The sequence below is a fragment of the Nocardia sp. CWNU-33 genome (assembly GCF_046764895.1).
In the GTDB taxonomy this organism is placed as follows: Bacteria; Actinomycetota; Actinomycetes; order Mycobacteriales; family Mycobacteriaceae; genus Nocardia.
The window spans coordinates 1-56,698 of the sequence record NZ_JBKOQN010000020.1 but is presented as its reverse complement, the minus strand read 5'-3'; the positions used below and the strand labels follow the sequence as shown (position 1 = coordinate 56,698).

The window sequence follows — 56,698 nt, the reverse complement described above, 5'->3', positions numbered from 1 at the left end:
GCCATGATCGGCCTCGGCCTGCGGCGTCATCGCCCGCCGCAGCCGCTGCCCTGGTATCTGATCGCGGCGTCGGCGCTGTTGTTCGCCACCGGCACCGTATTGCGCGGCATCGACGAGCATTCGATGCACCCCATCGACGATTTGTTCACGCTGGCCGGTTATTTCGCCGTCGGCGTCGCGGCCACCCTGTGGCTGCGGCCGCGCCAGGTCCAGCACAACTACGACCTGCTGCTGGACTCCGGGCTCATCGGACTCGGCGCACTGCTGGCCTCCTGGACCTTTCTCATCTCGCCGATTCTGCAGTCACATGCCACCACCATGAACACCGTTGTGGCGGCGATCTATCCGATACTCGACGCACTACTGCTGACCATGGTCGCGCATTCGGTGGCGACGGCAACCCGCTCGGAGACCTCGCTGCGGCTCCTGCACGTCGGCCTGATTGCGGTACTGCTCGGCGATCTCGGCTACAGCCTGGAGACCGTCGGCACCGCGACGATCGGGCGGGAAGTGTTGCTCACGCCGCTGCTGGCCGCCTACATCACCGTCGGGGTCGCGGCGCTGCATCCGACCATGGCCTGCCTCGGCGCACCGCGCCGCATCCATCCCCATCATTCGCGTCAGCGCGCCAGCGTCATCGCGGTCGCACTGATCATGGCGTCGCTGGTTCCGGTAGTGGGGTCCAGCCTCGACACCCTCGACCGCGCGGTCGTCTCTTCGCTGTTCGCGCTCTTGCTGATCGGCGTCCTGGCACGCAGCGAACGTGCCATCGTGCGCAGCGCGCGCAGCGAACGCCGCGCGCAGTATCAGGCCGACCACGACATGCTGACCGGGCTGCTGAATCGGTCCGCCCTGCTGCGCGCGCTCAATCGCAATCACGAGCACTGGCTCGAACAACCGCTGAGCCTGTTGTTCATCGACCTGGACGGCTTCAAGATGGTCAACGACAGCTATGGCCATGCCGTCGGCGACGAGCTGATCGCGAACGCGGCCTCGCGCATTCGGCGGGTGATCCGCCGCGAGGACGTAGTGGCGCGCTACGGCGGCGACGAATTCGTGGTGCTCGCGCCGCTGGGCAGACAAGAGGCAGCCATGCTCGCCGAACGACTATTGGGGGCGTTCGTGCGCCCATTCGAATTGAGCGCGGGCGAGATCCCGATCACCGCGAGTGTCGGGATCGCCTGCGGCAGCCCGCGCAGTTACGACGCCAGCATCTACGACCTCATCCGAGACGCGGACTCGGCGATGTACCACGCGAAGGAGTACTCGCTCGGCTACGCGTTCCACGACGAAGTGCGGCATGGGGCCCCCGATGCGGGGCGCCGGACTTGGCGCCCCGCCAATCGGTCGACGAGCACCGCCGTCTGATCAGTCGGTCAGTTCCTCGAGCAGGCGCTTGGCCTCCTCCAGCTCGGCCGCCAGTTGTGCGACCTTGACCTGCTGTACCTCGCGCGCCGCGTCGAGAATTCCGGCGACCACCTCGGCCACCTCCGGATGCAGCACCTTGGCGGCCTGCGCCACCGCGGAGCTTGCCACCGGCAGACCGCGCACGGCCCGCTTCTTGCCGCTGATCACATCGACCGACCACTCGCCGTCGGCAGTCCCGGTCAGCGTCACGGTGACCTCCGGCGCCTTCGCCTTGCGCGCGGCAGCGGGCGCCTTTGTGGCGGGCTTCGCGCCGGGCGCGCCCGGGGCGGACTGCTTGGCCGTGGCGGACTTGGTGGCGTTGTCGGCTTCGCTCGTTCCCGAGGCGAGCGGGCCCGGCTTGGGCACCGACGGTGTCACCGCGTTGGTTCCGAGCGAGCCGGGACTCGGGGTGGACGGTGTCGCAACGCTCGTCAAGGTCGACGGCTGGGTCACGGGGGATTCCTTCCTGGTTGTCGACTTCGGCTGGGCTGTGGAAGCGGTCGCCGCGCGGGGCGGCTTGGTCAACGTCACTTCGGTCGGAGAAAAGGACAGTACATCCTTCGATCCGGTCGGACGGACCCGCAGGAAGTCTCCTACGGATGGATCATCGAGTTCGACCACCTTCCCCGACCGACCTTCCGGCACGCCCACCGCGGCAGCGGTGAACCACACCATCGGCGGTCGGCCGCCGGCAATGTCCGTGGCGATCTGCTGAATCTCAGTGTCCGACAAGGGCTGTGGTTTGGTTCTGGACGAGGGCATGGTGACTCCGAGCGAATTCGTGGATGGCTGCGTGCACAGATGATGCCGCACGCTACCGACAGATTCGCAAGCTGCCACCAATTCGCCTCCGGGAAACACCAGGGCCGCAACCCCAGCGAACCCTGAGCTACATTCGAGATCCCGCGCCGAGGCTACCTTTCCCGCGGCGCTTGCAGGGCCGGAAACCAGATGTCGGCGAGGACGTCCGCGGCCTGGTCGGCCGTGACATCGATGGTGCCCTGCATGGCCCAGCGGGTGAAGAAGCGTTCGAGTTGGGCGACAAGCAGTTCCACTCGCAGGCGGGCCTCTTCCTGACGGTCGGCAGGCCAGCGCGCCAGGTAGGACGTCATCGCGTTGGGTAGGGCCGCGATGCCCTGGCGGGCGATGTCACGGAATTCCGGTTCGAGCGCGGTAGCCTCGTCCCACGCGGGCAGCAGGTCCTTGTATTCCTGGAACCAGCCGATGGCGCGGGTCATCCAGCCGACGAACTCGGCGCGCGAACCGGTGTCCAGGACTCGGTCCAGATCCTCATAGAAGTACAGCGCACTCGGTGCGGTGCTCTGCTCGGCGACCGCGCGCAGCACCTCGAGCTTGCTGGCGAAATGCAGGTAGAACGTAGCCCGGCTACAGCCCACGGCGGCGGCGATGTCGTCGACCCGGACGGCCGCGTAGCCCTGGGTGCTGAACAGGTTCTTCGCACCCTCCAGCAGCTTGGCCCTGGTCTGCAGTTTCTGTTCGTCGCGCAGGCTGGTGCCGGCCTGTTTCGACTTCGTTGGCATGGTGAGCGGCTACCTCGCGTAGGTCGGGAAACTATTGCTGACGTGCGACTTCCGGTGAGCAAGTGTACGTCCGACCCGGGTGGGCCGCGGTCTTCACTAGACATTCTGTCATTCACTAGACACAGAGTCCAGCCAATGTTACGTTGTTGCCTACGTCACTCCGGAGCGCCACGGCTCCGGACACTCGCCCGCCGTGTCCGGCGCCACTGCGAGCCGTGACGTCAGCTTCGAATGAGGACTACTGAATTGACTCCACGCACACTTCCCAAGGTCTGCGTCATCGGCGCAGGCCCCTCGGGTATCACCACCGCCAAACGCCTGCAGGACTTCGACATCCCGTTCGACGTCTTCGAGGCGTCCGACGAGGTGGGCGGCAACTGGTACTTCAAGAACCCCAACGGCATGTCGGCCTGCTACCAGAGCCTGCACATCGATACGTCCAAGTGGCGCTTGGCCTTCGAGGACTATCCGGTGCCCGAGGACTGGCCGGACTTTCCGCACCACTCGCAGTTGTTCCAATACTTCAAGGACTATGTCGACCATTTCGGTTTCCGCGACAAGATCCTGTTCGACACCCTGGTGACCGCCGCCGAACGGCAGCCCGACGGCCGGTGGCTGGTGACCTCCAGCGACGGTCGCACCCGCGACTACGACGCCCTGATCGTGTGCAACGGCCACCACTGGGATCCCAATATCCCGGACTATCCCGGCGAATTCGACGGCGTGCTCATCCACAGCCACGCCTACAACGATCCGTTCGACCCGGTCGACATGCGCGGCAAGAAGGTCGTGGTCGTCGGGATGGGCAACTCCGGGCTCGACATCGCCTCCGAACTGTCCCAGCGCTTCATCGCCGAGCGGCTGACCGTGTCGGCGCGGCGCGGCGTGTGGGTGCTGCCGAAATACGTCCACGGCAAGGTCGGCGACAAACAATCGGTGCCACCGTGGATTCCGCGCAAGGTGAGCATGAAGCTCAAGCAGCGGTTCGTCCGAAAGTTCCGCGGCGACATGGAGTTCTACGGCCTGCCCAAACCCGATCACCAACCGTTCGAGGCACACCCTTCGGCCAGTGAGGAGTTCCTGCACCGGGCGGGCTGCGGTGACATCGCCTTCAAGCCCGCCATCACCGGATTGGCGGGCAAGCGGGTGCGGTTCGCCGATGGCAGCACCGAAGAGGTGGACGTCATCGTCTGTGCGACCGGCTACCACATCAGCTTCCCGTTCTTCTCGGATCCGGAACTGGTGCCCGACAGCAGCAATCGCATCCCGCTGTTCAAGCAAATGATGAAGCCGGGTGTCGACAATTTGTTCTATATGGGCCTCGCGCAGCCGCTGCCTACCCTGGTGAACTTCGCCGAACAGCAGAGCAAGCTCGTCGCCGCTTACCTGACCGGCGCCTACCTACCGCCATCGGAGCCGGAGATGCACGAGGTGATCCGTGCCGCCGAGCAGCGCCGCAGCGGCCGCTACTACGACTCACCGCGCCACACCATCCAAATCGAATTCGAGGCCTATGTGCGCGATATGAAGCGCGAAATGGCCAGTGGCTCAAAACGTGCCGCGGCAACCGGCAACGCGTTGCCGGTGCCTGCCCGAGTACTCGAGCACGTGTGAGGCGGCGATGACAACGACGACGGGATTCTGCGCCGACCGTTTCGCGGGCGTGCGAGAGGAACTGGAGAATCGGATCGCTGCGGACGAGGAGCTCGGCGCGTCGATCTGTGTGACCGTCGACGGCGAAACGGTCGTCGATATCTGGGGCGGACACCGCGATATCGAGCGCACCACGCCATGGACCGAGGACACCCTGGTCAACGTCTTCTCCATCAGCAAGACCATGACGGCACTGTCCGCGCTGCTGCTGGTGGATCGCGGCGAGCTGGATGTGCGGCAAAAAGTCGCGCACTACTGGCCGGAGTTCGCCGCAAACGGCAAGGGCGACATCGAGATTCGTCAGCTGCTCGGACACACCTCTGGTGTCTCCGGTTGGCAGCGGCCGATCGAGCTGGCCGATATCTACGACACCGAAGCGGCCAGCGCCCGCCTCGCGGCCCAACCGCCATGGTGGGAGCCGGGCACCGCGTCGGGCTACCACGCCCTGAACTACGGACATCTGATCGGCGCGGTTATTCGCCGCATTACCGGCCGTAGCCTCGGGCAGTTCTTCGCCGAGGAGCTCGCCGGACCGTTAGCGGCCGACTTCCACATCGGCACCGGTCCGGAGCACCACCACCGCATCGCACCGTTGGTGCCACCGCCACTACTGGAATTCGATATGGCCTCGCTCGATCAGGAGAGCATCCTGGTCAAGACGCTCACCAGCCCGCTGCTGGACATTCCGGAGGCCAATAGCGCCGCATGGCGGCAGGCGGAGATCGGCGCGGTGAACGGCCACGGCAACGCGCATTCGGTGGCGAAGGTGCAGTCGCTCGTATCCTGCGGCGGCGAGCTGAATGGCCGAAGGCTGTTGTCCGAGAAGACGATCGACCTGATCTTCGAACAGCAGTCCGACGGTGCGGATCTGGCGCTGCTGCTTCCGCTGCGCTTCGGCATCGGCTACGGCCTGCCTCAGGCGCAGACCGCTCCGGAGGTCCCGGACGGGCGCGTCTGCTGGTGGGCCGGGTTTGGTGGGGCCATCGTCGTCAACGACCTGGAGCACCGAGTCACCTTCGCCTACACCATGAACAAGATGGCGCCGGGGCTGATCGGCTCCGACCGCGCCGATGCCTACCTGCGCTCGGTGTTTTCGGTAGTGCGAGGAGATCGCTCATGATGCGGGCGCTGCAACTCACTGATCCCGGTGTGCTGGAACTGCGTAAAATTCCGGTCCCCGAGATCAGCCCCACCGATCTGTTGCTGCGTGTCGGTGCGGCGGGCATCTGCCACTCCGATCTGCATGTGCTGCATATCCCCTTCAAGATGCGCGACGAGCCGCTGACCCTCGGACACGAGGTCGCGGGCACCATCGAAGCCGTCGGCAGCGCTGTCGAGGGCCGGTCGACCGGTGAGCGCGGAATCGTCTACCTGTGCTGGTCGTGCGGGGTGTGCCGGGAATGTGTGAGCGGCAACGAGAATGTGTGCCGCGCCGCAGGGCGCACTGCGATGCCGCCGTGCCCAGGTCTGGGGCCGGACGGTGGGATGGCCGAGTACATCAGGATTCCGGCCGCCTCCTTCGTGCCGATCGGTGACTTGGATTTCCTCCAGGCCGCGCCGCTGGCCGACGCCGCGCTGTCGAGCTATCACGCGATCAACGGTGCGCGTGCGCAACTGCAGCCGGGTTCGGTCGCGGTGGTCATCGGCATCGGCGGGCTCGGCCACGTTGCGGTGCAGATCCTCGCCGCGACCAGTGCAGCGCACGTGATCGCGGTCGACGTGAGCGCGGACAAACTCGACCTCGCCGCCCGCTGCGGCGCCGCCGAAGGACTCATCGGTGGACCCGACACCGCCCGCGAGATCCTCGACCGCACCGGAGGGCGCGGTGCCGACGCGGTGTTCGACTTCGTCGGCACCGACCACACCGCGACCCTGGCCGTGGAATCGGTGGCGCCCAACGGCGCCTATCGCATGATCGGGCTCGGGGGCGGCGCACCGGAAATCACCGCGGGCCCGGCCGGCGGACCCGGCTGGCCGTGGGGCGCATCGATCCGAAAGTCCTACGGCGGCACCAAATCCGATCTGATCAGCTCCGTCGCGCTCGCGCAGGCGGGCAAGCTCAGAGTCGAAGTCGAACGCTATGACCTTGCCGAGGGCCGCGAGGCGCTCGACCGACTGGAACGCGGGCTGGTCACCGGCCGTGCGGTCCTGGTGCCGTAGGCAGGTCCGATCAAATGTTGAGGAAGGTCATGTCATGACACAGCCTTTGGACCCGCAGGCCATGGCGGCCGCGGCAATCGGTCGGCTGACCGGGCCCGGCGGACAGTTCGAAATGGTGGTCGAGGAGGTGCTCGGCGCACCGATGCCGGTGATGCGGCATCGCGGCCGCTCGCTCGGCGAAGTGCTCGCGGCATCCATCGCGTTGGCCGACCGCGACTACCTGGTCACCGAGGACCGCAGGATGTCCTACACCGAGCACGCGCACGCAGTCGGCGCGCTGGCCCGCGCACTGCGCGACCGGTACGGCGTCGGAAAGGGCGACCGGATCGGCATCCTGGCGGCGAACACGCCGGAATGGGTCGTCGCGTTCTGGGCGGCACAAACCCTCGGCGCCATCGCCGTCGGGTACAACGCCTGGTGGGCGCCCCGCGAAATCGCGTACGGCATCGACCACACCCGGCCCGCGGTGTTGATCGTCGACGTGAAGCGGGCCGCACAGCTGACGGACCTGGACATCCAGGTCCCGGTGCTGACCATGGAGCAGGACCTCCCCGCCCTGATCGCCGCATTCGACAACGGCGAGCTGCCGCGCACGCCGGTGGCCGAGGACGATCCTGCGGTCATCCTCTACACCAGCGGCACGAGCGGACGCCCGAAAGGCGCGGTGCACACCCAGCGAAACCTGTTGGCGGTCATCGACTATCACCGTTTCAACGACGCACTGGCCGCCGCCTTCCAAGGCCGCGCCGACGACGCCAGCCCGAAAGGCAGACGGTTCCTGCTCACCTCGCCGCTGTTCCACATCGCCAGCCTGCACAACCTGGTGATACCGCGGATGGCGACCGGCGATACCACCGTCATATACCAGGGTTCGTTCGACGCCGATCGCGTACTGCACTTGGTCGAACGCGAACACATCACCAACTGGGGCGCGATGCCGACGATGGCAAGCCGCATGCTCGAAACCGATCTGTCCCGCTACGACCTGTCCTCGCTGACGTCGTTCTCGCTCAACTCGGCGCCGTCCTCGGCCGCACTGCAACACCGGCTACGCGAACAACTTCCGGTGGCGAAGACCGCACTCGTGACCAGCTACGGCCTCACCGAATGCAGTACCGCCGCCACCCTGGCGGCCCCCGCCGAGCTGGCCGCGTTCCCGGATACCGTCGGCCGCCCCGTCGTCGGTGTCACCGTCGAAATCCGGGACGCCGCGGGCAATACCGTCCCCGAAGGCACCGAGGGTGAGATCTGCGTGCGCAGCCCCTACGTAATGCTCGGCTACTGGGAGGACGAGGCCGCGACAGCCGCCGCCATCACTCCCGACCGCTGGCTGCGCACCGGCGATATCGGCGTGCAGGAGCAGGGCCGGCTTCGCCTGTCCGGCAGGCGTTCCGATCTCATCTTGCGCGGTGGCGAGAACGTCTATCCCACCGAGATCGAGCAGTGTCTCGAGGAACACCCCGCGGTGCGTGAGTGCGCCGTCGTCGGCGTGCCCGATGCCGATCTCGGCCAGCAGGTCGCCGCGGTGGTCGTCGTCGACAACGACACGGCGACAACCGAACACGAGCTGCTCGAGTTCGCCAAGGAGCGACTCGCCTATTTCAAGGTGCCCGCACGTTGGCGGATCACCACCACAGCACTGCCGCGCAATGCGACCGGCAAGGTTGTGCGCACCGGTATCGAGGTATGAGAAGACATGTACGACACCATCATCAAGGGCGGCCGCTGGTTCGACGGCGCCGCTTCGCCCTCCGCGGTCCGCCATCTCGGCATCCGTGACGGTCGAATCGCCGTGGTCTCGATCGAACCGCTCGACGAGACCGGCTGCCGGCACATCATCGACGCCGCCGGGAAGTGGGTGCTTCCCGGAATGATCGACATCCATACGCATTACGACGTCGAGGTGCTGCAAACTCCCTCGCTGGCCGAGTCGGTCCGCCACGGCGTCACCACCGTGCTGCTCGGCTCGTGCTCACTGTCGACGGTGCATGTCGAGGCTTCTGATGCCGGCGACCTGTTCGGCCGGGTCGAGGCCATCCCGCGCCGACATGTGATCGAGGCTGTCGCCGAAACCAAGACCTGGACTACGGCGCACGAGTTCGTCGACGCGCTGGAAGCGCTGCCGCTCGGTCCGAACCTGGCCGCGTTCATCGGGCATTCGGATATCCGTGCCGCGCAGATGGGCCTGGAACGATCCACCAGCAAGGACATTCGGCCCACCGCTGCCGAACTCGACGCCATGGTGGCGAAACTCGATGAGGCGCTGGACGCGGGCTTCATCGGCATGTCCTCACAGCAGCTGCTGTTCGACAAGCTCGACGGCGAAGTCTGTCGATCGCGCACCCTGCCCTCGACCTATGCGACCACTCGAGAACGCCGCAGGCTCAACGCGATACTGCGGCGTCGTGGCCGCGCATTGCAGGGCGGTCCGGATGTCGCGCGGCCGCAAAGCCTGGTCGCGATGGCGGCCAGCAGTGTCGGGATCTTCCGCAAGCCACTGAAGGTCAGCCTGCTGTCCGCGGCCGACATCAAGGCCATTCCCGCAGTGGCGCATATCTTTCCGTGGATCGCCAGGGTGCTCAACGCGTTGGGCGGCGACTTCCGGTGGCAGCATCTGCCGGTGCCGTTCGAGGTGTACTCCGACGGCATCGATCTGCCGGTCTTCGAGGAGTTCGGTTCGGGCGCGGCCGCACTGCACCTGGCCGACCAGCTCGAGGCGCGCAGGGAACTGCTGCGCGACGAAGGCTACCGCCGTCGCTTCCGAAAGGACTACGACAAGAAGTTCGGCCCGCGGGTCTGGCATCGCGACTTCTTCGATGCCGAGATCGTCGAATGTCCGGATCAGACCGTGCTCGGCAAAACCTTCGGCGAGGTCGGGGTCGATCGGGGCGGGCTGCACCCGGTGGACGCCTTCCTCGACCTCGTCGTCGAGCACGGCAACAAGGTTCGGTGGCGGACAACCATTTCCAACCACCGGCCGGAGGTTCTGGACCGGTTTGCCGCCGATCCCGGTGTGCAACTGGGCTTCTCGGATGCCGGGGCGCACCTGCGCAATATGGCGTTCTACAACTTCGGGCTGCGGTTCCTCCGTCGAGTACACGATGCCGAGCGCGCGGGCCGTCCGATCCTGTCGCTGGAACGCGCCGTGCACCGCATCACCGGCGAACTCGCCGACTGGTACGGCATCGACGCGGGCCACCTGCGCACCGGCGACCGGGCCGACCTGGTCGTGATAGATCCCGAACGCCTCGACGAGACCACCGACGCGTACGCCGAGGCTCCGATCGCCCAGTTCGACAATCTCTCACGCATGGTCAATCGGAACGATGCCACCGTCACCGCGGTGCTGATCGGTGGCGAATACGTCTTCGGCAACGGCGAATCCGCACCGGTCCTCGGCACCCGGAGGACCGGCCGATTCCTGCGAGCAGGCGTGACGGGCAGCTGAGGGGTACCCGCCGAGTGCTTCGTACCAACGCCACCTCGGCCCGGTGGCTGGGCCGCTGCGAAGCCCGGCGGCTGAGCGAGTACGAGGCACTCGGCGGGTGCACGCTGCCGATAGTTTTCCGATTCGTGCAGCGTAGGGCCCAATTCGCACGCACGAGAGTCGAACTCGAGCTACCTTAGCTATAACCGGCGTTCACACTATGATCGCCCGGCCACTCGCAAGGAGGCGACGTGGAGACATTCGTGAATCGGGGCCGGGCTGTGGTCTTCGACCGGGTGGGTAGCGGTCCGCCGATCGTCCTGCTCCACAACGCGGGCACCCAACGCCACATCTGGGACGATCAGGTCACGACACTGAGCGACGACCACGAAGTCTTCGCGCTCGACCTGCCCGGCTACGGCGAATCCGAACAACCCGCCGACGGCTACCGCCTCGACGATTATGTCGCCATGCTCGGCACGTTCCTCGATGCTCACCACCTCACGGACGTCGTTCTCATCGGCAATTGCCTCGGCGCGGCCACCTCACTGCGCTACACGATCGCGCACCCCGCCGTCGTCCGCGCGCTGGTCTTGATCAACCCGCTGACCTGGAACACCGTCCGCGCCGGACGCCAAGCCGCAATGGCATGGGCCGATGCCCGACTCCCGCTCGGCCCGGTAGCCCGCAGGGTGGCGCTGCCCGAAATGATCGTCTCCCGGATCGTCACCGAGCAACTCGGCGCCCGTGGCCGACGCCAGAAATTGCACCACTCGCCCCGACTGCGCGCGCACTGGTCCGACCGCGGTCGCCTGCAAGCCCTGCACGGCCTGGTCCAGGACTTCCCCGCCTTCGCCGACCTCGATGCCTTCAGCCCACCCACAGGCTTCCCCCCGATCTGCACCATCTGGGGCAGGCAGAACCGCATCCTGTCGGCCCGCGCGGGCGCCCGCCTCAACCACACCCTGCACCCGCACACCGAAATAGCGCTTCCCGACTGCGGCCATCTGCCCATGGTCGAAGACCCCGCCGCGGTGACGACCGCCATCACGACGTTCCTCGCGGCCCAACTGCGTAACTCCACAAGTACGCCCGACAGCTGACCTACACTCGAAACGCCGGCCGGCCCGCGCGGCACCCAATGGGTGCGCCGAATGCGCGAAGAGGCAGGTCAGCTGGTGTTGTTTGACGACATATGTTGCGGGAACCCGTCGATAGTCATCGAGAAAGGGTTTGATGCCATGTTGCTACGCCGACTCGCCCGACCGCTGCTGGCGGCCTCCTTCGTCGCCGACGGAGTCGACACCCTGATGCATCCGGAACCACGCGCCAAGGCCGCTACCGCGCTCAGGCAGCGCGGCGAGGAGCGGCTGCCGGACAATCTGGCCGCGAAGCTCCCGTCGGACACCGCGACGGTGGTGCGGGTCAACGCGATCGCTCAGGTGTCCGGCGGTGTGCTGTTGGCGCTGGGCAAGATGCCGAGGCTCGCCTCGCTGGTGCTTGCCGCGACAGTGATCCCCGCGACGGTCACCGAACAGGACTTCTGGGCCGAACAGGATCCGGACCGGAAGGCCGCGAAACGCAACGCGTTCCTGAAGGATATGGGCCTGCTCGGTGGCCTGATGATCGCCGCCGCCGATACGGCGGGCAAGCCGTCACTGGGATGGCGCGGCAAGCGAGCGGCGCACAATGCTGCCGCCGCGGTATCCGCGGCGCTGCCCTTCGGCGCGTCCGAGGGTGCAAATGGCGAGGCGCTACGCCAGCACGCGCACGAGGCCGCCGAGCGCGCACGCACACGCGCACTGAGCGGAATCGCCGCGGTGAAGGGGTCCGAGGTCGCGGGCGTCGCGCAGCAGCACGGCTCCGAGTGGGCCGATGCGGCGAAAGAGCGTGGCGCCGAACTGGCCGAGATCGCCAAGGAACACGGCGTGGAGTGGGCCGAGATTGCCAAGGAGTACGGCGCGGAGTGGGCCGAGATCGCCAAACACCGGGCCGCGATCCTGGCCGACATCGCCAAGCACCGTGGCGCCGATTGGGCCGAAGTCGCCAAAGAGCGTGCGCCCGAGATCGCCGAGACCGCTCGGCGGCACGGTTCGGATTGGGCCGAGATCGCGAAGGAACGTGGACCCGAACTCGCGGCGACCGCCCGTGAGCGCGGGGCGCACCTCGCCGATGCGGCCGTGATCGTGTCGAGGCAAGGCGCGGCTGATCTCCGCCGCAGCCGTCGCCGTCGGCGCTAGGCCGTCGCCTCGTATCCTTCGGCGAGTGCGGCGTCCAGGGAGCCGACACAATGCAGGCTTGCGGAGAGGCCGGTGATCTCGATGACGCGTCCGACGCTGCGCCCCGCCGTGATCAAAAATACTCGGCGAGCGGACTTTTCGGCCTCCGCCAGTACCTCGATCAGCGCGGTGACCCCGGCCGCGGCGAAGAAGGTCACCGGTGACAGGTCGACCACCATGGTGTTCGCTTGAAAACCGAAGGCACGCACCAGGTTCTCCCGCAACGTCGGCGCGGTGCACAGGTCGATCTCACCGGTGACTTCGACCAGTGTCACGTCACCACGCGGACGGCTCACACAGAACTGGATCGCATCTGCTCCGCCGGACGCACAAACAGTGGTGCACTCAACAACATTCACAGAACGGCTGGACATGGGCTGACTCCTGGAGGCCCGTCACTGGCGCACAGGGACAGACCTGTCTCTCTAGTGAAGCAGGGTCGCACAGCTCTGTACAGAGTTAGAGTATGGCCATGACTGCCAGCAACGACCCAGTTGTCGGCGCTCGCGAGCGAATTCTGGCCACTGCCTACGCGTTGTTCACTCGACGCGGTATTCGAGATGTCGGCATCGACGAAGTGATCGCCAAGGCCGGGATCGCGAAAGCCACGTTGTACCGGCATTTTCGGACAAAAGACGCGTTGGTCATCGCGGTACTCGCGCGCCGCGAACAACTGTGGACCTTCGGCTTCGTCGAGCACCGGTCGCACTTGCGCGGCAACACAGCGGAAGAGCGTTTGCTGGCTATTTTCGACGTGTTCGACGAATGGTTTGCCGCTGCGGATTTCGAGGCATGCACCTTCATCAATGTGCTGGCGGAAATGGGCCCGAACCATCCGACCGGTCGGGCGAGCATCGTGCATCTCGATCGAATTCGTGACGTGGTACGCGCCCGTGCGATCGAAGCGCACCTGCGGGATCCGGAGGAGTTCGCTCGTTCCTGGCACATCCTGATGAAGGGTTCCATTGTCGCCGCGACCGAGGGTGATCGCGGCGCCGCCCGTCGTGCTCAGCGCATGGCGGCCGCCCTGATCGATCAGTATCGCAGCAACGCGGCTTAACCGAATTCGAACGTCGCCACCACGGGGCGTGATCGGACTCGGGGTATTTGACATCGGTGGCGAAAGCCCCGGATTCGTCGTGCAGCACCTCGTTGTGAATCTCCGAACCACGGTAGTGGGCAAGCAGATTGCGGGTGACCAGGATGTGGTCGAGCATCTGCCCCCTGCCGTGATGGAGCAGCGAGTACCGGGCCGGCTCGGGAATGGTGTTCTCGACCGGCACCAGCACCCGTCCGGCCAGCGCACCGTTGCCGGTTTCCTCGACATCGCCCCGAATGGCAACCAGCGGCACCTCGTCGGCGGTGGCATTGAAGTCCCCCGCCACCACGATGCGCGCCGCCGGGTCCTGGTCGAGGATCGAATCGACGAGCCGCCGCACTTCCACGGCCTGGCTCATCCGCTTCATCGACGAGATGAACGAGCCCTCGGCCACCGCGTCGGCGCTGCGCCAGGTGAAATCATCGATCTTCTGGCCCGGAATATTGGTGGGCAGCTTCGATTTCAGATGCACCACGATCACATGCAGCGGTACGCCTTGCAGATCGAGTTCCACGTGCAGGATCGGCCGCTCCAGCAGAATCGACAGCGGTTGCGGCGCGGGCGGACTTGCGGTCAGTATCTGATACATCGGCGCTGCGACCAGCGTGTTCAGCAGTTGCGCCCGCGCCATCACCGGTAACGAGGTGACCACAACCAGGTTTCGTTGATCGAATACCTGGCCATTGGGATCCAGGGTCGAGACGACATTCGCCCCCGCCTGCTTCGTCCCCGCGAGCAGTTCCGCCAAGGCGAGCAAAGCACGTGGCTGCCCGGCCCGCTCCTGCCCGTGCACCTCTTGCAGACACAGCACGTCGGCCCGCAACCGCTCGATCTGTGGCCGCATCACCGCTATCCGGTCCGCCAGCGACGGCCGGATGTTCGGCGGCACCTCATCGAAGTTTTCCAGATTGAACGTCGCGATACGCAGGGTGACCATCTCATACACCAATCCTCGACAGGCCCCGACCAACTGTTGACGCGAACCATGGTCCTCCGCGTCCCGCCCGGAATCCTGAGTACCGACTACTCGAAAAACCAGGTCAGCAACCCGACCGGCCGGTGGGCCGACCGATCGGCACACCAGCGGTGGAGCGAGCACGCGAATCATCGCCGCCGAGAATCTCGGGTGCGAGCGGGAACCAGGCGGCACTGCCGTCCGACTCAGTAGACGAGCAGCAGACAGCGCTGCGGACTCCGCGGGAGGACTCATGAAACGCGCCACCGTGCTGGCACTGGCCGCAGGCATCCTCGCCCTCACGGGCTGCACGACCACGGTGCCCGAATCCGCTCCGGCCGGCGATAGCTCCGTCGCATCGACCGAGGGGGTCACGCAGTACCCGATCACCCTCGACAATTGCGGCAGGACCTACAGCTACACCGAGGCCCCCGAACGTGTGGTCGTCATGAACGGCGGTTCCGTCGGCGAGGTCTCGTCGCTGATCGCGCTGGGCGTCGGCAACCGGATCCTGGCCAATGCGCAGTCCTACGGCTCCTCCGATGTCGCCGGCCGTGCCGCGGCCATTGCTGCCCTCCCCACCGGCGGCATCGCGTACAACAACATGCAGGACATCCCGCGCGAGGCCATGCTCGCGCAGCACGCAGACTTCGTGCTCTCCACCGGCGGGGGCGGTTTCGCCGCCGATCAGGGCTTCGCCACCCGCGAGCAATTGGCCGCCGCGGGTGCGAATACCTATGTGCCACGAGCGAACTGCGGCGTGACCGGCGCGGTGACGGGAACACCCACCATCGAGGACAGCTATGCGATGCTGCGCGACCTCGGCGCGGTGTTCGACGTGCCGGGCCGCGCCGAACAGCTCATCGGCGAATCGCGGCGCAAGATCGCCGACACGGTCGCCACCGTCGCCGGGGCGCCCAAGAAGAACGTGCTGCTCGTCTTTCCTGGTATGGGAATGGGTGACGCGGGCGATTTCTCGGCCATCGCGGCGGGCGGAATCTGGAACGACATCATCGACAAAGCCGGTGCGGTGAACCCGTTCAACCGCACGGACGGCACCACCTTCGTCACGATCAGCAAGGAACAGCTCGCCGTGACGCCGATCGACGGTGTGATCGTAGTGAACTATCGCAATCCCGATATCGACGCGGCGGCCGGGCGGATCCTCGATCAGTTCCCGCAGTGGAATGCCACCAAGAACAAGACCTATGTGGCGCTCTCGGATTCGATCTATCTCGGTCCCAGCAACGACATCGCGGTGGACAAGATCGCCCGGCTCGTGCACCCCGAGCAGTTCTGACCGATGCCGCCCATCGTCGCTGCGTCGTCGCCGCGCTCGCCGGGGTCCGGTCTGCAGCGCCTCAGGTCCCGGCTCCCGCGGGGCAGCCGGTCGAACCGAACTCGCGCGCCCTTTGCCGGGACTGCGCTGCCCGTCGCGATCGCCGTATCGGTGGGCGTGCTGTGCGCTGTGATGCTGGTGTCGGTCAGCGTCGGATCGGTCACCGTTTCCCTCGCCGACACCGGGCGGGTGATCTTCGCCCATGTCGGCGGTAAGACACCCGGTGTCGGGTTCACCGTCGACCAGATCGTGTGGAACTACCGGTTACCGCGTGTCATCCTCGCCGCGCTATGCGGTTGCGGCCTGGCCGTCTCCGGGGTGATTCTGCAAGCGCTGGTGAACAATCCACTCGCCGACCCCTACATCCTCGGCCTGTCCTCGGGCGCCTCGCTCGGCGCGGTGACGGTGATGGTTTCCGCGGGGGCGGCGCTCGGCGGCATCGGCGTCTCCACCGCCGCGTTCCTCGGCGCGATCCTCACCGCCGCAGTGGTATTCGCGCTCGGGCAGCGCCGCGGCACGGTGGTGCCGATCCGCCTGGTCCTAGCCGGTGTCGCCGTCGGCTACCTCTTGCTGGCGGCGACGAACTACCTTCAGTTGCGCGCAACGCCCAACGAACTGCGCGCGGTGATGTTCTGGACCATGGGCAGTGTCGCCGGGGCGAGCTGGGAGCGACTCGGGCCGGTCACGGCGGTGGTGCTGCTCGTCGTCGCCGTGGTGCTGGCCTTCGGCCGTCGGCTGAATGTGCTCGGCACCGGCGACGAACAGGCCACCGCCCTCGGCGTCGACGTGCGCACGACCCGGATCATCTTGCTGGTGCTGGCATCCCTGCTGACCGGCACGCTGATCGCGGTCGCGGGCGGAATCGGGTTCGTCGGCTTGATGATTCCGCATCTGGTGCGCCTGAGCTTCGGCGTGGACCACCGCCGCGCGCTGCCGCTGTCGGCATTGCTCGGCGGCGCCTATCTCGTTGCGGTGGACTTGCTTTCACGCACCATCGGTGCCCCCGATGAACTTCCGCTCGGCATCTTCACCGCCGCGTTCGGCGCACCGTTCTTCCTCTGGCTGCTGCGCCGCGACGGAGATCGGACATGACCGAGAACGCCACCGAATCACCCACTACCGCAACGACTGTCGCCTTCGACAACAGCACGCCCCCCGGCGACGCGATCGAACCGACCGCCGAACTGTCGGTCACCGGGGTGACCGTCACGTTCGGTAATTCTGCCGCACTCGATGCGGTGACGGTGCACGTCCCGCCGGGCTCGATCGTCGGCGTGGTCGGGCCGAACGGCAGCGGAAAAACAACCCTGCTGCGCACGATCTATCGTTCGCTGCGACCCGATCGTGGCGCGGTGCTGATCGACGGGGCCGACATCGCCGCAATGTCCGTCCGCACCGCGGCGCGCACGACCGCGGCGGTGCTGCAGAATGGCGCCGGATCACCGGATCTGACCGTCGCGGAAATGGTCGAGCTGGGCCGCAACCCGCACCACGCATTGTTCAGCCGCGATACCGCCGATGATCGGGCGGCCGTCACGAAAGCGATGGCCGAAACCGGTGTGATCGCCTACGCCGACCGTTCCGTCGGCTCGCTCTCCGGCGGCGAGCGCCAACGTGTCCTGCTGGCCAGAGCACTCGCGCAACGTCCACGCCTGCTCGTCCTCGACGAACTCACCAACCACCTCGACGTCCGTGCCCGCTTCGAACTGCTCGACCTGATCCGCTCCACCGGCATCACCACCCTCGCCGTCCTGCACGAACTCGACCTGGCCGTCCGCTACTGCGACCAACTCGTCGTCCTGAACCACGGTTGCGTCGTCGCCGCGGGCCCGGTCCTCGATGTCATGACCCCCGCCCTACTACGCACCGTCTTCGGCGTCATCGCCACTACCACCCGCCACGACGACCACACCATCCGAATCAACTACGCCGCTACCCCTCTTGCTCCCCAACCATGACATCGACCTCGGCGAGCGGGACAGCACTGCGCGTGCTTCTCGACGGGTGCCGCGGCCGTGTTCCGTTCGACGAGACGGGCTCAACCGTCGGCACTGTGATGGGCGGTGAAACGGGTTGCGGCGGTGCAGTCGTCACGAGCTCGGGCCACTCGCACCCCGACCGTGCCGACGGGGCAGCCGCAGACCGTCGCGGCCTCGGCGTAGGCGCGGGGAACTTCGGTCTCCCCGTGGACGACAATCTCGGCGTGGAGTGCAAAGTGTGCCGGACGGCGCTGTCGGCTCGGATCGATGGCGAACGTGAAACCGTTCCCGCGGCGCGGGTGGACGAGCATCTGGAACAGTGCACCGCGTGCTGCTCCTGGTACGTCGCGGCGGTGGAGACCACGCGGCTGCTGCGCCGCGGCTCCGGGTACGCACCCGATCTCACCGCCGCGATCTTCGCCGCCGCCGATCTGGACCGGCCGCGGCCGTCGCTCGGGTCGCGGATGAGCGCCTGGTTCCTATCCTGGCGTACCGCGCTGACCTCCTCGCGCACCGTATGGACCCGGCTGCTGCTCGGCATGCTCGGCGTCGTGCAGTGTGGCTTGGCGATCGGCCAGGCTGCGGGGGCCGACTTCGGCATGAGCCACCAGCACGACAGCGACATGACCCGGCACCTGCTGAACGAGACCTCGGCGTGGAGCCTCGCGATCGGCATCGGCTTCATCTACTGCGCGTTGCGGCCGTACGCGACCTCGGGTGTGCTGCCGGTGCTCGGTGTGCTGGTCGCGACGCTGACCGCGTTCGTGATCGGCGATCTGAACTCGGGGGTCGTGCCGCTGTCCCGTGTCCTCTCCCACGGTGTCCTCGTCGTCGCGCTCGTGTTGGTCGTTGTCGTGCACCGCACCCGACGACCGCACACCTCACCACCCTCGCGCACCACCAACAGCCCGCCCACCGAACTGGTCCTGCCGCCCGGCGCCCAGCTCGGCCGTCGCACCGGCCACCTCAGATCGACTCGAGATCCCGCTGCCTGACCGAACGGAAACATGAGTACCGACATCGCTTTTCCGGAATCCGCCACCCGCGTCGAACCCACCACCCGCATTTCGCTCGCCGTCTCCGGCATGAGCTGCGCGGCCTGTGCGACCCGGGTGGAACGCAAGCTCAACAAGGTGGTCGGGGTGACCGCCTCGGTGAACTACGCCACCGGCGTGGCGACCATCGATGCCACCGGCGAGGTGACGGCCGAACAACTGTGCGCCGATGTCGAATCGGCGGGCTATGGCGCGGAACCTGTTGTCGCGCATACGGGCCGGATCGTTTCAGCTCCCGAGGACGCTGCCGTCGGTGATCTGTTCCGCCGCCTGGTTGTCGCGCTGCTGCTGTTCTTCCCTCTTGCCGACCTGTCGGTGATGTTCGCGACCGTGCCGGCCACCCGGATCTCGGGCTGGCAGGTGATCCTGACGGTGCTGGCGTTGCCGGTGGTGGTGTGGTCGGCGGCGCCATTCCACCGGCGGGCCTTCCACGGCGCGAAAGGCCTTGCCGCGAGCATGGACACGCTGGTCTCGGTCGGGGTGATCACCTCGACGCTGTGGTCGTTGGACACCATGTTCGTGCATTCGGATCGATCGCAGCCCGCACCGGACGGGGTGTGGGATGCGATCTGGTCCAGCGATTCCATTTACCTCGAGGTCGCCGCGGGCGTCACCGCGTTCGTCCTCGCCGGTCGGTATTTCGAGGCGAAAGCCAAGCGGGCGGCAGGTAGTGCGTTGCGCGCGCTGGCCGCGCTCGGCGCTCGCGAGGTAACCGTGCTGACCCGTGGCGATCACGAAATGCGGGTGCCGATCGGCGAACTCGTCGAGGGCCAACGGTTCGTCGTGCGCCCCGGCGAGACCATTGCGACCGACGGCCTCGTGGTGTCCGGCGGATCCAGCGTCGATGCGAGCGCGATGACCGGCGAATCCATCCCGGTGGACGTGACGCCCGGAATGGAAGTCATCGGCGGCACCACCGCGTTGACGGGACGGCTGATCGTGGAAGCCGCTGCGGTGGGCGCGGATACGAAGCTGTCGGGGATGATCCGGCTGGTCGAGCAGGCCCAGACCGGGAAGGCGCTCATGCAGCGGGTGGCCGACCGAGTGTCGTCGGTGTTCGTGCCCATCGTTTTCGCGATTGCCGCGGGCACCTTCGTGACTTGGCTGCTGACCGGTGCGGGCGCGGAGAAAGCAGCGGCAGCCGCACTCGCGGTGCTGGTCGTCGCGTGCCCGTGCGCGTTGGGGCTGGCGATTCCGACGGCATTGATGGTGGCGTCCGGGCGAGGCGCACAGCTCGGCATCTTCATCAAAGGTCACCAGGCACTGGAGGCCACGCGGGATGTGGACACCGTGGTGCTCGACAAGACCGGGACAGTCACCAACGGCGCGATGAGCGTTGTCGCAGTAACCGTGGTCGGCGCAGCGACTGTGACCGGCATGGCGTCGATGGACAGCCCGACAACCCCGAACAGCACGGCAACCGCCGATGGCGCAGTGTCCGACAGCGACATGATCACCGAATCCGACGTGCTGCGGCTGGCCGCTGCCGTCGAAGCGGCCTCCGAGCATGCCGTCGCGGCGGCCATCACGCGGTTTGCACGGGAACTGCTCGGTGAGCTGCCTGCGGTCGAATCCTTCACGGCGCTACCGGGATTGGGTGCCAGCGGCCTCGTGGCAGACGAGATGGTGTCGGTCGGCCGACTGCGCCTGCTGAACGAACAGGGCGTCGAGGTTCCCCCGTCGTTGAATCGCATCGTGCGGCAGCAGGAACGGGCTGGACGCACGGTGGTGCTCGTCGTTGTCGACGGCGTCGCCCGCGGGGTCATCGCGGTGGCCGACACGGTGAAGGAGACGGCCGCCGACGCGGTCGCCCGGCTGCATCGACTCGGACTGCGCACCATGATGTTCACCGGCGACAACGCCTACGCGGCCCAATCGGTCGCCGATGAGATCGGCATCGATGAGGTTGTCGCCGAACTGCTTCCGGAAGACAAGGTCGAGCTGATCGCCGGCCTACAGGAACAAGGCCACCGCGTCGTCATGGTCGGCGACGGCATCAACGACGGCGCCGCCCTCGCGACCGCCGACCTCGGTATGGCCATCGGCACAGGCACCGACGTTGCCATCGCCGCGGCCGACGTCATCCTGGTCCGCGACGACCTCGGCGCCGTCCCCGATGCCATCGAACTGGCCCACGCCACCCTGCGCACCATCAAGGGCAACCTCGTCTGGGCCTTCGGCTACAACGTCATCGCCATCCCCATAGCCGCCCTCGGCTACCTCAACCCCCTGATCGCCGGCGCATCCATGGCATTCTCATCGTTCTTCGTCGTCTCCAACAGCCTGCGCCTGCGCCGAGCCCGCTTCCGGCGGTGAGCGCAGCTCGCATGCCACCGAATGAGCCTGCCGCCGCCGAAGCACGGGAAGCCGGCGAGCACGACTTCCGGTCAGCGGCGGGTGGCGGCCAACTGCTCGAGCATGGCGTTGTACGCGGCGAGGTCGGAGTCGGCGTAGATGTCGTCCTTGCGGTCGGTGCGCACGGCAGTGCGGCGGTCCTGGGCTACCCATTGGGACAGGAGTGCGCCGACTACCAGCAGGATCGGGACTTCGCCCGATACCCAGGCAATTCCGCCGCCGACCCGTTGATCCGACAGGAGGTCGGTATGCCACGGCAGGTCGAGCTGGTCGTAGAAGCGGGCGCCGATCACGGTGTTCATCGACATCACTGCGACGCCGAAGAAGGCGTGGAAGGGCATGATCGCGAACAACATGCCGAGTCTGCCCAGGTGCGGCAGCCTGCGCGGGCCGGGGTCGATGCCGATGATGCCCCAGTAGAAGAGGTAGCCGATGATCAGGAAGTGCACGTTCATCAGGACGTGACCCCAGTGGTATCGGATCAGATTCTCCAGCAGCGGTGTGAAATACAGACCGTAGAGCGAGACGACGAACGCGGCGATCGCCGTGCCCGGGTGGGCGATGACCGCGGTCGGCCGGGAATGCAGAATCCGCAGCACCCATTCGCGCACACCGGGGACCTCGTCGCGTCCAGCGGCGGGCACCGCGCGCAACAGCAGCGTCACCGGGGCCCCGAGCACCAGGAGCACGGGCACGAACATGTTCAACGCCATGTGCGTGACCATGTGCACGCTGAACATGGCATAGCCGTAGCTGCCGATACCCGACGATGTCGAAATCAGCAGGACCGCACAGCCACTCACCCAGGATGTCGCACGCCACCGCGACCAGCTGTCACCACGTCGGCGCAGCCGTAACACCCCCGCCGCATACAGGACGACACCGACGACGGCAGCAGTCCCGAGCACGATATCGAAGCGCCATACCGTCATCAGCCGGATCGCATCGGGCTGATGCGCCAGGTCGAAGCCGATGAACACCTCTTGGGCAGTGAACGTCCGATCGGCGAAGGCGGGCGCGGGCTGGACCGCCATCGCCACTATCGTCGTCAGCGCGACCGCGGAAAGTGCTGCGACACAGCCGATCAGGAGAGCGATCCGGGCACGTGCGGATGCCGAGAAAGCGCCGCAACTCGACATCGCCGCGATCCGCCGCACCGTCACTGCGACACCGATCGCAAGGACAACTGCCACCATCGCGAGCCGCCCGTATCCGGATGCAGGTACCGCTGACCAGGGCAACAGCACCGCAGCGAGCACCAGCCCACTCGAGACCGCCGCCACCAGACACAGCCGGGCGATCGTCACACAGCGCCGCACCGCGATCACGACATGAGATCCGTTGCGCCGCACCTGCGCCGCCACGCACCAGGCCAGGCCGGGCAGTATCGACACCGCGATCTGGAAGATGATCATCGCGGCGGTGGCATAGTCGTGATCAGGTCCTTCCCCGGCATTGCCGACCAGCATCGGTGGCAGCACGGCGATCGCCGCCGACCCGGTCCATGCCGCCAACCCGACCCAAGACAATGTCAGCCGAGTGGCGAGGGTCAAGACACCGGCGAACACCGCGACGACGATCCACGCCTTCGGTTTCTCGCTCGCATCGATCAGCGCACCGAGCGCGCCGAGTCGAAACATCGCCGCTGTCGACAAACCTGCCGCATTGCTCGCAGTGACCGGGACCAGCAGCAACGCCGACACCAACCACACCGCGGCCGCCCGCTCGGCGACCCGGACTCCAGCGTACCCATCGATATCGACCCGGCCGCGCGCCGTGACGGCGGTGCAGCACACCGCGTAAAGCAGGGATCCGAGCGTGGCCGCGCCCGCGAGCGCGGCCACCACCCGAAGCACCACATACCCGAGCACATCCCCGATGCCTGGGTAGGCGGTGCCCGCTTCTCGATAGGGCATCTCACCCGCGCCGAGAACCGATCCGACAATGAGTACCAGCGAAACGAGCACCGCCGCACACCAGAGGACGTGGACTGCCGAGCGCTGCACCTGCACGTTGTCGTCCACCAATCCCTTTGAATGTCCTGCGTGGGAAACCGGCCCTCGTCCAGCCGTCGGGTGAACTCACGCGAAAGTTCCCGAGGCCCACGGGAAATCGGCTCGATGGGACGAGCGTCACAGGTCGACGTCGTCGAATCGGGTCAGGTGGCGCTACGACCGGGCGAGCTCGCGCACATCACACCAGGGTCGGAGAAATCAGGGGAGGCTCGCGCTCATTCCGCCGGAGATGGTCACCGCTTCGCCGTTGAAGTGGCGGCCGTGATCGGAAACCAGCAGCAGCACCGCCTCGGCGACTTCGGCGGGATCGATCAGGTCGCCGTTCGGTGGGCCGGAGTTGAACATCTTCATGGCGTCTTCGCGGGTCGGATTTTCGATGTCCGGCATCAGGTGTCGCCACATCGCGGGGTTCTGGATCATGTCGGTGTCCACGCCGGAGGGCAGTACCGCGTTGACGGTGATCCCGTGCTCGGCCACTTCCAGCGACAACGATTTGACCAGACCCAGCACCGCCCATTTGGCCGCGGCGTAGTGGCCCGCGCCCTTGACACCCATCCGGCCGACAATGGAGGAGGTCGCCACGATCCGGCCCCCTCGGCGTTCGATCATGTACGGCACCACGGCGCGGAAACTGTGGAAAACGCCGGTGAGGTTGACGTCGATCATGTCCTGCCAGGTCTGCTCGTCCATCTCCGCGACGGGCGAATTGGACGAGATGCCGGCGTTGGAGACGAGGATATCGATGCGCCCGAACTCGTCGACGGCCTGCTCGGCCACCGCATTCATCTCGGGCCCACTGCGCACGTCGGCCTTGATCGCCAGACAGCGGCGGCCTGCTTCGGCCACCAACTCGGCGGTCTCGGCGAGATCGGCGTCGGAACTCAGCGGATAAGGCACGGTGGCGATCGGTCCGGCGATATCGCATATCACGATGTCTGCGCCCGCGGCGGCGAGCGCCACGGCATGGGCGCGACCTTGGCCGCGCGCTCCGCCGGTGATCACAGCTACTTTTTCGTCGAGATTCCCCATGGCTCTACCCCCTATCCGCGCATGGCCCGATAAGGCCCACCCATCCTCGCACGATCGAATCGGCCCCCGGGCACCAATGACGGAAAGCGCCCATTTCGGAGATCGAAAAGGCGCATAATCCGGACACAGGCTGGTCGGCGGTTGGGAAGGTGGCGACGGCCGTGAGTACTACTACTCGAATACAAGCTGTTCGACCGTATCCGCAGCGTGTGGGACCGAAGGGCTCCTACATCTGGAAAATGATCACCACCACCGATCCGAAGGTGCTCGGGGTCATGTACTTGACCACCGCGATGACCTTCTTCTTCATCGGCGGCTTGATCGCCCTGCTGATGCGCGGTGAGCTGGCGCGGCCCGGCATGCAGTTCCTCTCGCCGGAACAGTTCAACCAGCTGTTCACCATGCACGGCACCATCATGCTGCTCTTCTATGCCACCCCGATCGTGTTCGGTTTCGCCAATGCCGTGCTGCCGCTGCAGATCGGGGCGCCGGATGTCGCGTTTCCACGGCTGAACGCATTCAGCTACTGGCTGTACCTGTTCGGTGCGACCATGGCGACCGCGGGGTTCCTCACCCCGGGTGGCCCTGCCGATTTCGGATGGACCGGCTACACCCCGCTGAGCACCTTCGAGCACGCGCCCGGCGTCGGTGCGGACCTGTGGATCATGGGTCTGGCCGTCTCCGGTCTCGGCACCATTCTCGGTGGCGTCAACATGATCACCACCGTCGTGTGTCTGCGCGCCCCCGGCATGACGATGTTCCGGATGCCGATCTTCACCTGGAATATTCTTGTCACCAGTGTGCTTGCGCTGCTCGCCTTTCCGATTCTGACCGCGGCGTTGATGGCACTGGCGTTCGACCGGCATCTCGGCGGGCACATCTACGACACGGCCACCGGCGGAGTTCTCTTGTGGCAGCACCTGTTCTGGTTCTTCGGCCATCCCGAGGTGTATATTGTCGCGCTGCCGTTCTTCGGGATCGTCACCGAAATCTTCCCGGTGTTCAGCCGCAAACCGCTGTTCGGATACAGCACGCTGGTGTACGCGACGCTGTCGATCGCCGCGCTGTCGATGGCGGTGTGGGCCCACCACATGTACGCAACCGGCGCCGTGCTGCTGCCGTTCTTTTCGATGATGACCTTCCTGATCGCGGTTCCGACCGGGGTGAAGTTCTTCAACTGGATCGGCACCATGTGGCGCGGTCAACTCACCTTCGAGTCACCGATGCTGTTCTCCGTCGGATTCCTCGTCACGTTCCTGTTCGGTGGGCTTTCCGGCGTCGTCCTGGCCTCTCCGCCTATCGACTTCCATGTCACCGATAGCTATTTCGTGGTCGCGCACTTCCACTACGTGCTCTTCGGCACCATCGTTTTCGCGACCTTCGCAGGCATCTACTTCTGGTTCCCCAAGATGACCGGACGGATGCTCGACGAGCGGTTGGCCAAGTGGCATTTCTGGACCACGCTGATCGGGTTCCACACCACGTTCCTGGTGCAGCACTGGCTGGGCGCCGAGGGCATGCCACGTCGCTATGCCGACTACCTGCCCAGCGACGGCTTCACCACACTGAACACGATCTCGACCATCGGCTCGTTCATCCTCGGCGCTTCGATGCTCCCGTTCGTCTGGAACGTCTTCAAGAGCTTCCGCTACGGCGAAGTGGTCACGGTGGACGATCCGTGGGGCTATGGCAATTCGCTGGAGTGGGCGACGACCTGCCCGCCGCCGCGGCACAACTTCTACGAGCTGCCGCGTATCCGGTCGGAGCGTCCCGCGTTCGAATTGCACTACCCACACATGGTCGAGCGAATGCGGGCCGAAGCATACAGCGGCTGGGGCTCCGCCGGACAACATGCCACTGAGCTGCGCGAACAGACGCGGACGGCGGTCGCCACCGACGGTGAACCCGATACTCAGCCCCCGGAAACTCGCGCGCCGGACACCTCCGCGCCGTAGCCGACCACGCTCGCTAGGGTCGTGCCGTGACAGCACCCGACTCCTCCCGCATGTACGACGGGCGACCTGTTGCAGACCGCAGGGCCCAGCGACGGGCGCAGTTCCTTGCCGCGGGGCTCGAGTTGTTCGGTGAGAGCGGGTACCAGGACAGCTCGATCACCGCGCTGTGCCGGGCCGCCGGCCTGGCGCGCAGCCAGTTCTACGAGCACTTCCACAACCGTGAGGAACTACTGCTCGCCGTCTTCGACATGATCCAGGAGGAGGCGAGGCAGGCCGTGGCCGAGGCAGTGGACCTGACCGAACCCGGTGACGGCGTCGGCTGGGCACAAGCCGCCGTGCGCGCCTATGCCGAATCGCTCGGTCGTGACCCGCGCCGGGCGCGGATCTCACAAATCGAGATCGTCGGCGTCAGCGAACGGGTCGAACAACACCGCCTCGACCAGCGCGAAGCATGGATGACGTTCTTCGCCGATCAGTGCACACGCACCCTCGGACCGGACTTTGTCCCGCCGGGCGGCTACCGCGCGGCGGCAACCGGGTTCGTGGGCGCACTGAACGCCCTCGTACACCAGTGGAGCACCGGCGACTCGCGCCTCGACCTGGCGGCCGTCACCGAGGTGCTGACCCGATTCCTGACCAGCCTGACGACCGTCAGCGAGTAGCCCGACCGTTCGTCGTCGCCCGAATGTTGTCCCGGACCGCCGCCGGATCCGGATAACCGTTCACCGCCATCAGCAGATCCGCTTCTGCCAGGATCATCCGCAGCACGTGGACCAGACCGGGCACCCCGGCCAGCGCAAGGCCATAGACGTACGGACGACCGATGCCGACCATCGTCGCGCCGAGCCCGAGCGCCTTGACCACGTCGGAGCCCGACCGCACGCCGGAGTCGAAAAGCACGGGCACCCGGTCATCGCAGGCCGCCACGACGGCGCGCAGCGTCTCCAGCGCGCTGAGGCCGCCATTCGCCTGCCGCCCACCGTGATTCGAGCAGTAGATGCCGTCGATGCCGCCGTCGATGGCGCGGCGGGCGTCGTCGGGGTGCGAGATGCCCTTGAGCACGATCGGCAAATCGGTCAAGGACCGTAGCCACGCCAGATCCGACCAGGACAGCGGGTTACCGAAGGTTTGAATCCAGTTCAGGATGATGGTTTGCGGGTCGTCGGACCCCACCATCTTCTGGAATACCGGATCGGAGGTGTAGTTCTTCAGGACATGCCCGCGCAGCTGTGGGAAGTTGCCCGTCGCGAGGTCACGCGGTCGCCAGCCGGGAATCCAGGTGTCCAGGGTGACCGTGATGCCGCGGTATCCGGCCGCCTCGGCCCGGCTCACCAGGCTCGCGGCGAGGTCGCGATTCTTGGGCGTGTAGAGCTGGAAGAAGCTGGGCGTCGCACCGGCGTGCGTCACGACCTCTTCCAGCGGGTCCTCCATCAGGGTGGAAAACACTGCGGGCACACCGGTTTTCGCGGCGGCCTCGGCAACCGCGATGTCGCCGTGCTTGTCGCCGACCAGCCCGATCACGCCGACGGGGGCCATGAAGATCGGGCTCGGGAACGTTATTCCCCACACGGTGACCGACAGATCGCGCTCGGTCGCGCCGACCAGCATGCGCGGCACCAGGCCCCAGTCCGCGAAGGCATCCACATTGCGGCGCTGGGTCAGCTCGTCGCCCGCACCACCCGCGATGTAGGAATGCAGCGAATCCGGCAGCGCGGCGGCGGCCTTGGCCTCCAGGGTGGCGTAGTCGGCAGGGAACTCGGGCGGATGCCCGCCCAGCGCGCCGAAATAGATCTCGTTCTGATAATCGGCGAACGCCATCGTTGCGCCTTTCCGTCGATCGGCTGGACGATAGGAGGGTCGAGCCTCCCTCGCCGAATATTAGACGCTACTGTCCATCATCAAGGCCGGAGTAGTCGCGAACCATTCGACGACGGCACAGCGAAGGAGACTGTGCGTTGCCTCACAGTTTCGCAGGCCGACCGGCCACCCAAGGTGGTGTCCGGAACTGAAAACAGATTGTGAGTACTACGCCGTGGATCCCGACTACCTCGACAGACACAGTGACCACGACTCCGCTCTGGTTTGCCAGATCGCCAGCCTCCCGCTGCGTCGCCTGATGCGCCATGCGCTGGGTCTCTCCGAGGAGTCCATGGACCTACTCACCGCCGTCACCGACCGGCTACGCACCGCTGAAGGTGCGCTGGCGGACCCCGCGACCCTGGGCGAGTGGTAGCCGGTCCGATAAACCGAGCGAGACCTCGAGGAACTCCTCGCCACCGCGCCCGCGGCGGCGCGTACCCCGACCGGAGAGTTCGGGCGGCGCCATCGCAGTGCGTCAGATGTCGATTCCCAAGCGGCGGGCCAGCTCTGGGGCAATCGGGTAGTCCCGCTCTTCGGGGAGAAGATCTTTGGCACGGTGCTCATGGCCGCCCTGGAGGAGGCTGTGGATCTTTCGGACCGTGGGGGTGAAGTCCTCGATCTGCACCGTCCAGTCGTCGACGTAGCGATCGACAAGGTGGCGGCTGATCCCCACCTGGATGGCGCGCGCATCCAATGTTGCGCCACGCAACGCCCTTTCCGGATCCCACTGCACATGGACGAGTGCCTGGCGAAGACGCGCGCGCCACTCGTCGGTGCTGCGGTATACCCGCTTGTCCGCGTGAGTAAGCTCCGCCGAACCGAGCGCCTCTTCCCACCCGCTGCGGGTGATCCGCACGGCGAGAACCATTTCCTGACCGGGCTTACGGCCCCAATTGCTCCTGGCCATCATCCACAAGAACGACGGCTTGATCCATGTCATCCGCTGCCGCGAAAACGGCTCGACGAACCGGCCGTTGGCCACCGCGGGCTTACCGATTCCCGGCCGGTAGGCCTGGTACACGACAATGGTGTCGCGGTCGTAATCGGCTCGAATCCCATACCCCTTCATGCGATTCACCATGACAGCAGCTCGCGCCGACAGCAATCTATTTTTGGTCGGCAGCACCTAAACCATGCGGCAAGTGTCGGGCCGGATCGTCGGACCGGCGGGCGAGCATGCCGATAGCGTGGCTCAACCGTCCTGCTTCCCGAGAAGTTCGTCCACGAGCGCGGTGGAATGGGTGGCCGAGCGCATTCGTGGGTGGTCGAGGACCTCACGCAAGAAGTCTCGTGTTGTCTCTACGCGGGCACCGGATATCCGGAATTCGGCGAGTGCTCGTTGCATGCGTGCGATGGCGCGGGCGCGGTCGGGCGCCCACACGATGACTTTGGCCAGCAGCGAGTCGTAGTGCGGCGGTATCTGGTAGCCGGCCTGCACGTGCGAGTCCACCCGGACGAAAGGTCCACCGGGAGGGGTGAACTCGGACACCATTCCTGGGGCGGGTGCGAATTCGGCGGCCGGGTCCTCGGCGTTGATACGGCATTCGATGGCCGCGCCGCGAACCGAGATCTGGTCCTGGGTGTACCCGAGCGGCGCACCGGCGGCAATCCTGATCTGCTCGGCGATCAGGTCGATGCCGGTCACCATCTCGGTGACCGGATGTTCCACTTGGATGCGGCAATTCACCTCCATGAAGTAGAAATTTCCCGCCCTGTCCACCAGGAACTCCACGGTGCCCGCGCCGACGTAGCCCGCCTCCAATACACCGTCGACGGCCGCGCGGCCCATGCGCGCGGCCAGCCCGTCGGGCAGCCGGGGCGCGGGTGACTCCTCGATGAGTTTCTGGTGGCGGCGCTGCACCGAGCAATCGCGCTCACCGAGGTGGACGCCCGCTCCGTGCCCGTCGCACAACACCTGGACCTCGACGTGTCTGGCGCCCTCCAGATACCGCTCAAGGTAAACCCTGCTGTCTCCGAACAACATTCGTGCGGTCGCACGCGTCTCTTGGAAGGCGCGCCGGAACACCGAACTGTCACCGACCACCTGCATACCGCGGCCACCGCCGCCCGCGGCCGCCTTGATGATCACCGGGTAGCCGATCCGATCGGCAAGTGCGTGGGCCGCGTCGAGTTCGAGCGGGTCGAGGCTGCCGGGCAACAACGGCAGCCCGGCCTTCGCCATCAGCGTGCGCGCGGACTGCTTGTCACCGAGCTGCGCCATCACATCAGCGGGCGGGCCGATGAGCGTGATGCCCGCCGCACGGCAGGCATCAGCGAAATCTGGTGACTCCGAAAGGAATCCGTACCCAGGATGGATCGCATCCGCGCCGGTCAGCTCGGCGGCGGTCAGCACGGCCGCGGCATTGAGGTAGCTGCGTTTCGCGGCGGCGGGACCGATCTGCACTGCTTCATCGGCGAGGCGGACCACCGCCGAATCGCGGTCGGCGACCGAATGTACGGCCACCGTGCGCACGCCCATTTCTCGGCAGGTACGCGCGACGCGCAACGCGATTTCGCCCCGATTGGCGATCAAGACCTTGTCGAACATGACGGCTCCTGATCCCCTACGCCACCGACCGGACCTGGGCCTGCCGCCGCGCGCCGAAGCGGCGGAAGCGCGCCCGCCGTTCGGCCGCGATGTCCTCGCCGCTACGGCCGCTCAGCTCGCGCAGGTTCGCTACGAGAGCGCGGTGCAACTGGTTCGCGGCCGCCAGCGGCGCACCGCCCACATCGTCGCCGGGTTCGGGCAGCACCGCGTCAACGACACCGAGCCGCAGCAGGTCACGGGCCGTAAGGCACAGTGCTGCAGCGGCATTCGGCGCGGCGGCGGGATCGTTCCACACGATCGCCGCACACCCCTCCGGACTGATCACCGAATAGGTGCCGTTGGCGAACATCAGCACCCGGTTGGCAACACCGAGCGCCAGCGCGCCACCGCTGCCGCCCTCGCCGATGACCACGCTGATCACGGGCACCTGCAACGCGGACATCAGGCGGATGTTCTCGGCGATGACGATCGCCTGCCCTTGCTCCTCCGCGGTCGCGCCCGGGTACGCGCCCGGTGTATCGATCAAGGTGATCACCGGCAGCCCCAGTTTCTCGGCGAGACGCATGAGCCGCGCCGACTTGCGGTAGCCCGCGGGGGTCGGCATGCCGAAGTTGCGGGCCATCAACTCCTTCGGCTCGTGACCCTTCTGCTGCCCGATCACCATGACCGGCTGATCATCCAACCAAGCCGGACCACCGACGACCGCGGCGCAATCACCGGAGATCCGGTCGCCGCGCAATTCCAGAAACCCCTCGAAGGCGAGCGCGAAGTAGTCGAGCGCGGTCGGTCTGCTCGGCTTGCGCGCCCTGCGCACCTGGGCCCAGGGATCGGTTTCGGAAACGAGGTCGGGATCGGCGATGGTGCCCGGATCGGAAAGAGCGGGCCCAGCGGCAGCGGTCACCGGCGTCACGATGCGCAGCAGCGAGCCGAGCGCCTGTCGCAGTCCCGATCTCGGCACGATCATGTCGATGAGTCCGCGCGCGAGCAGGAATTCCGCGGTCTGGAACTCGGCGGGCAATTCCTGCCGGATCGTCTGCTCGATCACCCGCCGCCCGGCGAATCCGAGCCGCGCGCCCGGCTCGGCGATGAGAACGTCGGACAACGTTGCGAAGGAGGCTGCGACGCCGCCGTAGGTCGGGTCGGTGATCAGGGTGATGGTCAGAATGCCGGCACGATCGAGTTGCTCGAGTGCGGCGCTGGTCTTGGCCATCTGCATCAGCGACAGCGCACCCTCCTGCATCCTCGCGCCGCCGGATGCGGTAACGATCAGCAGCGGAATGCTTTCGGCGAGAGCGGTTTCCGCGGCCTCGGTGATCATCTCACCGACCGCGGTGCCCAGGCTGCCGCCGAGGAAACGAAAGTCCATGGCCGCGATGATCACCGGGTTGTCCTCGATCGTCGCGAATGCGCAGAGCACCCCGTCCGACATCCCGGTGCGGGCCCGCGCCGCGGCGAGCCGGTCCCGGTAGGGCTTGGTGTCGGTGAAGTCGAGCGGATCGTCGTCGGTCGACGCAACGGCGAACGGTTCGAAGCGGCCGCCGTCGGCGAGTTGCCCGATGCGCTGTTGCGCGGTGATCGGGGTGTGCTTGCCGCATTCGGCGCAGACGCCGAGGTCGCGGGCGAATCGTTTGCCGTACACCGGAATCCGGCAGCCGGGGCAGAGCATCCACTCCGCGGCGCCGTTACGGCTGTCTGCTGACATCTTCACGCGTTTCTCCTGTGCTCGATAACGCCGGCCACGTGACTACTCCCCACAGCTTCCGCGCGCCCACTAGAGAACAACTGGACTCGCGGGCTCGAGTGAGGTTCGAGGGCGCCATCGGATGCTTGGTGCCGATCAACGCTGGAATGGCGAGAACCTCGTCGGCGTGAAGGGAGATACAGCTATGCACACCTTCGTCACCGGTGGTGCGAGATGACCCGCCGTGTTGTCGTCACCGGACTCGGCGTTCGCGCGCCGGGCGGATCCGGCAAGGACGAGTTCTGGAAACTGCTGTCCTCGGGCCGCACCGCCACCCGCCGGATTTCGTTCTTCGACGCCTCGCCCTACCGATCCCGAGTAGCAGGCGAAGCAGACTTCGATCCGGTGCTGGAGGGTCTGTCGCCCCGAGAGATTCGGCGGATGGACCGCGCCGTCCAATTCGCTGTCGTGTGTGCGCGGGAGGCTGTGGCCGACAGCGGGCTGGATATCGGCTCGCTCGACCCGCACCGCCTCGGCGTCAGCCTCGGCAGCGCGGTGGCCGCAGCAACCAGCCTGGAACAGGAATACCTGGTGCTGTCGGATTCCGGGCGGAACTGGCTGGTCGACCAGAACTACCTGTCGCCGCACATGTTCGACTACATGATCCCGAGCGTGATGCCCGCGGAGGTGGCCTGGAGCGTGGGCGCCGAGGGTCCGGTCGCGATGGTCTCCAATGGCTGCACCTCTGGTCTCGACTCGGTCGGGCACGCAGTGCAGTTGATCCGTGAGGGCTCGGCAGAGGTCATGCTCGCAGGTGCGTCCGACACCCCGATCACTCCGATCGTGGTGGCCTGTTTCGACGCGATCAAGGCGACCACCTCCCGCAATGACGAGCCCGAAGTGGCCTCGCGCCCCTTCGACAACTCCCGCAACGGGTTCGTGCTCGCCGAGGGCGCGGCGATGTTCGTGCTGGAAGAGTACGAGAGCGCCCGCGCCCGCGGCGCGCACATCTACGCGGAGATCTCCGGCTACGCGACCCGATGCAACGCCTACCACATGACGGGGCTGAAGGCCGATGGCCGGGAAATGGCCGAGGCGATCCGGGTGGCGCTCGACGAATCGCAGATCGACCCGACCGAGGTCGACTACATCAATGCGCACGGCTCCGGTACCAGGCAGAACGACCGGCACGAAACAGCAGCGGTGAAGCGCAGCCTCGGCGCGCATGCGTACGAGACCCCGATGAGTTCGATCAAGTCGATGGTCGGCCACTCGCTCGGCGCGATCGGGTCGGTCGAGATCGCGGCCTCGCTTCTGGCCCTCGAGTACCAGGTGGTGCCGCCGACGGCGAATCTGCACGAACCCGATCCGGAATGCGACCTGGACTATGTGCCGCTGGTCGCGCGCGATCATCGGATGGACACCGTGCTCACCGTCGGCAGCGGGTTCGGCGGATTCCAGAGCGCCATGGTGCTGCGCCACCCGAAGGGTGCGGCGGCATGACTCTGGTGACGGGAATGGGCGTCATCGCCCCGAACGGCCTCGGCCCGGAGCGGTTCTGGGACGCGGTCCTGGAAGGTCGCGGCGGGATCGCGCCGCTCACCCGGTTCGACACGAGTACTGCCACGGCACGATTGGCCGGGCAGGTCGCCGATTTCGAGGCGGCCGAGCACCTGCCGAGTCGACTGCTCCCACAGACCGATGTGTCGACCAGAATGGCTCTGGTCGCGGCGCAGTGGGCGTTGGACGACGCGAAGGTGGACACCGCGGCACTCACCGACTACGACATGGGCGTGGTGACCGGAAATGCCTCCGGCGGTTTCGAATTCACCCACCGCGAGTTCAACAAATTGTGGTCGCTCGGTTCGCAGCACGTGAGCGTGTACGAATCCTTCGCCTGGTTCTATGCGGTGAACACCGGCCAGATCTCGATCCGGCACGGCATGCGCGGTCCGAGTAGTGCGCTGGTCGCCGAGCAGGCGGGCGGCTTGGACGCGGTCGGGCACGCACGGCGCACGGTGCGACGCGGCACCCCCCTGGTGGTGACCGGCGGCGTCGATTCGGCGCTCGACCCGTGGGGTTGGGCTTCGCATGTCTCCAGCGGCGCGGTCAGCACGGCTTCCGAACCGTCGCGTGCGTACCTGCCCTTCGATGTCGCCGCCGCGGGTTACGTGCCCGGTGAGGGCGGCGCGATGCTCGTGCTGGAGGATGCCGCGGCCGCGCGAGCGCGTGGTGTGCCCAAGGTACACGGCGAGATCGCCGGGTACGCCTCCACTTTCGATCCGCCACCGGGCTCGCAGCGCCCCTCGGGTCTGCGCCGTGCGGCTGAGCTGGCACTCGCGGACGCGGGGCTGCGACCCGACGAGATCGACGTCGTATTCGCCGACGCCTCCGGGCTTCCCGATCGCGACCGCGACGAGGCCGCTGCGATCGAGTCGATCTTCGGGGCGAACGGCGTACCGGTGACCGCCACCAAACCACTGACAGGCCGGCTGTTTTCCGGTGCAGGCCCGCTCGACATCGTGACCGCGCTGCTGTCGATGCGTGATGCGGTGATCCCACCGACCGCCCACACCACCGAACTCGCCGAGCACTACCGGATCGATCTGGTGCTCGGTGCCGCACGGCCCACCGATGTCGGTGCGGCCCTCGTTCTTGCCCGTGGCCGTTGGGGTTTCAACTCCGCGGTCGTCGTACGCACCGTGTCCGTCTAATCCGCAGCACTTCGAGGAGCCGATCATGACCATGACCATCACAGCACTGCGACAGATCCTCGTGGAATGCGCGGGCGGCGACGAGATCGCCGAGCTGAACGGCGATATTTCGACCGTCGATTTCGACCAGCTCGGCTACGACTCGCTGGCGTTGATCGAGACCGCGTCGCGGATCCAGCGCGATTTCGGGGTGATGATCCCGGAGGAGCAACTCATCGATGTCAAGACGCCGCAGGAACTGATCGATATTGTCAACGACCAGCTGCGTGGTGCGGCATGAGCGCGCTCGCCCGGGACATGCGCCATACCCAGGTCATCAAGGCGGCACCCGAGATCGTCTACGACCTGGTCGCCGATGTGAGCTGCTGGCCGGTGGTTTTCGGGCCGAGTGTGCTGGTTCGCCATCTGCATCGTGGACCGGACGAAGAGCGATTCCGGTTGTGGGCCACCGTCAATGGTGAGGTGACGAACTGGACCTCGCGACGGCTGCTCGACCGGGATCAACACCGGATCTCGTTCGAGCAGGAACGCAGCCGCACTCCGATCGCGTCCATGGGCGGCAGGTGGGCTTTCCGTGAGCTCGACCCGGGCGTCACCGAAGTGACGTTGGACCACCGCTTCACCGTCGTGGACGGCGTCGACCCCGCGCTGGTCGCGGGCGCGGTGGACCGCAACAGCATCAGCGAGCTCGCGGCGCTCGCGCGCATTGCCGAGCTGGGACATCCGATCGACGACGTCATCCACACCTTCGAGGACACCGTGGTGCTCGATGCCTCCGCCGCCGAGCTCTACGACTTCATCTACCACAGCGAACAGTGGCCCGAGCACGTTCCGCATGTCAGCAGAATCGAGCTCACCGAGGATGCCGAAGGCGTCCAGCTGATGGAGATGGACACGGTGACGGCGGGTGGGATCGCACACACCACCAAGTCGGTACGCGTCTGTTTCGACGGCACGCGGATCGACTACAAGCAGTTGATGCCGCCCGCCATGCTCTTCGGGCACAGCGGCGCTTGGGAATTCGCCGACGGTCGAGACGGCGCGGTGGTCACCGCACGGCACACGGTCGCCATCAACCCCGAGCGGGCACGCGAAATACTGGGCGCGGATACCGATCTGGCCGATGCGCGCGCCTATCTCGGTGAGGCCCTCGGCACCAACAGCCGCAATACGCTGTTGTGCGCGGTGCGGTATGCCGCGGCACAGCAGGCCGACGCGACGAAGTCACCGACATGACCTCGACCCGACCCCCCCAGCTCGCCGCGCCGGTCGTGCGTGAAGTCGCCGACAACGTCTTCGCCTACACCCACAGTCGCGGCGGCTGGTGTGTCAGCAATGCAGGCGTCCTGGCGGGGACGAACGGCGCTCTGGTGATCGATACCCTGGCCACCGAAGGCCGCACGCGCGCCCTGGTCGACTTCGTCGACGGCTTGGAGGTCGGCCCGGCCAGGACGATCCTGAACACCCACCACCACGGCGATCACAACTTCGGCAACCATCTCTTCGGTCCCACCGCGGTGGTGCTCGGCCACGACCGCATCCGCCCCGAGATGATCGACACCGGCCTCGCGCTGACACAGCTGTGGCCGGACGTGGCGTGGGGCGATGTGCGAGTCACGCTGCCCACCATCACCTTCGCCGACCGGATCACCGTGCATGTCGGCGACCGCCGGGTCGAACTGATCCACCTCGGTCCCGCCGCGCACACCACCAACGACGTGGTCGCCTGGCTCCCGGAGGAGCGCGTCCTGTTCGCCGGTGACATCGTCATGTCCGGCGCGGCCCCGTTCTGTCTGATGGGATCGATCAGTGGCTCGCTCACCGCCGTCCGCAGGCTCGCCGCGCTCGGCGCGAAAACCGTTGTCTCCGGTCATGGCCCGGTGACAGGTGCGGAAGTGCTCGCACAAACGGCCCGCTACCTGCAATGGATCCAGGAGCTCGCGGCCGAGGGGCGCTCGCTCGGCCTGACACCGCTGGAGGTCGCACGGCAGGTCGACCACGGTGAGTTCACCGAACTCGTCGACGCCGAACGGATCGTCGGAAACCTGTACCGCGCTTATGCGGAACTCGACGGCGGGCCGGCGGGCACACCGCTCGATGTGCTGTCGATTTTCGGCGAGATGGTTGCCTACAACGGAGGCAGGCAACCGACCTGCTACGCATGACGGCCGAGGACATAGACTCCCGCCGTGGGGTACTTCCTGAGTCTGTACATAGTCGACCTCAATACGGTCGACGAAGTGGTCGGGTCGAAGGACGACGGCCACTTCGCGCGTATTTCAGCCGAGCGCGCCGAGACCATGGCGCAGCTGGACGAGGACTACGCCGGGCAGATCGCCGATGGCGCGCCCACCGCGGCACAGGCACTACGGACGGTGATCGACGGTGGCCCGTTCGAGCAGCGGTACGCCAACGATTACCTGGACGTCTACGAGAGCATGTGTTCGGTTTTCGGTGCCGCACTCGACGACCTGTGGGGGCCGCTGCAGTTCGATTGGCCGGCCCGGGTCGATAAAGGCCTGGCGGCCTTGGGAATGCGAGTCAGCGTGCGCGCCTTCGCGGGAAACCGGTTGCCGGCCGGGCTGCCGCATCCGACGCTGGCAGGCTGCGGCGAGTGGGCCGAACAGGATTGTTTGGCCGCACTCGACCGATGGGCCGCCACGCTCCCCGAGCAGCGCGCCGCGCTGGAACCGGATGTGCTCGAGGGAATCGAAGACTGCATCGCGTGGATGCGGGAGGTCAAGCGGTTCCCCGGCACCAGCATCGTGGGGTTCTGGGGCTGAGGATCGGTCGGCTCGAGCGTGATTCGAGCGGCAGCGCGCAGGGTGAGACCCATGAACGCAACCGATTTCGTCGGGACCTGGCAGCTGGTGTCCTACTTCGATATTGATGATTCGGATACGCGCAGCGAAGGGCCGCTGGGCGAGGCGCCGCGCGGGCTGCTGATGTACGAGCCGCACGGGCACATGTCGGTGAGCATGATGCGTACCGACGGGGCCGTCGGGGCGAATCCGTTCATGGGGTACGCGGGTACCTGGCGGCAATCCGGTGTGGAAATGGTGCACGCGATCACCGTGTGCTCCAACCCCGCCTGGGCCGATACCGAACAGGTGCGGCAATGCACGCTCGCCGGCGACACACTCACCTTGATCGGCGCGGCGCAGGTCGATGGCCGGACCCAGCGTCGAGTGCTGACCTGGCGGCGGGTCCGGCTCGTCGCCTGAACCCGCCGCCGTCCCGAATTACCTTGTTCCGCAATGATTCTCATTCCGGAACGTAGGAAAATAGCGCGTCATCGAACTGCACGGGTTCGTTGTCCTCTTTGAGCACCCCGGTGATCACTCCGCTCACCTGCGCGGTCACCGGGATCATCAACTTCATCGCCTCGACGATCGCAATCTGCTCGCCTGCCGAAATCCGATCACCCACCGCGACAAACGGCTCGGCGCCCGGTTCCGGGCAGCGGTAGAACACTCCGACACTCGGCGCGCGAATCACCGGGTCGACCGGTGTGGCCTCTTCGACCTCAGCGCTTTCCGGTGCTTCGGTCAGCGCCGTCCCGGATATCGGTACCGGGGCGGCAACCGCCCACTCCGCCTCGACCGTCACCTCCCCGACTTGAATCCGCAGGGCGCTCGGCTGTCGCGGAAATCCAGCGAGCAGCCGCAATGCGCCCGTCTGTATCGCCTCGAGGGTGCGCAGGTAATCGTGCTGCTCGTCCGCAAGGTTCTCTTCCACTGTCGTCATCGCTGAGACCTTTCGACCAGATCAGTAATTGCCGAGCCCGCCACAGACATTCAGCGCCTGAGCGGTTACCGCTCCCGCGCCGGGGCCGATCAGATAATCGACCATGGCCGCCACCTCGAACGGCTGCACATAGCGCCCGATCGGCACCCTGGCGCTGACCCGAGCGTGCACCTCGTCGGTGTCCACGCCCCACAGCCCGGAGTAGACCTCCCGAACCCGTTCTGCCATCGGGGTTTCCACAAAACCGGGGCACACCGCGTTCACAGTGATCCCGGTCTTGGCGAGCTCGAGCCCGAGCGCCTTGGTGAACCCGACAACGCCGTGCTTGGACGCCGAATACGGCGCACCGTGCACGACGCCCTGTTTGCCACCGGTGGAGGCGATATTGACGATGCGCCCGCTACCGCGCTCGAGCATGCTGCCCGCGGTCAGCGTCGCTTTTGTCATCAGGAAGACGCTGTTGAGGTTGGTGTTGATCACGTCGAACCACAGCTCGTCGGTCACCTCGGCGGTCACCCCGCCACCGCTGCGGCCCGCGTTGTTGACCAGAATGTCGATCGGACCGTACCGGCCGACACCCGCCTCGACGTACTCCCGCACCTGCGCGGGGTCGCCGACATCGCAGACAGCGCCGTCGACCTCATTGCCCTCTTCCTGCAGGTCCTTGATGGTATCGGTCAGCCGCTCCTGATCCCGAGCGCAGATGAACACCGAGATACCCTGACCAGCAAGACTTTTGGTGATTTCCAGACCCATGCCACTGGTCGCTCCTGTCACCAGCGCGACGCGCCGACTTTCCGCCATGACTCCTCCATCGCTCGAATATTCGAACTCGCCCGGTTTCTTCGACCTCCAGACTCGTCCGGGCTCCTATAGCTCTGGTCAACCCGCCGCAGGGCAGGCCACCACTCGAGCAGGGCTCTAGCGTGATCGGTCACCGTGGCAGCAGAGATCCCCGCCGCACCAGGAGCGAACATGACCACCGTCGCCGCCCGGACCGAGTTGTACGCCGAGGTTCAGCAGTTCTACGCCGATCAGATGCAGCGGCTCGATGACCGCGATATTCCCGGCTACGCCGAAACCTTCACCGAGGACGCGGAATTCGAACACACACCGGGCCGCCCGCCGGCCCGGACCAGGGCACGCATCGTGGCGGATCTCGTCGAGTTCCACAAGCGGTTCGAGACAGATCCGATGCAGCGCAGGCATTGGTTCAACATGATCAATCTGCAGCCTCAAGAGGATGGCACCATCGTGTCCACGGCCTACTGCCTGGTCGTCAAGATCCGTCCCGGCAGCGCACCGGAGATCAATCCGAGCACCGTCGTCCACGACGTTCTGGTCCGGGTCGATGGCAACCTGCTCACCCGATCGCGGCGGGTCACGCACGACTGAACAGCTGAGGGCCGTAGCGCGCACAGCGGGCCCCGGGCAGTGACCCGGGGCCCGTGTCGTGTCCACGCCCGCACTGTGAATCCGTCAGACGTTTCTCTGATATTTGATGCGCAAATATGCTCGAAATAGTTTTATAGTGTGCACAAGAGATCATATCTATCAGCTCCATACTGACGGGGCGGTGGTCGAGTTCGCGTTGTCGTCGTTCGCGAACATCCCGGTCGCACAATCTGCAGGCCGGGAACCGCTGGGCGGGTGCGTCTTCCGCGCCTGCCCGGCTCCGTCGGCGCGGCGGTGCCGGTCGCCGCGCCGACGGATGGCGTCAAGCCATCTCTGGCACGCGCAGATGAGCGAAGCCCAGCTCGAACTCCGCGACCTCGAGCACGCTGGCACCGGAAGTTCGGGCCGCCGCGGTCCTGATCCGCTTCGCCGGTTCGCGGCTGTTGTCCAGCGCCTCGCGGTTTGCCCAGACCATCGCGCCCACCGCGCGGTTGGTGGCCCGATCGACGAACAGACTGGAGCTGCAGAATCCTTCCATCATCTCGGCCTCGGGCAACACGCTCATCTTGACCGTGTCGATCAGCCGATCGATCTCACCCGGACCGGCCTGCAGCCACGTGCACCGAGTGCATGCGCCGTCGCTGGACAGTTGATCACGATGCATGAGCGCGATTTCCCATTCCTGGACCAGATCGATCTGGCCGTTGAGCGCCTGAGCCACACCGGAACGCAGTGCCTGGACCCGGCCTCTGCTGTCATGCATCACGGCCTCGGATTCCCACGCCGAAGTGACGATGCAGCGTCCTGATCCCCTGTCGACCAGCAACGACAGGCCCACCCACCCCTCGAGCTCGGGCATCGACGGCATCGCCTTATCGCGCAGGTATGCGATCCCGGAGTCGATCGACGACGGCTTGGCCGCAATTGTGCTTGATCGTGCGTACACGGGTTACCTCCTACCCTGTAGGGCGGCACCCCGGTGGCGCCACCGGACATACTCACCCTCCTCCACGGTGCGCGCCTGCACAATGGCTCAGGTCGCGCAACTCGACATTCCAGACCAGGACCAGCCATACTTGCGCACGGCGGCCCGGCAGCGAACGATTAGCTATGCGGCGGCTGCCTTCGCGGGCCGTGCGGTCCCACAGCCCTCGGTGGACCACGAGGCGTCGGCCCCGCGACGATGCGGAGTGGTCACTCCACACGAGGAGGACTCGATGTTCATCCAAGTCATTCAAGGCAAAGCCGCCGATCCGGACCGATTACGTCGGTGCATGGACCGGTGGACCGAAGAACTGCAACCGGGAGCCGTCGGCTACCTCGGAACAACCTGCGGACTGTGCGATGACGGAACATTCATCGCGCTGGCACGATTCGAATCCGAAGAGGCGGCACGACGCAACAGTGCGCGCCCCGAGCAAGGCGCCTGGTGGGCCGAGACCGAAAAATGCTTCGACGGACCTGTCACATTCATGGACTGCCCCGCGGTGACGCAGTGGCTGGGGGGCGGCTCCGACGAAGCCGGCTTCGTGCAAATCATGGAGGGCCACACCCGCGACACAGGCCGAATGCACGAATTGCTGTCGCAGGGCGCCGATCGTGTGCACGAACTGCGCCCAGAAATCCTCGGCGGCACCTTGGCGACCTTCGGCGGCGACGGATACGTCGAGGCGGTCTACTTCACCTCCGAAGCCGAAGCTCGAGCAGCCGAGGAGATCGAGATCCCCGACGACCTGAGGTCATTGTTCGAAGAGGAAAGCAAACTCATGGGCGAGGTCGAATACTACGACCTACACCAACCGATGCTGGTCTCACCACCGAGGTAGTCCACCGGCATCAGACGCGCCCGTCCTCGGGATCGCACCCCTTCTGGCTGCCCGCAAGGGTGCAGATCCCGAGAGCCGGTGCAGCAGTGGGTGCGCTTTCGGACCGATCCAGCCTGGAGGTCTACGCCTCGGGTCACATAGCCCGCTGTCGAATGTTTCGACAGTGCAACCGGTTCGGCCGGCCTGCGGACCACCACGTCACAACCGGCTGAATGCCTTATCCCGGAAGGCAATCTCATCGGCGGCGACTGCGAACTACGAGCTCGGCGCCTTGGCCACATCGCCGAAGCTTCGGACCAGCTGCCGAAATTCGTCATCGCCACAGACTTAGGCCGCCATCAACGCAATGGCCGAGACCGAGGCTGGTTCCGAGTGCGGCAGGGACCGGACGACGCATTGCTGTCGTCGCACTACATGCCGACGCAGTCGATGATCGGGGCGGGATAGTCTGCGGGATTGATGTTTTCGCGCCATGGAGTGTGAATGGTGGCGGCGGGTAGGTGAGCGAGTTCGGGGATCCAGCGGCGGACGTATGCGCCGCCGGGGTCGTAACGTTCGGCTTGGCGTAGCGGGTTGAGCACGCGGTTGGGGCGAGTGTCGGTGCCGGTGCCTGCGGCCCACTGCCAGTTGAGCTGATTGTTCGCCAGGTCTGCGTCGACCAGCCAGTGCAGGAAGTGGTCTGCGCCGATGCGCCAGTCCACGCGAAGGGATTTGGATAAGAAGCTAGCGGTGATCAGTCGGGCGCGGCCCGGCATCCAGCCCTCGGCGCGCAGTTGACGCATCGCCGCGTCGACAACGGGGTAGCCGGTGCGGCCCTCGCGCCATGCCTCGACGGCCTGAGGGTCGTCGCGCCAACCGATCCGGCGGGGGCGGTAATCCGAGCGGGCGGTGTCGGGGCGGGCGGCCAGCAGTTGATGGTGGAAGTCGCGCCATGCCAGTTGCCGGGCGAAGGCATGGCCGTCCGCGGTCGACATGTCGACCCGGTGCACCACCTCCACCGGGGACACGCAGCCGAAGTGCAGATACGGCGACAGCCGCGAAGTGGCGTCGGCGGAGAGGTCGTCGTTGCTGCGCTCGTAGCCACCGATCGGGCCGGACAGCCAGTCCCGCATGATCTTTCGGCCCGTGGTCTCGCCGCCGACGGACAGCTGGGGCGATGTCGCCCCGACGCAGATATCGTCGGGCTCCGGCAATGGCAGTCCGGCTACCTCGGGCAGGGACAGTTTGCGCGGTCTGCCGAGCGGCTCGCGTCGGTGAGCCTGCGCCCATCGCCGGAAATACGGTGTGAACACCGCGAAGTGGTCACGTCCTGTCGAGGGGACCAACTCTTCCGGATCTGCGGCGGTGATCGAGACGGCATGCGTGTGCAGCAGACAACTGCGCCGCTCGAGCCGCACCCGCAGCGCATCTTCGCGCCTGTGGCTGTATCCGCTCACATCGGCAGCGATATGCACGCTGTCGGCGTGCACCTCCGCAACCACTCGGTCGACCTCGGTGACGACATCACCGCGCCGCACCACCAAACGTCCTCCGATGGCACGCAATTCGGCATCGAGCTCGCCGAGCGCGGCGGCCAGAAACCAGGCCCGGTTCGGCGAGGGAATGCGCCCGGACAGGATCTTCTCGTCGACGACGAACAGCGGCACCACCGCGGCACCCTCGCGATACGCCGCGATCAGCACGGGGTTGTCACGCACCCGCAGGTCGCGGGTGAACAGTGCGATCGTGACGGTCATCGCGTCACCGCACACAATGGTGCGATATCGGTCCGACCACCTGTTGTCGGTGAGGTCAGATACAGACAGGAATTCTGGCCCACGGCATCGATAGCGGCCCGAACCCGTTGCCACTGAGCGGTATCCAGTACCCGGTCGCGAGCGAGGACGAAGCCGGAGGTTCGGCTCGGATCGGTGACCAGGGCCCACGAGTACGCCTCGTCCAACGCGGTGACAATGTAGTTGGTCGGACCTTCCAGTCCATCCTGGGTGGGTACCCCGGGAAAGCTGACGTGCAGTTGCGCGCCGGTCGTCCGATCATTGACCGTTGCGGTGCCGGTGATTTCGTTGAGCGAATTCACCCATGTGGTGCACGAGTTGTGCACGGAAATATTGCCCTGCGGGTCGAGCGCGTAGGTGGCCCGCGTATCGCGGGCGCACACAAGGTTGAAGTACTGCGGCACAGCGGCCAGTTGATTCCAGGTGCCGAGATACCGGTCGAGGTCGAGATTCGGAACCGGCGCGGGGGCCTCTGTCGGCGATACCGCCGGGCCGGCGACCGCAGTTCCCGCGGCCGTAGTGATGGCGATCAGCGCCGAAGCCACTCCAGCCGCGAGGCAACCGGAATGCCGGCTGGTTCGAATTGGGGTCATGCGAACTCCTCTGATTCGATGGCTTCGACCATAGTAGCGCATAACGATGCATAATTGATGCACACCCTGCTCGCGGGAAGGAGGATCTATGACGACGATGTGGCTGCCGCGTGTGGCGGGCGCGGTAACCGCGGCATACGGACTCGCGGTGACCGCACGTCCCGCGTTCTTGCTCGGGCCATGCGGCTGGAGTTCGGACGACCCCGCCGCGCGAGCCCTCGCGCGGATGGTGGGCCTGCGCGATGCCGCCTCGGGCCTTGCGCTCGTCGCAGCGCCGGGACCAGGCGCGATGCGGCTTGTGATCGCCGTGCGGGCGTGCTCGGACCTGGCCGACACCGTGGTGGTCGGCACAACCTTGCGCGGGCAGACCCAGCGTGGGAAGGCCATCGCGGTGACGGCAGGCTGGGGCCTGCTCTGCGCCGCGACGGCGGCCGCCACCGTGCGGCGATGAACGCCGGGTCGGGCAGTCGCGGTCAGAATCGACGCACGGGCTCCCGGCCGTGACGAAGCGCGAGAACGGGACCGGGCAGAATGGTGCGATGTCCGCCGGTACCGTTCCCGCCTCCGACGCGGCCGGATACACGGTGCGCGCCGTCGCCGACCGACTCGGCATCCCGACGGCCACCCTGCGAAGCTGGAATCGGCGCTACAACATCGGCCCGCCGCAGCAGCGGCCCGGAAAACACCGCCTCTACACCGAGACCGACATCGAGGTGCTCGGCCGTATGCTCGCCCTCATCAGAGATGGGGCGACGCCCGCGGGCGCGGCGGCGGTGGTGCGTGGCGCCACACCGACACTCGGAGATCGTGCAGCACTGTTGTTCGCGGCCTTCGCGCTCGACGCGACGACGGTGTGCGACCGGCTCGCCGCCCACGTCCGCGCCTTCGGCGTGGTGGACACGTGGGATCAGTTGTGCCGCCCGGCTTTTGCCGACATCGTCGCGCGCCAGCACGCCGGCGAGGGCTGCATCGACGTCGAACACCTGTTGTCATGGTGCATCACCTCGGTCCTGCACCGCACCAACCCGCCGCCCGAAGGGCCGACTTCGAGACCGGTCGTGCTGGCCTGCACCAGCGGTGAGACGCATGCGCTGCCGCTCGAGGTCCTGCGCGCGGCCCTTGCGGAGCGCGGTGTCGGAGCGTGGATGCTCGGCGCGGATGTCCCGACCACCGCGCTGACCGACGCCCTTGCCAGGCATGACCGCTCCGCGTGCGCAGTGCTGTGGTCACAGCAGGAATCGACCGCGCTGACCTCAGCGGTGCGCGCATGCGTCGCCGCGGGAGCCGGAGTGTTCGTCGGCGGCCCCGGCTGGGACGCGGTTATCCTGCCCGACTCGGTCGTCCGGCTCGATAGCCTCACCGATGCCGCCGACCGCCTGAGCTAATTCGTTCGCCTACGCGAACGACGTACGACCCGAGGTGCCGTGTCCCATCGGCGTCGCCGCGTCGCCGCTCTGTCCCGTCGGCGTTGCCACGGCGCACAGATTTCCCGATTCCACGCCACCGCCCCTGCCCGACAGCCACGTTGCTCGATCCGCGACGGTCACACCCGACCGCCGAGGCGCGGTCTCCGAAATACCCCGACAACCACTGCTCGCCGGTCGGGCGAAGTGCCCGAATTTCGGCACGGGTAGCCCGCTCACACAAAACGATGCATAATTGATGCATCGCTACATGGGCGCGTCCACCGAACGGCGAATGCCGGTTCCGCCGACGACTCCGCCGGCGCGTCGCTGCGACCCGATCGCCGCGGAATTCAGCCTCCGACCAGCGGATCGTCCGGCGCCGCCTGCCGGAGAGAAGGAGCACGATGATCGAGCACACCGATCCGATGAACGACCTCCGGCGAGTTGCCGTCATCGGCAGCGGAGTGGCCGGACTGACAGCAGCCTGGGTGCTCGCGCGTTCGGCCGGAGTGACCCTGTACGAGGCAGACGCTCGCCTCGGCGGTCATGCGGACACCCACCGGATCACCGTGCGCCGCGGCACAGACGTCCACGTCGATACCGGTTTCATCGTGCACAACGAGCGCACATACCCGACTCTGCTGCGCCTGTTCGGCGAATTGGGCATTGCGACACAGGATTCGGATATGAGCATGTCGGTAAAGTGCGAGGGCTGCGGCCTGGAATACGCGGGCGCTCGTGGACTCGGCGGATTGTTCGCCGACGCCCGCTCGCTGCGCAACGGCCGTTACCTGCGACTGCTGACCGAGGTGCCACGGTTCCATCGGCTCGCACGCGCCGAACTCGACGCCGGACCCGAGTCCGACCGCACGCTGGGGGAATGGGTACGAGCCACTCGTTTCTCCGCCTACTTCGTCACGCACTTTCTGACGCCATTGGTCGCCGCGGTGTGGTCGTGCGACCCGGTGACAGCCCTGCGCTACCCGGCCCGATACCTCTTCACCTTCCTCGACCACCACGGCATGCTGACGGTGTTCGGCTCCCCCACTTGGCGCACGGTCACCGGCGGATCTGCCACCTACGTGAACGCCGTCGCTCAGCAACTCGACACGGTGCTGCGCTCGACCCTGGTGCGGGCGGTGCACCGACTCCCCGATGGTGTCGCAGTCCGTGACGAAGCAGATGAACTGCGCGTCTTCGACGCCGCTGTCATCGCCACCCACCCGGATCAGGCGCTCGATATCCTCACCGAACCGACCGCCGCCGAGTGCGAAATCCTCTCCGCCATACCCTATTCGGTGAACCACACGGTGCTGCACACCGACGAGTCGGTGCTGCCGAGAGCGCGACGGGCGCGAGCCTCATGGAACTATCGACTGCCTTCGTGCACCGCGCCGGTCGATCGTGTCCTGGTCAGCTACGACCTCACCCGATTGCAGCGACTCGCAGGCACGGATCGACGCTTCCTCGTCACCCTCGGCCCGCACGACCGCATCGATGGGAACCTGGTCGTGGATCGAATGATCTACCAACATCCGCAATACACTCCGGCGTCGGTTGCGGCACAGCGCAGACTCGGTGAAATCGGCAATGCCCGACTGACATTCGCCGGCGCTTATCACGGTTGGGGGTTCCATGAGGACGGCGCTCTGTCGGGCCTGCGCGCTGCCGAGCGGCTCGGTGCGCGGTGGACGAACAGGCCCGCGACAACGGTGCGAGCATCATGACAGCGAGCATCATCCGCACGCACATCCGTCATGTCCGCATCACGCCGTTACGACACGAGTTCCGCTATCGCAGCTACAGCTGGTTGATCGACCTCGACGATATGCCCAGGTTGCCGCGCTGGCTGCGGACTATCGCGACATTCCGATCCGCCGATCATCTCGGCGACCCGACTCGGTCGCTGCGTGCGAACGTCGAGGACTTCCTCGACAGTGAAGGTATCGACTTACACGGCGGCCGAATCCTCATGCTCACCAACGCACGGGTATTCGGCTATGTGTTCAATCCACTCACGCTGTTCTGGTGCCGGGACGACACCGGCGCGGGCGTCTGTGTCGTCGCCGAGGTGCACAACACCTACGGCGGGCGGCACTGCTACCTCGTCCGCCTCGACGAACACGCGCGGGCGCGCACGCCCAAGAAGTTCTATGTCTCGCCCTTCAACGAAGTGCGCGGCGAGTACCACATGCGATTGCCGGAACCGGACGAGCGGCTGCGAATATCCATCGTACTCAGCGACGGCGGACCGATCTTTTCCGCCTCGATGACCGGGCGTTGCCGTCCCGCAACCATCCGTACCATTCTGCGCGCGATAGTGGCGGCACCCTTTGCTCCACTTGTGGTTTCGGCGCGCATTCGCTGGCAGGGCATGCGCCTGTGGGCGCGCCGCCTGCCCGTCGTTCCCCGGCCAACCCCTGCACTGACGGAGTCTTCGCGGTGAGCATCGAATCGCATTCCACGTCCGATTGCGCATCCGCGCGACAGCTTCCTTCCTATCCCGACGTCGAGCACGTGCCCACCGGGATTCGCGCGGGCATTGCCACAGCAGTGGCCAACAGACTATTTGGATACGCTGTGCGCGATCTGCCGATCAGGGTCGAGTACCCCGACGGAACGGTCCGCGGCCGCAATGCGGTGCGGCCGGATCAGCCCCGGCTGATCCTGCACCGGCCCGACCATTTCTTCGCGCGCCTCGGCAGCGGCGGGTTGATCGGATTCGGCGAGTCCTACATGGCGGGCGATTGGTCGGCCCCCGATCTCACCGCCGCCATGACGGTGTTCGCGCGACATGTGGACACACTGGTGCCTGCGCCGCTTCAGCGACTACGTCGCTTATATGTCGCGAAACACCCTGCTGCGCAGCGGAATAACGAATCGAACACCCGCGGCAATATTGCCAGGCACTACGACCTGTCCAATGACTTCTTCGCACTGTTCCTCGACGAAACACTGACCTACTCCAGCGCGCTGTTTCCCACGCTGTCGCCACGGCCGCAATGGAACGACCTTGCCGCGGCCCAGCGCACGAAGATCGATAGGCTGCTCGACCTTGCCGGTGTCGGTCTCGGTACTCGCGTCCTCGAAATCGGCACCGGCTGGGGCGAATTGGCGCTGCGCGCGGCGCAGCGCGGCGCGGCAGTGCGCTCGGTGACACTCTCCGCGCAGCAGCGGGCGCGGGCGCTCGACCGGGTCACAGCGGCCGGCCTGGCCGACCGGGTGACCATCGATCTGCTCGACTACCGGCACGTCGAAGGACGCTACGACGCGGTGGTGTCGGTAGAGATGATCGAAGCCGTCGGTTACGAATATCTGGATACCTACTTCCGAACCATCGATCGCCTGCTCGCACCGGGTGGACGAGTGGCGATCCAATCGATCACCATGCCGCACCACCGGATGGCGGCTACCCGCAACACCTACACCTGGGTGCAGAAGTACATCTTTCCCGGCGGGTTCCTGCCCTCGACCCGGCTGCTGCGCGAAGTGGTTGCCCGAAGTACTGGATTGGTTGTGCGCGAACAACTATCGATGGGCGAGCACTACGCGCACACATTGCGCCTGTGGCAGCAGCGATTCGACTCCCGACCAGACCGGGTCTCCGCACTCGGCTTCGACCCGATGTTCCGCAGGATGTGGCGGTTATATTTGGCGCATGCCGAGGCGGGGTTCCGCTGCGGCTATCTCGATGTCCAGCAGTTGCTGCTCACCCGCACGGAGCCGGTCGGCTAGGCGGGCACGCGGCCGAGCAGATGTCGCAGTGTCGACTCCAGATCCGGCCTACGGAAGACGTGACCTGCCGCTTGCAGCCGAGCGGGCTCGACTCGTTGGCTCGCCGTCGCCAGCTCCCGCGCTCCTTGCGCGCCCAGCAGCAAGCCGGGACCGAACTCCGGCACCGGGAGCAGCGCGGGCCTGCGCAGCACGGCGGCCAGGATCCTGGTGTAGTCGATATTCCGAACTGGCTGTGGTGCAACGGCATTCACCGGACCAGACAGATCGTCCTGCCAGAGCGCTCGGTGATAGACGTCCACCAGGTCATCGATCCCGATCCAGGAAAGCCACTGGTGGCCGTCACCGATCCGGCCGCCCAGCCCAGCCGCGAACAGTGGCCGCAACAACCGCAGCGTGCCACCGCGCGGCGACTGTACGATGCCGGTGCGCACCGACACCACCCGGACGCCTGCCGCGGCGGCGGGGGCGGTGGCCGCCTCCCAGTCCGCGACGACATCGGCAAGAAAACCGTCGCCACGAGAAGCGTTCTCGCGCAGCACTTCCTCGCCGCTGTCGTAGCCGTAGTACCCGATCGCGGAGGCGCCGATAAAAGTGGGCACGCCCGCGCGGCCGACGAGCTCGGCGAGTTTGCGGGTCGGCTCGATGCGGCTCTCGACGATCGCTCGCTTGTGCTCCTCGGTGAACCGACCCGCGATCGACGCACCGGCCAGGTGCACCACCGCATCGACACCGTCGAGCAGATCAGGGGCCGGGTCTGCGGGGTCCCAGCGTCTTTCGCTCGTGCTGCGGGGTGCGTGGCGGACCAGAGAAATGACAGCGTGCCCGCCGGTGGTGAGGAACGCGGCCAACGCCGAGCCCACCAACCCGGATGCACCGGTTATCGCGATGATCGACGGCGCGAAACCCACCCGCGCGGCCCGGCGGTGCGCGGCGAGGTCGTCGGCGACCTGCCGGTACCGGTAGTCGAACATCGATCGCAGTGCGAACGCGGGCACCGGCGACTCCACGCGATCGACGATCCGGGTGTGGTCATCGTCGACGACCTCGAAATCGTGCGTATGCCGCCACCGCAGCAGCAATCCGGCGGGCAGGGACGCGAGGCCGTCTACGGCGATCGTGTCCACGAAACGATGCGGCGGTTCATAGCCCCTCGGATCATGCCTCGCGACCCAGCGCAGCCCACCAGGCAGGCCGAGCACCGCCTGACCGTCCTGCATCGAGCCCGCCTCCGCCAGCAGCGACACCGGCTGCCACGGCGGCGCCAGCCGGGCGAACGCTCCTGGTCTGGCGTACCAGGCGAATACCTCGGCCCGGGGAACGGCGACGACGCTCGAACACTCGATGCCCATCCCACGACTGTAGTCACGATCAGTTCGCTTGCAACGTTTATGCATCGTTCACCGGCAAAATGTCGGATCACCAGCACAATGACGACATGACCGATCTATCCGGAGCCCCGAAGCTCGACACTCTGCTCGACCGGACGATCGTTCCCGGATACACCCGCCTCGGCGTTGTCCTGCGCCGACGCAACCGGCCCGCCGATCCGGAACCCGGCGCACTGCGCGGCGCCACCGCCATGGTGACCGGCGCGAATTCGGGCATCGGCAAGGCAATCGCCGAGGCACTGGCCGGACTCGACGCATCGGTGATTCTTGCCGTGCGCGATCGGATACGCGGCGAACGCGCCCGGCGCGACATCCTCACGACACACCCCGACGCCGATCTGACCGTCACGGAATGCGATATCGCAGACCTGGCCAGCGTGACGGAATGCACCGAAGGCCTCCGCGAGCGACTGCCGAAACTCGACGTACTGATCCACAACGCGGGCGTGCTGCCGCCCGAACGCGCCGAGACGGCCGACGGGCACGAACTAACTCTGGCGACTCACGTCCTCGGCCCGCTGTTGCTCACCGATCGACTCGCCGCCCTGCTGAACGCTGCCGACGACTCGCGGGTGATCTTCATGTCCTCAGGCGGCATGTACACCCAGCCGCTGGCCGTCGATGATCCCGAGTACCGCAAGGGCCGTTACCGCGGTGCGACCGCTTACGCCCGCACCAAACGCATGCAGGTGGCCTTCACGCCGATTCTCGCTGAACACTATGGCCCCCAGGGCATTTCGTTTCACAGCATGCACCCGGGCTGGGTCGACACACCCGGCGTCGCTGCCGCACTGCCCGGATTCCATCGCCTGATCGGCCCGTTGCTGCGCACTCCGGCCGAGGGCGCGGACACTGCCGTCTGGCTGGCCGCGGCCGCACCGACCCCACCGTCCGGCCGGTTCTGGCACGACCGCCGCCCGCGACCCGAGCACTACCTACGCCGCACCCGCTACACCAACAGCGAGCTGCGGCGGCTCTGGCTGGACTGCAGGCAGGCGGCCCGCATCGACACCGGATGAGCAGGCCGCGCAGCCTCAGATCACGAACGGAATCAACGCCTTCCGGTCGGCCGGATAGTCGGCGAACTTCTCGCGGTACCACCTATGGGTCGCAATGGCGCGCGGCACCAGGTTGCCCGCGGTGATCAGAAAGATCACCCCACCGGCCAGCGACCAGGTCAACAGCGCGAAGCCGGCCCAGGCGAGCAGCTCGCCGAGGTAGGCGGGACTGGTGACGAATCGGAATCCGAAGCCGTAGGGAATCCGGTATTCCGCCGCGCCGGGGTCGTTCTTGTCACGCAGGTTGCGCACAATCGCCTCGGAGCGGACCAGCAGGGCGAACCCGCAGAGATAGACCACGACACCGATGAGGAAACGCGGATCGGTGAGCCAGCCGGTGCCGTACTGATGCTTGTAGTCGTGACTGAAGAATGCGCCGTTGAGGTAGCCGTGCAGCGCGGTCACGAACATGCCCATACCGAGTACCGAGACGTTGAAGCTGCTGCGCTTGCCGGGCACCTGCCGAATGGACAGCGGGAAGAACCAGCCGCGATTTCCGTAGTGCACGAGCCAGATCAGTGCGAGCACCAGCGACGTCGGCTCGAATCGGTCCGGGCCCGTCAGGTAGAACACCGCGAACACCACCGTCGCCGGTATTTCCATCAACCACCAGCCGAGCTTCGGGTTGAGGTTGAAACCGACCTTTGTGGTGGCGAAGCGGCCGTACGGGCTCTGCGCGAAGAGCCCACCGACCAGCACGAATGCCGCGAACCCGAAGGCGATCGTCAGCACCGTGTCGTAGGCGGTGTTCCCGGTGTACCAGTCCATCGAGATCCTTCGTCGGGCGTTGCGCCGGACATTTCCGCTGACTTCCGGCGCCGAAATTAGAACATGTTCTACCATGTGTTCGAGTCACGACCCGCGACAACGGAGGAACTGTCATGCCGCTGGATCCGACGGCCACCGACTTGCTCGCCGCCGTAGCGGCCTCGCCGCGCGCCGTCGCCGCCCATGACCGCGCGGCCTGGGTGGGGCTGTTCAGCACCGACGCCGCCGTCAACGATCCGGTCGGCTCGCGGCCGCATATCGGTCGCGCCGCGATCGAGCGCTTCTACGACACCTTCATCGGCCCGAACACCATCGCCTTCCGGGTCGAGCGCGATCTCGTCGGCCCGCCGACCGTGGTCCGAGACCTGCTGATCGAGACCACGATGTCGACCGGCGCCACCGTCGCGGTCCCGATGCACCTGCGCTACGACCTCGTCGAAGAAAACGGCGTCTGGAAAATCACCCGCCTGGCCGCGCACTGGGAATTGGCCGCGATGATCATGCAGCTACTGCGCACCGGGTTGCCGGGCCTGGGCGCCGCGCTGAAACTCGGCCCGCAGTTGATCGCCAATCAGGGCATCGGCGGCGCCGTCGGAATGATGCGCGGACTCTTCGGAGTCGGCCGCACGGGCAAACGCGTCGTGACCCGACTCTTCACCGCCGCGGCGGCGATGGACATCAGCCGCGTCCGCGGCCTGCTCGACTACGACAGTGTCATCGAGTTTCCCGCGGGCACGCCGGTCTCGGTGGAGGAATTCACCAATCGTGCACGAAACCTGAAGTGGGACAAGCTGATCGCCGCCGGTCGCACCGTCACCGCCAGCATAGAACTGGGCCCGGTGCACGGTGTCGCGTTCATCGAATTCACCTCCAGGGCGGGGCGGATCAGCGCGATCCAGGTGTTCACCGACGCCTGAGCACTCCGAACAAGCACCCGACCGATCGAGTCGAGCACTCGCCCGATCGGACCGAGCGCCGGTTCGAACGGACCGAGTACCCGCCCTATTGGATCGAGCACCAGCCCAGTCGGACCGACGATCAATCGGACCGATCACTGGTTCGATCAGGACGCCCGCTCACCCGTATCGCGCGACTCCCCTGGCGGCTCGAAGCCAGGCCCTTGACGTGGATCGATATCGCGCGGGTCGATCGGCTCATGGCAGTGCTCGCACACCAGGACAGGCGCGGCCGGATGTCCACACGAGCGGTGCTCGAGCGTCAGTGGCGGGCCGCCGGGGTCGGCGAGATGCCGATCGCCCCACGCCATCATCGCCATCATCATCGGATACAGATCACGCCCGCGTGCGGTGAGGCGATAGTCGATCCGACCGCCGCCTTCGTCGATGCGCTCGAAGATCTCGGCGTCGACGAGCAAACGCAGCCGATTGGTCAGCAGATTGCGGTTGGTGATGCCGATATTGCGGGCGAACTCGCTGAAACGGTGCACCCCGAAGAACGCCTCCCTGATCACGAGGATCGTCCAGCGATCGCCGAGTAGCTCGACGACGCGCTGTATCGAATCGTTTGCGGGGGGCCGAATCTTCACCGACTCATACTCCCATCCCCTTCCTCTAGTATTGATATCCTACTACCAGTAGGATATCAATACCAACGAAGATTGACGGACCCACGGCGGCTCCCGAGCCGGATTGGTGCACAGCCATGACGATGAGCGAACGAACCGACAGCACCACCACCTATCGACAGTTGCTCGACCCGGCGGTGCGGGCGAACCCCTATCCGATATACGCCCAGGTACGGGCGGGCGGCCCGTTCCGGATCGGAACCGCGCCGGTCGTGATCGTGTCGAGCCACGCGGACTGCACGGCGATGCTGCGCCACCCGAACGCCAGCGTCGACCGCTCACTGACCCGAGTGCAGCTGGAGACGATGCCGATGTTGGCCTCCTCGGACACGAAAGATGCTGTCCGCCCGTCTAAACCGTCGTTCCTGTTCCTCGATCCGCCCGACCACACCCGGCTGCGCCGACTGGTGTCGAAGGCCTTCACGCCACGGGTCGTCGCCCAGCTGGAACCACGGATCAGCGCGATCGTGGACGACACCCTCGATCGGGTCGCCGAGACGGGCACCTTCGATGTCGTCGCCGATCTCGCCTATCCGCTGCCGGTCACCGTCATCTGCGAACTGCTCGGCGTGCCACTCGCCGATGAGCCACAACTGCGGCAATGGTCGTCACTATTGGCCCGTACCCTGGACCCGACCTCCCGCACCGCCACCGAGCATCAAGCCGACCCCGGTGAATTACAGGCGGCGGGAACGGAACTGAACGCCTACTTCGAAGACCTGACCCGGCGCAGGCGCGGCAATCCAGGGCCGGACCTGTTGTCGCAGTTGATCGCCGCCGAGGACGCGGGCGACACACTCAGCCACGACGAACTCATCTCCACCTGCGCGCTGCTACTCATCGCAGGCCACGAGACCACGGTCAACCTCATCTCCAACGCGATCCTTGCCCTGCTGCGCCACCCCGGACACTTCGCGGCGCTGCGCGCCGATCCGGAGCAGGCCGCCGGCGTCATCGAGGAAACGTTGCGGCATGACCCTCCGGTACAAATGATTCCGCGCATCGCAGCCGCGGCTATGCGGATCGGCGACATGGACATCGACCGTGGCGACCTGGTCCTGATGCTGATCGCCGCCGCACAGCGTGATCCCGCGGTCTTCACCGACCCGGACCGTTTCGACCCCACCCGCGACAACCGCCATCTCGCCTTCGGGCTCGGTGCGCATTTCTGCCTCGGCGCTCCGCTGGCCAGGCTCGAAGGACGCGTCGCGGTGACCAGGTTCGCACAGCGGGTCCGATCCCCCGGCTGCGCCATCGATCCGCCGCCGTACCGCGCGCACGTCAACCTACGCGGACCGGCGGCGATACCGCTCGATTTCGCCGAGATCACACCACGGCAGTAGATTCGGCGCCCCTGACGGTCTCGGGCTGCACCGCAAGGGGTTCCGGCTCGGAGTCGGTCGCCTTTTCGGTCCATCCCGGCGGACCGAACACGTAACCGATTCGCCCCCTCCAGGTTTCGGCATTGCGAACGTCGCCGATCAGCCCCGCCAGCTCGTGGAAATTGACCCGCAGCGGGTTGTCGGTGGCGATGTTCTTCGTCAGGCCATAACGGATCGGTTCGGATTCGGCGGCAAAGCTGCCGAACATCCGGTCCCAAACAATGAAGATGCCGCCATAGTTCCTGTCGATATAGGGCTGGTTCGAGCCGTGGTGGATCCGGTGATGCGCGGGCGTATTGAACAGGAACTCGATCGGCAGCCCCAGCCTGCCGACCCGTTGGGTGTGGATCGGGAACTGGTAGAGCAATCCGATGGTCTGCAGCAAGAAGATCATCCACGGCGGCAGGCCGATCAGGGCCGCAGGCACCCACGCCAGTCCGCGCACCATGTTGGCCACCGGATGCAGCCATGGCAGCCGCAGCGCGGTGGAGAGATTGAAGTACTCGCTGGAGTGGTGGACACTGTGGGCGGTCCACAGCAGTCGCACCCGATGGTCGGCGCGATGGGCCCAGTAATAACAGAAATCGGTGACCACCAACCCGAGTACCCACACCCACCAGCTCTTCGGCGACAGGTGCAGCGGAGTCACCGCGGCAGCGACCAGCACCGCGGAGAACGGCAGCAGGTAGTGCATGAACGGTTTGACGAGCCTGCCGAGGGTGAAAGTCGCCAAGTTGGCGGCGGTGTCACGCCCTGCGCTGGTGTTGTCGGATCGGTCGGGATCGCGGCGATACGAGATCCACTCGACCACCATCAGCAGCACGAATGCCGGTAACGCATAGCCCAACAAGTCCACACGGCCCATCAGTTCTCCATAAGGTTGTAGGTGTTCAGGGCCGGGTGCCTTGAATGCCCAGGGCGGCGGGGTGTGGCTGATCAGTTCTTGCCGCTGGGTGGTTTCGAAGGAGTGGCCGCCCTGCCGTTCTGGA

Annotated in this window: 52 protein-coding genes and 2 pseudogenes (1 of these 54 cut by a window edge); 34 read left to right on the top strand and 20 right to left on the bottom strand. The window is 66.3% G+C overall.

The window, feature by feature from the left end; translation table 11 throughout:
- On the top strand, positions 1-1,368 hold the 3' portion of the coding sequence (locus tag ACLMAL_RS24970; RefSeq protein ID WP_412001297.1) for a diguanylate cyclase domain-containing protein. It extends 165 nt beyond the left edge of the window; 1,368 of the gene's 1,533 nt are visible here — the last part of the coding sequence; the start codon falls outside the window, past its left edge; its stop codon occupies positions 1,366-1,368.
- Here ACLMAL_RS24970 and ACLMAL_RS24965 read toward each other — a convergent pair whose 3' ends face one another.
- Together ACLMAL_RS24965 and ACLMAL_RS24960 are read right to left on the bottom strand one after the other, a co-directional pair.
- The gene (locus tag ACLMAL_RS24965; RefSeq protein ID WP_412001296.1) at positions 1,369-2,169 is read right to left on the bottom strand and encodes a DUF6319 family protein; all 801 of its coding nucleotides are present in this window, start codon (positions 2,167-2,169) and stop codon (positions 1,369-1,371) included.
- A gap of 152 nt (positions 2,170-2,321) precedes the next feature.
- On the bottom strand, positions 2,322-2,948 hold the full coding sequence (locus ACLMAL_RS24960) for a TetR/AcrR family transcriptional regulator (protein WP_412001295.1): 627 nt from the start codon (positions 2,946-2,948) through the stop codon (positions 2,322-2,324).
- A gap of 246 nt (positions 2,949-3,194) precedes the next feature.
- Between ACLMAL_RS24960 and ACLMAL_RS24955 the strand changes: the two genes are divergently transcribed.
- The 7 genes from ACLMAL_RS24955 to ACLMAL_RS24925 all read left to right on the top strand — a co-directional run bounded on the left by ACLMAL_RS24955 (position 3,195) and on the right by ACLMAL_RS24925 (position 12,428).
- On the top strand, positions 3,195-4,562 hold the full coding sequence (locus ACLMAL_RS24955; protein WP_412001294.1) for a flavin-containing monooxygenase: 1,368 nt from the start codon (positions 3,195-3,197) through the stop codon (positions 4,560-4,562).
- A 7-nt stretch (positions 4,563-4,569) separates the two neighbouring features.
- On the top strand, positions 4,570-5,721 hold the full coding sequence (locus ACLMAL_RS24950) for a serine hydrolase domain-containing protein (RefSeq protein WP_412001293.1): 1,152 nt from the start codon (positions 4,570-4,572) through the stop codon (positions 5,719-5,721).
- A complete protein-coding gene (locus tag ACLMAL_RS24945; protein WP_412001385.1) occupies positions 5,721-6,761 on the top strand; it encodes an NAD(P)-dependent alcohol dehydrogenase in 1,041 nt (346 codons plus the stop codon). The genes ACLMAL_RS24950 and ACLMAL_RS24945 overlap by 1 nt, the downstream gene beginning before the upstream one ends.
- A gap of 34 nt (positions 6,762-6,795) precedes the next feature.
- Positions 6,796-8,451 carry a class I adenylate-forming enzyme family protein gene (locus tag ACLMAL_RS24940; RefSeq protein ID WP_412001292.1) on the top strand — a complete coding sequence of 552 codons (1,656 nt, stop codon included), beginning with the start codon at positions 6,796-6,798 and terminating at the stop codon, positions 8,449-8,451.
- Between the two features lie 6 nt (positions 8,452-8,457).
- Positions 8,458-10,209, top strand: a complete 1,752-nt coding sequence (locus ACLMAL_RS24935; RefSeq protein ID WP_412001291.1) for an N-acyl-D-amino-acid deacylase family protein — start codon at positions 8,458-8,460, stop codon at positions 10,207-10,209.
- A 230-nt stretch (positions 10,210-10,439) separates the two neighbouring features.
- A complete protein-coding gene (locus ACLMAL_RS24930) occupies positions 10,440-11,291 on the top strand; it encodes an alpha/beta fold hydrolase (protein ID WP_412001290.1) in 852 nt (283 codons plus the stop codon).
- A 138-nt stretch (positions 11,292-11,429) separates the two neighbouring features.
- Positions 11,430-12,428, top strand: coding sequence for a DoxX family protein (locus ACLMAL_RS24925; protein ID WP_412001289.1), 999 nt, complete (start codon positions 11,430-11,432; stop codon positions 12,426-12,428).
- On the opposite strand, the gene ACLMAL_RS24920 is transcribed toward ACLMAL_RS24925, so the two are convergent.
- Entirely contained in the window at positions 12,425-12,763 is a 339-nt protein-coding gene (locus ACLMAL_RS24920) for an STAS domain-containing protein (RefSeq protein ID WP_412001288.1), read from the bottom strand. The two genes, ACLMAL_RS24925 and ACLMAL_RS24920, sit on opposite strands and share 4 nt — an antisense overlap.
- Positions 12,764-12,939: 176 nt before the next feature.
- Between ACLMAL_RS24920 and ACLMAL_RS24915 the strand changes: the two genes are divergently transcribed.
- Positions 12,940-13,527, top strand: a complete 588-nt coding sequence (locus tag ACLMAL_RS24915; protein ID WP_412001287.1) for a TetR/AcrR family transcriptional regulator — start codon at positions 12,940-12,942, stop codon at positions 13,525-13,527.
- 88 nt (positions 13,528-13,615) lie between these two features.
- Here the strand turns inward: ACLMAL_RS24915 and ACLMAL_RS24910 are convergent.
- Positions 13,616-14,503: pseudogene (locus ACLMAL_RS24910) on the bottom strand (endonuclease/exonuclease/phosphatase family protein); the annotation flags it as partial.
- Positions 14,504-14,774: 271 nt separating this feature from the next.
- Here ACLMAL_RS24910 and ACLMAL_RS24905 point away from each other — a divergent pair.
- The 3 genes from ACLMAL_RS24905 to ACLMAL_RS24895 all read left to right on the top strand — a co-directional run bounded on the left by ACLMAL_RS24905 (position 14,775) and on the right by ACLMAL_RS24895 (position 17,818).
- On the top strand, positions 14,775-15,821 hold the full coding sequence (locus ACLMAL_RS24905; protein WP_412001286.1) for an ABC transporter substrate-binding protein: 1,047 nt from the start codon (positions 14,775-14,777) through the stop codon (positions 15,819-15,821).
- A 171-nt stretch (positions 15,822-15,992) separates the two neighbouring features.
- On the top strand, positions 15,993-16,952 hold the full coding sequence (locus tag ACLMAL_RS24900; RefSeq protein ID WP_412001285.1) for a FecCD family ABC transporter permease: 960 nt from the start codon (positions 15,993-15,995) through the stop codon (positions 16,950-16,952).
- Positions 16,949-17,818: an ABC transporter ATP-binding protein gene (locus ACLMAL_RS24895; RefSeq protein WP_412001284.1), complete on the top strand. Its 870-nt coding sequence runs from the start codon at positions 16,949-16,951 to the stop codon at positions 17,816-17,818. Before ACLMAL_RS24900 ends, ACLMAL_RS24895 begins: the two co-directional genes overlap by 4 nt.
- Before the next feature lie 80 nt (positions 17,819-17,898).
- Here ACLMAL_RS24895 and ACLMAL_RS24890 read toward each other — a convergent pair.
- Positions 17,899-18,024: pseudogene (locus ACLMAL_RS24890) on the bottom strand (sigma factor-like helix-turn-helix DNA-binding protein); the annotation flags it as partial.
- Between the two features lie 21 nt (positions 18,025-18,045).
- Between ACLMAL_RS24890 and ACLMAL_RS24885 the strand changes: the two are divergent.
- Positions 18,046-18,834, top strand: coding sequence for a zf-HC2 domain-containing protein (locus tag ACLMAL_RS24885; protein ID WP_412001283.1), 789 nt, complete (start codon positions 18,046-18,048; stop codon positions 18,832-18,834).
- Between the two features lie 12 nt (positions 18,835-18,846).
- On the top strand, positions 18,847-21,210 hold the full coding sequence (locus ACLMAL_RS24880; protein ID WP_412001282.1) for a heavy metal translocating P-type ATPase: 2,364 nt from the start codon (positions 18,847-18,849) through the stop codon (positions 21,208-21,210).
- A gap of 71 nt (positions 21,211-21,281) precedes the next feature.
- Here the strand turns inward: ACLMAL_RS24880 and ACLMAL_RS24875 are convergent, their stop codons facing one another.
- Together ACLMAL_RS24875 and ACLMAL_RS24870 are read right to left on the bottom strand one after the other, a co-directional pair.
- Positions 21,282-23,273: a cytochrome c oxidase assembly protein gene (locus tag ACLMAL_RS24875; RefSeq protein WP_412001281.1), complete on the bottom strand. Its 1,992-nt coding sequence runs from the start codon at positions 23,271-23,273 to the stop codon at positions 21,282-21,284.
- Between the two features lie 189 nt (positions 23,274-23,462).
- A complete protein-coding gene (locus tag ACLMAL_RS24870; RefSeq protein WP_412001280.1) occupies positions 23,463-24,293 on the bottom strand; it encodes a mycofactocin-coupled SDR family oxidoreductase in 831 nt (276 codons plus the stop codon).
- Positions 24,294-24,532: 239 nt separating this feature from the next.
- Between ACLMAL_RS24870 and ctaD the strand changes: the two genes are divergently transcribed.
- Together ctaD and ACLMAL_RS24860 are read left to right on the top strand one after the other, a co-directional pair.
- Positions 24,533-26,248 (top strand): cytochrome c oxidase subunit I, encoded by a 1,716-nt coding sequence (gene ctaD, locus ACLMAL_RS24865; protein ID WP_412001279.1) that lies wholly within the window; start codon positions 24,533-24,535, stop codon positions 26,246-26,248.
- Between the two features lie 26 nt (positions 26,249-26,274).
- The gene (locus tag ACLMAL_RS24860; RefSeq protein WP_412001278.1) at positions 26,275-26,910 is read left to right on the top strand and encodes a TetR/AcrR family transcriptional regulator; all 636 of its coding nucleotides are present in this window, start codon (positions 26,275-26,277) and stop codon (positions 26,908-26,910) included.
- On the opposite strand, the gene ACLMAL_RS24855 is transcribed toward ACLMAL_RS24860, so the two are convergent.
- Positions 26,900-28,066: an alpha-hydroxy-acid oxidizing protein gene (locus tag ACLMAL_RS24855; protein WP_412001277.1), complete on the bottom strand. Its 1,167-nt coding sequence runs from the start codon at positions 28,064-28,066 to the stop codon at positions 26,900-26,902. The genes ACLMAL_RS24860 and ACLMAL_RS24855 overlap by 11 nt on opposite strands.
- 214 nt (positions 28,067-28,280) lie before the next feature.
- Here ACLMAL_RS24855 and ACLMAL_RS24850 point away from each other — a divergent pair, with 214 nt between their 5' ends.
- A complete protein-coding gene (locus ACLMAL_RS24850) occupies positions 28,281-28,481 on the top strand; it encodes a hypothetical protein (RefSeq protein WP_406232341.1) in 201 nt (66 codons plus the stop codon).
- Between the two features lie 102 nt (positions 28,482-28,583).
- Here ACLMAL_RS24850 and ACLMAL_RS24845 read toward each other — a convergent pair whose 3' ends face one another.
- The 3 genes from ACLMAL_RS24845 to accD all read right to left on the bottom strand — a co-directional run bounded on the left by ACLMAL_RS24845 (position 28,584) and on the right by accD (position 32,358).
- Positions 28,584-29,177: a DUF4291 domain-containing protein gene (locus ACLMAL_RS24845; RefSeq protein ID WP_412001276.1), complete on the bottom strand. Its 594-nt coding sequence runs from the start codon at positions 29,175-29,177 to the stop codon at positions 28,584-28,586.
- A gap of 123 nt (positions 29,178-29,300) precedes the next feature.
- Positions 29,301-30,656, bottom strand: a complete 1,356-nt coding sequence (accC, locus tag ACLMAL_RS24840) for an acetyl-CoA carboxylase biotin carboxylase subunit (protein WP_412001275.1) — start codon at positions 30,654-30,656, stop codon at positions 29,301-29,303.
- Positions 30,657-30,672: 16 nt separating this feature from the next.
- Positions 30,673-32,358, bottom strand: coding sequence for an acetyl-CoA carboxylase, carboxyltransferase subunit beta (accD, locus tag ACLMAL_RS24835; protein WP_412001384.1), 1,686 nt, complete (start codon positions 32,356-32,358; stop codon positions 30,673-30,675).
- 213 nt (positions 32,359-32,571) lie between these two features.
- Between accD and ACLMAL_RS24830 the strand changes: the two genes are divergently transcribed.
- From ACLMAL_RS24830 to ACLMAL_RS24800, 7 genes are read left to right on the top strand one after another with little or no spacing between them, the layout of a single operon-like run.
- The gene (locus ACLMAL_RS24830; protein ID WP_328405116.1) at positions 32,572-33,840 is read left to right on the top strand and encodes a beta-ketoacyl-[acyl-carrier-protein] synthase family protein; all 1,269 of its coding nucleotides are present in this window, start codon (positions 32,572-32,574) and stop codon (positions 33,838-33,840) included.
- A complete protein-coding gene (locus tag ACLMAL_RS24825; RefSeq protein WP_412001274.1) occupies positions 33,837-35,051 on the top strand; it encodes a ketosynthase chain-length factor in 1,215 nt (404 codons plus the stop codon). Before ACLMAL_RS24830 ends, ACLMAL_RS24825 begins: the two co-directional genes overlap by 4 nt.
- Before the next feature lie 25 nt (positions 35,052-35,076).
- Complete coding sequence (locus ACLMAL_RS24820; RefSeq protein ID WP_328405121.1) at positions 35,077-35,331, top strand: acyl carrier protein; 255 nt, start codon at positions 35,077-35,079, stop codon at positions 35,329-35,331.
- Complete coding sequence (locus ACLMAL_RS24815; protein ID WP_412001273.1) at positions 35,328-36,287, top strand: aromatase/cyclase; 960 nt, start codon at positions 35,328-35,330, stop codon at positions 36,285-36,287. The genes ACLMAL_RS24820 and ACLMAL_RS24815 overlap by 4 nt, the downstream gene beginning before the upstream one ends.
- Positions 36,284-37,216 (top strand): MBL fold metallo-hydrolase, encoded by a 933-nt coding sequence (locus ACLMAL_RS24810; RefSeq protein ID WP_412001272.1) that lies wholly within the window; start codon positions 36,284-36,286, stop codon positions 37,214-37,216. The genes ACLMAL_RS24815 and ACLMAL_RS24810 overlap by 4 nt, the downstream gene beginning before the upstream one ends.
- Positions 37,217-37,240: 24 nt before the next feature.
- A complete protein-coding gene (locus tag ACLMAL_RS24805) occupies positions 37,241-37,834 on the top strand; it encodes a hypothetical protein (protein WP_412001271.1) in 594 nt (197 codons plus the stop codon).
- A gap of 51 nt (positions 37,835-37,885) precedes the next feature.
- Positions 37,886-38,275, top strand: a complete 390-nt coding sequence (locus ACLMAL_RS24800; protein ID WP_328405129.1) for a lipocalin-like domain-containing protein — start codon at positions 37,886-37,888, stop codon at positions 38,273-38,275.
- Between the two features lie 40 nt (positions 38,276-38,315).
- Here the strand turns inward: ACLMAL_RS24800 and ACLMAL_RS24795 are convergent, their stop codons facing one another.
- Positions 38,316-38,798 (bottom strand): acetyl-CoA carboxylase biotin carboxyl carrier protein, encoded by a 483-nt coding sequence (locus ACLMAL_RS24795; RefSeq protein WP_328405131.1) that lies wholly within the window; start codon positions 38,796-38,798, stop codon positions 38,316-38,318.
- A gap of 21 nt (positions 38,799-38,819) precedes the next feature.
- Complete coding sequence (locus ACLMAL_RS24790; protein WP_412001270.1) at positions 38,820-39,602, bottom strand: SDR family NAD(P)-dependent oxidoreductase; 783 nt, start codon at positions 39,600-39,602, stop codon at positions 38,820-38,822.
- Positions 39,603-39,773: 171 nt separating this feature from the next.
- Between ACLMAL_RS24790 and ACLMAL_RS24785 the strand changes: the two genes are divergently transcribed.
- A complete protein-coding gene (locus tag ACLMAL_RS24785; RefSeq protein WP_328405135.1) occupies positions 39,774-40,193 on the top strand; it encodes a nuclear transport factor 2 family protein in 420 nt (139 codons plus the stop codon).
- Between the two features lie 322 nt (positions 40,194-40,515).
- On the opposite strand, the gene ACLMAL_RS24780 is transcribed toward ACLMAL_RS24785, so the two are convergent.
- Positions 40,516-41,139 carry a hypothetical protein gene (locus ACLMAL_RS24780; protein WP_412001269.1) on the bottom strand — a complete coding sequence of 208 codons (624 nt, stop codon included), beginning with the start codon at positions 41,137-41,139 and terminating at the stop codon, positions 40,516-40,518.
- Between the two features lie 271 nt (positions 41,140-41,410).
- Here ACLMAL_RS24780 and ACLMAL_RS24775 point away from each other — a divergent pair, with 271 nt between their 5' ends.
- Positions 41,411-42,019 carry a hypothetical protein gene (locus tag ACLMAL_RS24775; RefSeq protein WP_412001268.1) on the top strand — a complete coding sequence of 203 codons (609 nt, stop codon included), beginning with the start codon at positions 41,411-41,413 and terminating at the stop codon, positions 42,017-42,019.
- 410 nt (positions 42,020-42,429) lie between these two features.
- Here ACLMAL_RS24775 and ACLMAL_RS24770 read toward each other — a convergent pair whose 3' ends face one another.
- Together ACLMAL_RS24770 and ACLMAL_RS24765 are read right to left on the bottom strand one after the other, a co-directional pair.
- The gene (locus ACLMAL_RS24770; RefSeq protein ID WP_412001267.1) at positions 42,430-43,755 is read right to left on the bottom strand and encodes a cryptochrome/photolyase family protein; all 1,326 of its coding nucleotides are present in this window, start codon (positions 43,753-43,755) and stop codon (positions 42,430-42,432) included.
- The gene (locus ACLMAL_RS24765) at positions 43,752-44,387 is read right to left on the bottom strand and encodes a lipocalin family protein (RefSeq protein ID WP_412001266.1); all 636 of its coding nucleotides are present in this window, start codon (positions 44,385-44,387) and stop codon (positions 43,752-43,754) included. Before ACLMAL_RS24765 ends, ACLMAL_RS24770 begins: the two co-directional genes overlap by 4 nt.
- An 88-nt stretch (positions 44,388-44,475) precedes the next feature.
- Between ACLMAL_RS24765 and ACLMAL_RS24760 the strand changes: the two genes are divergently transcribed.
- The 5 genes from ACLMAL_RS24760 to ACLMAL_RS24740 all read left to right on the top strand — a co-directional run bounded on the left by ACLMAL_RS24760 (position 44,476) and on the right by ACLMAL_RS24740 (position 49,528).
- A complete protein-coding gene (locus ACLMAL_RS24760) occupies positions 44,476-44,838 on the top strand; it encodes a hypothetical protein (protein WP_412001265.1) in 363 nt (120 codons plus the stop codon).
- An 88-nt stretch (positions 44,839-44,926) separates the two neighbouring features.
- Complete coding sequence (locus ACLMAL_RS24755; RefSeq protein ID WP_328405147.1) at positions 44,927-45,772, top strand: MerR family transcriptional regulator; 846 nt, start codon at positions 44,927-44,929, stop codon at positions 45,770-45,772.
- Positions 45,773-46,197: 425 nt separating this feature from the next.
- Positions 46,198-47,520 (top strand): NAD(P)/FAD-dependent oxidoreductase, encoded by a 1,323-nt coding sequence (locus tag ACLMAL_RS24750; RefSeq protein ID WP_412001264.1) that lies wholly within the window; start codon positions 46,198-46,200, stop codon positions 47,518-47,520.
- Positions 47,517-48,239: a DUF1365 domain-containing protein gene (locus tag ACLMAL_RS24745; RefSeq protein ID WP_412001263.1), complete on the top strand. Its 723-nt coding sequence runs from the start codon at positions 47,517-47,519 to the stop codon at positions 48,237-48,239. Before ACLMAL_RS24750 ends, ACLMAL_RS24745 begins: the two co-directional genes overlap by 4 nt.
- Positions 48,236-49,528, top strand: coding sequence for a class I SAM-dependent methyltransferase (locus ACLMAL_RS24740; protein ID WP_412001262.1), 1,293 nt, complete (start codon positions 48,236-48,238; stop codon positions 49,526-49,528). The genes ACLMAL_RS24745 and ACLMAL_RS24740 overlap by 4 nt, the downstream gene beginning before the upstream one ends.
- Here ACLMAL_RS24740 and ACLMAL_RS24735 read toward each other — a convergent pair.
- Entirely contained in the window at positions 49,525-50,877 is a 1,353-nt protein-coding gene (locus ACLMAL_RS24735; protein ID WP_412001261.1) for a TIGR01777 family oxidoreductase, read from the bottom strand. The two genes, ACLMAL_RS24740 and ACLMAL_RS24735, sit on opposite strands and share 4 nt — an antisense overlap.
- A gap of 86 nt (positions 50,878-50,963) precedes the next feature.
- Here ACLMAL_RS24735 and ACLMAL_RS24730 point away from each other — a divergent pair, with 86 nt between their 5' ends.
- Positions 50,964-51,935 (top strand): SDR family NAD(P)-dependent oxidoreductase, encoded by a 972-nt coding sequence (locus tag ACLMAL_RS24730; protein ID WP_412001260.1) that lies wholly within the window; start codon positions 50,964-50,966, stop codon positions 51,933-51,935.
- Between the two features lie 15 nt (positions 51,936-51,950).
- On the opposite strand, the gene ACLMAL_RS24725 is transcribed toward ACLMAL_RS24730, so the two are convergent.
- Positions 51,951-52,742 (bottom strand): 3-oxo-5-alpha-steroid 4-dehydrogenase, encoded by a 792-nt coding sequence (locus ACLMAL_RS24725; RefSeq protein WP_412001259.1) that lies wholly within the window; start codon positions 52,740-52,742, stop codon positions 51,951-51,953.
- Between the two features lie 113 nt (positions 52,743-52,855).
- Here ACLMAL_RS24725 and ACLMAL_RS24720 point away from each other — a divergent pair, with 113 nt between their 5' ends.
- Positions 52,856-53,659, top strand: a complete 804-nt coding sequence (locus tag ACLMAL_RS24720; RefSeq protein WP_412001258.1) for a nuclear transport factor 2 family protein — start codon at positions 52,856-52,858, stop codon at positions 53,657-53,659.
- Positions 53,660-53,805: 146 nt separating this feature from the next.
- Here ACLMAL_RS24720 and ACLMAL_RS24715 read toward each other — a convergent pair whose 3' ends face one another.
- Entirely contained in the window at positions 53,806-54,288 is a 483-nt protein-coding gene (locus ACLMAL_RS24715; protein WP_406232384.1) for a winged helix-turn-helix transcriptional regulator, read from the bottom strand.
- A 122-nt stretch (positions 54,289-54,410) separates the two neighbouring features.
- Here ACLMAL_RS24715 and ACLMAL_RS24710 point away from each other — a divergent pair, with 122 nt between their 5' ends.
- Complete coding sequence (locus ACLMAL_RS24710) at positions 54,411-55,670, top strand: cytochrome P450 (RefSeq protein ID WP_412001257.1); 1,260 nt, start codon at positions 54,411-54,413, stop codon at positions 55,668-55,670.
- Here the strand turns inward: ACLMAL_RS24710 and ACLMAL_RS24705 are convergent.
- Positions 55,654-56,523 carry a sterol desaturase family protein gene (locus ACLMAL_RS24705; RefSeq protein WP_412001383.1) on the bottom strand — a complete coding sequence of 290 codons (870 nt, stop codon included), beginning with the start codon at positions 56,521-56,523 and terminating at the stop codon, positions 55,654-55,656. The genes ACLMAL_RS24710 and ACLMAL_RS24705 overlap by 17 nt on opposite strands.
- Positions 56,524-56,698 lie beyond the last annotated feature (175 nt).

Excerpts from the sequence above, each read along its gene's own strand:
- ACLMAL_RS24770 (WP_412001267.1), bottom strand. The coding sequence starts at position 43,755 with ATGACCGTCACGATCGCACTGTTCACCCGCGACCTGCGGGTGCGTGAC.
- ACLMAL_RS24790 (WP_412001270.1), bottom strand. The coding sequence starts at position 39,602 with ATGGCGGAAAGTCGGCGCGTCGCGCTGGTGACAGGAGCGACCAGTGGC.
- accC (WP_412001275.1), bottom strand. The coding sequence starts at position 30,656 with ATGTTCGACAAGGTCTTGATCGCCAATCGGGGCGAAATCGCGTTGCGC.
- ACLMAL_RS24785 (WP_328405135.1), top strand. The coding sequence starts at position 39,774 with ATGACCACCGTCGCCGCCCGGACCGAGTTGTACGCCGAGGTTCAGCAG.
- ACLMAL_RS24965 (WP_412001296.1), bottom strand. The coding sequence starts at position 2,169 with ATGCCCTCGTCCAGAACCAAACCACAGCCCTTGTCGGACACTGAGATT.
- ACLMAL_RS24935 (WP_412001291.1), top strand. The coding sequence starts at position 8,458 with ATGTACGACACCATCATCAAGGGCGGCCGCTGGTTCGACGGCGCCGCT.
- ACLMAL_RS24945 (WP_412001385.1), top strand. The coding sequence starts at position 5,721 with ATGCGGGCGCTGCAACTCACTGATCCCGGTGTGCTGGAACTGCGTAAA.
- ACLMAL_RS24705 (WP_412001383.1), bottom strand. The coding sequence starts at position 56,523 with ATGGTGGTCGAGTGGATCTCGTATCGCCGCGATCCCGACCGATCCGAC.
- ACLMAL_RS24755 (WP_328405147.1), top strand. The coding sequence starts at position 44,927 with ATGTCCGCCGGTACCGTTCCCGCCTCCGACGCGGCCGGATACACGGTG.
- ACLMAL_RS24820 (WP_328405121.1), top strand. The coding sequence starts at position 35,077 with ATGACCATGACCATCACAGCACTGCGACAGATCCTCGTGGAATGCGCG.
- ACLMAL_RS24725 (WP_412001259.1), bottom strand. The coding sequence starts at position 52,742 with ATGGACTGGTACACCGGGAACACCGCCTACGACACGGTGCTGACGATC.
- ACLMAL_RS24730 (WP_412001260.1), top strand. The coding sequence starts at position 50,964 with ATGACCGATCTATCCGGAGCCCCGAAGCTCGACACTCTGCTCGACCGG.
- ACLMAL_RS24905 (WP_412001286.1), top strand. The coding sequence starts at position 14,775 with ATGAAACGCGCCACCGTGCTGGCACTGGCCGCAGGCATCCTCGCCCTC.
- ACLMAL_RS24735 (WP_412001261.1), bottom strand. The coding sequence starts at position 50,877 with ATGGGCATCGAGTGTTCGAGCGTCGTCGCCGTTCCCCGGGCCGAGGTA.
- ACLMAL_RS24915 (WP_412001287.1), top strand. The coding sequence starts at position 12,940 with ATGACTGCCAGCAACGACCCAGTTGTCGGCGCTCGCGAGCGAATTCTG.
- ACLMAL_RS24815 (WP_412001273.1), top strand. The coding sequence starts at position 35,328 with ATGAGCGCGCTCGCCCGGGACATGCGCCATACCCAGGTCATCAAGGCG.
- ACLMAL_RS24825 (WP_412001274.1), top strand. The coding sequence starts at position 33,837 with ATGACTCTGGTGACGGGAATGGGCGTCATCGCCCCGAACGGCCTCGGC.
- ACLMAL_RS24750 (WP_412001264.1), top strand. The coding sequence starts at position 46,198 with ATGATCGAGCACACCGATCCGATGAACGACCTCCGGCGAGTTGCCGTC.
- ACLMAL_RS24775 (WP_412001268.1), top strand. The coding sequence starts at position 41,411 with ATGTTCATCCAAGTCATTCAAGGCAAAGCCGCCGATCCGGACCGATTA.
- ACLMAL_RS24845 (WP_412001276.1), bottom strand. The coding sequence starts at position 29,177 with ATGAAGGGGTATGGGATTCGAGCCGATTACGACCGCGACACCATTGTC.
- ACLMAL_RS24870 (WP_412001280.1), bottom strand. The coding sequence starts at position 24,293 with ATGGGGAATCTCGACGAAAAAGTAGCTGTGATCACCGGCGGAGCGCGC.
- ACLMAL_RS24830 (WP_328405116.1), top strand. The coding sequence starts at position 32,572 with ATGACCCGCCGTGTTGTCGTCACCGGACTCGGCGTTCGCGCGCCGGGC.
- ctaD (WP_412001279.1), top strand. The coding sequence starts at position 24,533 with ATGATCACCACCACCGATCCGAAGGTGCTCGGGGTCATGTACTTGACC.
- ACLMAL_RS24880 (WP_412001282.1), top strand. The coding sequence starts at position 18,847 with ATGAGTACCGACATCGCTTTTCCGGAATCCGCCACCCGCGTCGAACCC.
- ACLMAL_RS24810 (WP_412001272.1), top strand. The coding sequence starts at position 36,284 with ATGACCTCGACCCGACCCCCCCAGCTCGCCGCGCCGGTCGTGCGTGAA.
- ACLMAL_RS24900 (WP_412001285.1), top strand. The coding sequence starts at position 15,993 with ATGCTGGTGTCGGTCAGCGTCGGATCGGTCACCGTTTCCCTCGCCGAC.
- ACLMAL_RS24765 (WP_412001266.1), bottom strand. The coding sequence starts at position 44,387 with ATGACCCCAATTCGAACCAGCCGGCATTCCGGTTGCCTCGCGGCTGGA.
- ACLMAL_RS24855 (WP_412001277.1), bottom strand. The coding sequence starts at position 28,066 with ATGGCGTTCGCCGATTATCAGAACGAGATCTATTTCGGCGCGCTGGGC.
- ACLMAL_RS24800 (WP_328405129.1), top strand. The coding sequence starts at position 37,886 with ATGAACGCAACCGATTTCGTCGGGACCTGGCAGCTGGTGTCCTACTTC.
- ACLMAL_RS24925 (WP_412001289.1), top strand. The coding sequence starts at position 11,430 with ATGTTGCTACGCCGACTCGCCCGACCGCTGCTGGCGGCCTCCTTCGTC.
- ACLMAL_RS24760 (WP_412001265.1), top strand. The coding sequence starts at position 44,476 with ATGACGACGATGTGGCTGCCGCGTGTGGCGGGCGCGGTAACCGCGGCA.
- accD (WP_412001384.1), bottom strand. The coding sequence starts at position 32,358 with ATGTCAGCAGACAGCCGTAACGGCGCCGCGGAGTGGATGCTCTGCCCC.
- ACLMAL_RS24895 (WP_412001284.1), top strand. The coding sequence starts at position 16,949 with ATGACCGAGAACGCCACCGAATCACCCACTACCGCAACGACTGTCGCC.
- ACLMAL_RS24710 (WP_412001257.1), top strand. The coding sequence starts at position 54,411 with ATGAGCGAACGAACCGACAGCACCACCACCTATCGACAGTTGCTCGAC.
- ACLMAL_RS24795 (WP_328405131.1), bottom strand. The coding sequence starts at position 38,798 with ATGACGACAGTGGAAGAGAACCTTGCGGACGAGCAGCACGATTACCTG.
- ACLMAL_RS24745 (WP_412001263.1), top strand. The coding sequence starts at position 47,517 with ATGACAGCGAGCATCATCCGCACGCACATCCGTCATGTCCGCATCACG.
- ACLMAL_RS24720 (WP_412001258.1), top strand. The coding sequence starts at position 52,856 with ATGCCGCTGGATCCGACGGCCACCGACTTGCTCGCCGCCGTAGCGGCC.
- ACLMAL_RS24950 (WP_412001293.1), top strand. The coding sequence starts at position 4,570 with ATGACAACGACGACGGGATTCTGCGCCGACCGTTTCGCGGGCGTGCGA.
- ACLMAL_RS24960 (WP_412001295.1), bottom strand. The coding sequence starts at position 2,948 with ATGCCAACGAAGTCGAAACAGGCCGGCACCAGCCTGCGCGACGAACAG.
- ACLMAL_RS24940 (WP_412001292.1), top strand. The coding sequence starts at position 6,796 with ATGACACAGCCTTTGGACCCGCAGGCCATGGCGGCCGCGGCAATCGGT.